Source organism: Cupriavidus gilardii (assembly GCF_013314895.1).
Classification (GTDB): Bacteria; Pseudomonadota; Gammaproteobacteria; order Burkholderiales; family Burkholderiaceae; genus Cupriavidus; species Cupriavidus gilardii_C.
The window spans coordinates 113022-168636 of the sequence record NZ_JABTYE010000009.1; the positions used below are offsets into that span (position 1 = coordinate 113022).

The 55615-nt window shown below is 68.6% G+C and carries 57 protein-coding genes (2 of these 57 only partly in view); 12 read left to right on the top strand and 45 right to left on the bottom strand.

Annotated features, from left to right (window positions below; genetic code table 11):
- The 21 genes from HTY53_RS11175 to HTY53_RS11275 all read right to left on the bottom strand — a co-directional run.
- Positions 1–1169 carry the 5' portion of a cation:proton antiporter gene (locus HTY53_RS11175; RefSeq protein WP_174106592.1) on the bottom strand. The gene continues 82 nt to the left of window position 1, outside the view, so only the first 1169 of its 1251 coding nucleotides appear in the window; its start codon is at positions 1167–1169; its stop codon lies off the left edge, out of view.
- Complete coding sequence (locus tag HTY53_RS11180; protein WP_174106594.1) at positions 1166–2737, bottom strand: HAL/PAL/TAL family ammonia-lyase; 1572 nt, start codon at positions 2735–2737, stop codon at positions 1166–1168. Before HTY53_RS11180 ends, HTY53_RS11175 begins: the two co-directional genes overlap by 4 nt.
- Positions 2738–2780: 43 nt before the next feature.
- Complete coding sequence (locus HTY53_RS11185; protein ID WP_174106596.1) at positions 2781–3515, bottom strand: 4'-phosphopantetheinyl transferase family protein; 735 nt, start codon at positions 3513–3515, stop codon at positions 2781–2783.
- 30 nt (positions 3516–3545) lie between these two features.
- Positions 3546–4007, bottom strand: a complete 462-nt coding sequence (locus HTY53_RS11190; protein WP_174106598.1) for an excinuclease ATPase subunit — start codon at positions 4005–4007, stop codon at positions 3546–3548.
- Positions 4008–4059: 52 nt separating this feature from the next.
- Positions 4060–5289, bottom strand: coding sequence for a beta-ketoacyl-ACP synthase (locus tag HTY53_RS11195; protein ID WP_174106599.1), 1230 nt, complete (start codon positions 5287–5289; stop codon positions 4060–4062).
- Positions 5286–6017 (bottom strand): 3-oxoacyl-ACP reductase FabG, encoded by a 732-nt coding sequence (fabG, locus tag HTY53_RS11200; protein ID WP_174106601.1) that lies wholly within the window; start codon positions 6015–6017, stop codon positions 5286–5288. Before fabG ends, HTY53_RS11195 begins: the two co-directional genes overlap by 4 nt.
- On the bottom strand, positions 6014–6532 hold the full coding sequence (locus HTY53_RS11205; protein ID WP_217435581.1) for an ApeP family dehydratase: 519 nt from the start codon (positions 6530–6532) through the stop codon (positions 6014–6016). The genes fabG and HTY53_RS11205 overlap by 4 nt, the downstream gene beginning before the upstream one ends.
- A 5-nt stretch (positions 6533–6537) precedes the next feature.
- Positions 6538–7737, bottom strand: a complete 1200-nt coding sequence (locus HTY53_RS11210; protein WP_174106603.1) for a beta-ketoacyl-ACP synthase — start codon at positions 7735–7737, stop codon at positions 6538–6540.
- Positions 7737–8333: a DUF3261 domain-containing protein gene (locus HTY53_RS11215; protein WP_254599904.1), complete on the bottom strand. Its 597-nt coding sequence runs from the start codon at positions 8331–8333 to the stop codon at positions 7737–7739. Before HTY53_RS11215 ends, HTY53_RS11210 begins: the two co-directional genes overlap by 1 nt.
- On the bottom strand, positions 8321–9550 hold the full coding sequence (locus HTY53_RS11220; RefSeq protein WP_174106731.1) for an NAD(P)/FAD-dependent oxidoreductase: 1230 nt from the start codon (positions 9548–9550) through the stop codon (positions 8321–8323). Before HTY53_RS11220 ends, HTY53_RS11215 begins: the two co-directional genes overlap by 13 nt.
- Before the next feature lie 104 nt (positions 9551–9654).
- Positions 9655–12027 carry an MMPL family transporter gene (locus tag HTY53_RS11225; RefSeq protein ID WP_217435582.1) on the bottom strand — a complete coding sequence of 791 codons (2373 nt, stop codon included), beginning with the start codon at positions 12025–12027 and terminating at the stop codon, positions 9655–9657.
- Entirely contained in the window at positions 12020–12625 is a 606-nt protein-coding gene (locus tag HTY53_RS11230) for an outer membrane lipoprotein carrier protein LolA (RefSeq protein WP_254599905.1), read from the bottom strand. The genes HTY53_RS11225 and HTY53_RS11230 overlap by 8 nt, the downstream gene beginning before the upstream one ends.
- Positions 12626–12654: 29 nt before the next feature.
- On the bottom strand, positions 12655–13092 hold the full coding sequence (locus tag HTY53_RS11235) for an acyl-CoA thioesterase (protein ID WP_174106607.1): 438 nt from the start codon (positions 13090–13092) through the stop codon (positions 12655–12657).
- An 11-nt stretch (positions 13093–13103) separates the two neighbouring features.
- Entirely contained in the window at positions 13104–14066 is a 963-nt protein-coding gene (locus tag HTY53_RS11240) for an LpxL/LpxP family acyltransferase (protein ID WP_174106608.1), read from the bottom strand.
- Positions 14063–14809 carry a glycosyltransferase family 2 protein gene (locus tag HTY53_RS11245; protein ID WP_174106610.1) on the bottom strand — a complete coding sequence of 249 codons (747 nt, stop codon included), beginning with the start codon at positions 14807–14809 and terminating at the stop codon, positions 14063–14065. Before HTY53_RS11245 ends, HTY53_RS11240 begins: the two co-directional genes overlap by 4 nt.
- Positions 14802–16541 (bottom strand): AMP-binding protein, encoded by a 1740-nt coding sequence (locus tag HTY53_RS11250; RefSeq protein ID WP_254599906.1) that lies wholly within the window; start codon positions 16539–16541, stop codon positions 14802–14804. Before HTY53_RS11250 ends, HTY53_RS11245 begins: the two co-directional genes overlap by 8 nt.
- A complete protein-coding gene (locus HTY53_RS11255; protein WP_174106612.1) occupies positions 16531–17106 on the bottom strand; it encodes a hypothetical protein in 576 nt (191 codons plus the stop codon). Before HTY53_RS11255 ends, HTY53_RS11250 begins: the two co-directional genes overlap by 11 nt.
- Positions 17107–17112: 6 nt before the next feature.
- Positions 17113–17379: an acyl carrier protein gene (locus HTY53_RS11260; protein ID WP_006576953.1), complete on the bottom strand. Its 267-nt coding sequence runs from the start codon at positions 17377–17379 to the stop codon at positions 17113–17115.
- 60 nt (positions 17380–17439) lie between these two features.
- Positions 17440–17709, bottom strand: a complete 270-nt coding sequence (locus HTY53_RS11265; RefSeq protein ID WP_174106614.1) for a phosphopantetheine-binding protein — start codon at positions 17707–17709, stop codon at positions 17440–17442.
- A complete protein-coding gene (locus HTY53_RS11270; protein WP_174106616.1) occupies positions 17696–18472 on the bottom strand; it encodes a lysophospholipid acyltransferase family protein in 777 nt (258 codons plus the stop codon). Before HTY53_RS11270 ends, HTY53_RS11265 begins: the two co-directional genes overlap by 14 nt.
- A complete protein-coding gene (locus HTY53_RS11275) occupies positions 18465–19229 on the bottom strand; it encodes a beta-ketoacyl synthase chain length factor (protein ID WP_174106618.1) in 765 nt (254 codons plus the stop codon). The genes HTY53_RS11270 and HTY53_RS11275 overlap by 8 nt, the downstream gene beginning before the upstream one ends.
- Positions 19230–19811: 582 nt before the next feature.
- Between HTY53_RS11275 and HTY53_RS11280 the strand changes: the two genes are divergently transcribed.
- Positions 19812–21611, top strand: coding sequence for a methyl-accepting chemotaxis protein (locus tag HTY53_RS11280; protein ID WP_174106620.1), 1800 nt, complete (start codon positions 19812–19814; stop codon positions 21609–21611).
- 104 nt (positions 21612–21715) lie between these two features.
- Here the strand turns inward: HTY53_RS11280 and HTY53_RS11285 are convergent, their stop codons facing one another.
- From HTY53_RS11285 to HTY53_RS11295, 3 genes are all read right to left on the bottom strand, one after another.
- Complete coding sequence (locus tag HTY53_RS11285) at positions 21716–22195, bottom strand: carboxymuconolactone decarboxylase family protein (RefSeq protein ID WP_174106622.1); 480 nt, start codon at positions 22193–22195, stop codon at positions 21716–21718.
- Between the two features lie 101 nt (positions 22196–22296).
- Positions 22297–23253, bottom strand: a complete 957-nt coding sequence (locus HTY53_RS11290) for an RNA polymerase sigma-70 factor (protein ID WP_302480477.1) — start codon at positions 23251–23253, stop codon at positions 22297–22299.
- Between the two features lie 171 nt (positions 23254–23424).
- Positions 23425–24117, bottom strand: a complete 693-nt coding sequence (locus HTY53_RS11295; RefSeq protein WP_174106624.1) for a putative glycolipid-binding domain-containing protein — start codon at positions 24115–24117, stop codon at positions 23425–23427.
- Positions 24118–24905: 788 nt separating this feature from the next.
- On the opposite strand from HTY53_RS11295, the gene oxlT reads away from it, so the two are divergent.
- Positions 24906–26228: an oxalate/formate MFS antiporter gene (gene oxlT / locus HTY53_RS11300; protein WP_174106626.1), complete on the top strand. Its 1323-nt coding sequence runs from the start codon at positions 24906–24908 to the stop codon at positions 26226–26228.
- 139 nt (positions 26229–26367) lie between these two features.
- Positions 26368–26964 carry a LysE family translocator gene (locus HTY53_RS11305; protein WP_174106628.1) on the top strand — a complete coding sequence of 199 codons (597 nt, stop codon included), beginning with the start codon at positions 26368–26370 and terminating at the stop codon, positions 26962–26964.
- A gap of 25 nt (positions 26965–26989) precedes the next feature.
- Here HTY53_RS11305 and HTY53_RS11310 read toward each other — a convergent pair whose 3' ends face one another.
- The 3 genes from HTY53_RS11310 to HTY53_RS11320 form a co-directional block, all read right to left on the bottom strand.
- Positions 26990–27862 (bottom strand): AraC family transcriptional regulator, encoded by an 873-nt coding sequence (locus HTY53_RS11310; RefSeq protein ID WP_174106630.1) that lies wholly within the window; start codon positions 27860–27862, stop codon positions 26990–26992.
- A gap of 1 nt (position 27863) precedes the next feature.
- Positions 27864–28118 (bottom strand): type II toxin-antitoxin system Phd/YefM family antitoxin, encoded by a 255-nt coding sequence (locus HTY53_RS11315; protein ID WP_174106631.1) that lies wholly within the window; start codon positions 28116–28118, stop codon positions 27864–27866.
- A gap of 79 nt (positions 28119–28197) precedes the next feature.
- Entirely contained in the window at positions 28198–29118 is a 921-nt protein-coding gene (locus HTY53_RS11320; RefSeq protein ID WP_174106633.1) for a LysR substrate-binding domain-containing protein, read from the bottom strand.
- 157 nt (positions 29119–29275) lie between these two features.
- On the opposite strand from HTY53_RS11320, the gene HTY53_RS11325 reads away from it, so the two are divergent.
- A complete protein-coding gene (locus tag HTY53_RS11325) occupies positions 29276–29674 on the top strand; it encodes a RidA family protein (RefSeq protein WP_174106635.1) in 399 nt (132 codons plus the stop codon).
- On the top strand, positions 29671–30801 hold the full coding sequence (locus HTY53_RS11330) for a tRNA-dihydrouridine synthase (RefSeq protein WP_174106637.1): 1131 nt from the start codon (positions 29671–29673) through the stop codon (positions 30799–30801). Before HTY53_RS11325 ends, HTY53_RS11330 begins: the two co-directional genes overlap by 4 nt.
- 53 nt (positions 30802–30854) lie before the next feature.
- Here HTY53_RS11330 and HTY53_RS11335 read toward each other — a convergent pair whose 3' ends face one another.
- The 11 genes from HTY53_RS11335 to HTY53_RS11385 form a co-directional block, all read right to left on the bottom strand.
- Positions 30855–31220, bottom strand: coding sequence for a TraR/DksA C4-type zinc finger protein (locus HTY53_RS11335; RefSeq protein ID WP_174106639.1), 366 nt, complete (start codon positions 31218–31220; stop codon positions 30855–30857).
- Between the two features lie 103 nt (positions 31221–31323).
- Positions 31324–31725 carry a hypothetical protein gene (locus tag HTY53_RS11340; RefSeq protein ID WP_174106640.1) on the bottom strand — a complete coding sequence of 134 codons (402 nt, stop codon included), beginning with the start codon at positions 31723–31725 and terminating at the stop codon, positions 31324–31326.
- Positions 31726–31736: 11 nt separating this feature from the next.
- Positions 31737–33347, bottom strand: coding sequence for a glycoside hydrolase family 68 protein (locus HTY53_RS11345; protein ID WP_174106642.1), 1611 nt, complete (start codon positions 33345–33347; stop codon positions 31737–31739).
- Positions 33348–33879: 532 nt separating this feature from the next.
- The gene (locus HTY53_RS11350; RefSeq protein WP_174106644.1) at positions 33880–34848 is read right to left on the bottom strand and encodes an aliphatic sulfonate ABC transporter substrate-binding protein; all 969 of its coding nucleotides are present in this window, start codon (positions 34846–34848) and stop codon (positions 33880–33882) included.
- Positions 34849–34859: 11 nt separating this feature from the next.
- Complete coding sequence (locus HTY53_RS11355; RefSeq protein WP_174106645.1) at positions 34860–35078, bottom strand: TOBE domain-containing protein; 219 nt, start codon at positions 35076–35078, stop codon at positions 34860–34862.
- Positions 35079–35115: 37 nt separating this feature from the next.
- Complete coding sequence (ssuE, locus tag HTY53_RS11360) at positions 35116–35733, bottom strand: NADPH-dependent FMN reductase (protein WP_174106648.1); 618 nt, start codon at positions 35731–35733, stop codon at positions 35116–35118.
- 6 nt (positions 35734–35739) lie between these two features.
- A complete protein-coding gene (locus HTY53_RS11365) occupies positions 35740–36609 on the bottom strand; it encodes an ATP-binding cassette domain-containing protein (protein WP_174106650.1) in 870 nt (289 codons plus the stop codon).
- Between the two features lie 59 nt (positions 36610–36668).
- Positions 36669–37532: an aliphatic sulfonate ABC transporter permease SsuC gene (gene ssuC / locus HTY53_RS11370; RefSeq protein ID WP_174106652.1), complete on the bottom strand. Its 864-nt coding sequence runs from the start codon at positions 37530–37532 to the stop codon at positions 36669–36671.
- A 5-nt stretch (positions 37533–37537) separates the two neighbouring features.
- A complete protein-coding gene (gene ssuD, locus HTY53_RS11375; protein ID WP_174106654.1) occupies positions 37538–38749 on the bottom strand; it encodes an FMNH2-dependent alkanesulfonate monooxygenase in 1212 nt (403 codons plus the stop codon).
- Positions 38746–39762, bottom strand: coding sequence for a sulfonate ABC transporter substrate-binding protein (locus HTY53_RS11380; RefSeq protein WP_174106656.1), 1017 nt, complete (start codon positions 39760–39762; stop codon positions 38746–38748). Before HTY53_RS11380 ends, ssuD begins: the two co-directional genes overlap by 4 nt.
- Positions 39763–39917: 155 nt before the next feature.
- A complete protein-coding gene (locus HTY53_RS11385; RefSeq protein WP_174106659.1) occupies positions 39918–41564 on the bottom strand; it encodes a multicopper oxidase family protein in 1647 nt (548 codons plus the stop codon).
- Positions 41565–41630: 66 nt separating this feature from the next.
- Here HTY53_RS11385 and HTY53_RS11390 point away from each other — a divergent pair, with 66 nt between their 5' ends.
- A complete protein-coding gene (locus HTY53_RS11390; protein ID WP_174106661.1) occupies positions 41631–41843 on the top strand; it encodes a hypothetical protein in 213 nt (70 codons plus the stop codon).
- On the opposite strand, the gene HTY53_RS11395 is transcribed toward HTY53_RS11390, so the two are convergent.
- Complete coding sequence (locus HTY53_RS11395) at positions 41828–43084, bottom strand: MFS transporter (protein ID WP_174106663.1); 1257 nt, start codon at positions 43082–43084, stop codon at positions 41828–41830. The two genes, HTY53_RS11390 and HTY53_RS11395, sit on opposite strands and share 16 nt — an antisense overlap.
- Before the next feature lie 145 nt (positions 43085–43229).
- Here HTY53_RS11395 and HTY53_RS11400 point away from each other — a divergent pair, with 145 nt between their 5' ends.
- On the top strand, positions 43230–44153 hold the full coding sequence (locus HTY53_RS11400) for a LysR family transcriptional regulator (RefSeq protein WP_368040973.1): 924 nt from the start codon (positions 43230–43232) through the stop codon (positions 44151–44153).
- Between the two features lie 16 nt (positions 44154–44169).
- On the opposite strand, the gene HTY53_RS11405 is transcribed toward HTY53_RS11400, so the two are convergent.
- Both HTY53_RS11405 and HTY53_RS11410 read right to left on the bottom strand, forming a co-directional pair.
- Positions 44170–44571 (bottom strand): hypothetical protein, encoded by a 402-nt coding sequence (locus HTY53_RS11405; protein WP_174106665.1) that lies wholly within the window; start codon positions 44569–44571, stop codon positions 44170–44172.
- Positions 44568–44720: a hypothetical protein gene (locus HTY53_RS11410; protein ID WP_174106667.1), complete on the bottom strand. Its 153-nt coding sequence runs from the start codon at positions 44718–44720 to the stop codon at positions 44568–44570. Before HTY53_RS11410 ends, HTY53_RS11405 begins: the two co-directional genes overlap by 4 nt.
- 145 nt (positions 44721–44865) lie before the next feature.
- Here HTY53_RS11410 and HTY53_RS11415 point away from each other — a divergent pair, with 145 nt between their 5' ends.
- Positions 44866–46167 (top strand): UDP-N-acetylglucosamine 1-carboxyvinyltransferase, encoded by a 1302-nt coding sequence (locus HTY53_RS11415; RefSeq protein WP_174106669.1) that lies wholly within the window; start codon positions 44866–44868, stop codon positions 46165–46167.
- A 72-nt stretch (positions 46168–46239) separates the two neighbouring features.
- Here the strand turns inward: HTY53_RS11415 and HTY53_RS11420 are convergent, their stop codons facing one another.
- From HTY53_RS11420 to HTY53_RS11435, 4 genes are all read right to left on the bottom strand, one after another.
- Positions 46240–47172 carry a dihydrodipicolinate synthase family protein gene (locus HTY53_RS11420; protein WP_174106671.1) on the bottom strand — a complete coding sequence of 311 codons (933 nt, stop codon included), beginning with the start codon at positions 47170–47172 and terminating at the stop codon, positions 46240–46242.
- Positions 47173–47188: 16 nt separating this feature from the next.
- Positions 47189–48511, bottom strand: a complete 1323-nt coding sequence (locus HTY53_RS11425) for an MFS transporter (protein WP_302480479.1) — start codon at positions 48509–48511, stop codon at positions 47189–47191.
- A 103-nt stretch (positions 48512–48614) separates the two neighbouring features.
- Positions 48615–50201 (bottom strand): aldehyde dehydrogenase (NADP(+)), encoded by a 1587-nt coding sequence (locus tag HTY53_RS11430; protein WP_174106673.1) that lies wholly within the window; start codon positions 50199–50201, stop codon positions 48615–48617.
- Positions 50202–50247: 46 nt separating this feature from the next.
- Positions 50248–51990, bottom strand: coding sequence for an IlvD/Edd family dehydratase (locus HTY53_RS11435; protein WP_174106676.1), 1743 nt, complete (start codon positions 51988–51990; stop codon positions 50248–50250).
- A 234-nt stretch (positions 51991–52224) separates the two neighbouring features.
- Here HTY53_RS11435 and HTY53_RS11440 point away from each other — a divergent pair, with 234 nt between their 5' ends.
- The 4 genes from HTY53_RS11440 to HTY53_RS11455 form a co-directional block, all read left to right on the top strand.
- Entirely contained in the window at positions 52225–53199 is a 975-nt protein-coding gene (locus HTY53_RS11440) for a LysR family transcriptional regulator (RefSeq protein ID WP_174106678.1), read from the top strand.
- Positions 53200–53223: 24 nt separating this feature from the next.
- On the top strand, positions 53224–54738 hold the full coding sequence (locus tag HTY53_RS11445) for a PLP-dependent aminotransferase family protein (RefSeq protein WP_174106680.1): 1515 nt from the start codon (positions 53224–53226) through the stop codon (positions 54736–54738).
- 157 nt (positions 54739–54895) lie between these two features.
- The gene (locus tag HTY53_RS11450) at positions 54896–55519 is read left to right on the top strand and encodes an FMN-binding negative transcriptional regulator (RefSeq protein ID WP_174106682.1); all 624 of its coding nucleotides are present in this window, start codon (positions 54896–54898) and stop codon (positions 55517–55519) included.
- Between the two features lie 18 nt (positions 55520–55537).
- On the top strand, positions 55538–55615 hold the 5' end (the start) of the coding sequence (locus tag HTY53_RS11455) for a LysR family transcriptional regulator (protein WP_174106684.1). Its footprint extends 918 nt past the window's final position; only the first 78 of its 996 coding nucleotides appear in the window; it begins with the start codon at positions 55538–55540; its stop codon lies off the right edge, out of view.

Genomic DNA, 55615 nt, shown 5'->3' on the forward strand with positions numbered 1-55615 from the left:
GCCAATACCGTGGTCGCCAGCGCCATCCACAACAGGCCGGAGAACGCTGGACCGGCGATCAGGCCGGCGTCCAGCAGGATTCCCAGCACCACGACCTCGACCAGGCCCTTGGTCTGCAGCAGCGCTCCCAGCGTCCATGCCTCGCGCCAGCCCAGCCCGGCGAGCCGCGCGGGCACGGCCACACCGACGGTCTTGCCGACCACCGCCACCGCCACCGCGATCGCGAATACCCGCAGCACTTCGCCGTCGGCCATGCCGACCGTGGTGCGCAGGCCGGCCGCCAGAAAGAAGAACGGCAGCAACACCACCACCGTCGCCGGCTCGAGCAGCTTCCTGATCGGCGACGCATGTTGGCGCGGCCATAGCAGCCCGGCGACAAAGCCTCCCATCACATGGTGCAGTCCGACCAGTTCCGACAGGAAGGCCGACACCAGCACCGTGACCAGCGCCACCGCCAGCAGCGGCTCGGCGTGCCAGCCATCGCGCGACAGCCAGCGCGCCAGCAGCGGCCGCGCGACCAGCAGGCAGGCAGCCAGATAGCCCAGTGCCAGCACTGCCACGCGCACCGGCCCGGCGCCTTCGCCATGGCCGACCAGCACCACCGCCAGCGCCAGCCACACCACGCCGTCGGTCAGCGCGGCACAGCGCAGCGCCAGATGGCCCATGCCGGTACTGGCCATCCCCATCTCGCGCAGGATCGCCGCGAGCACCGGCAGCGCGGTCACCGCGCTGCACAGCCCGAGCGCCAGCGCGAAACCGGTCGGGCCGGCATTCGGCCCGGCCAGTTGCGGCAGGTCCGTCACCAGCCAGGCCCCGGCAGCGGTGCCCAGCGCAAACGGCAGCACGATGCCGCCCGCGCCCGCGGCAACCGCGGCGCGCGGTTGGCCGCCCAGCTCCGTTTCACGCAGGTGCAGGCCGGTCAGGAAACAGAACAGCGTCACCGCGAGCCATTGCAGACCGCCCAGCATCGACAGGGCCTGCGGACCGAACAGCGTCGCCCACGTTTCGGGGAAGAAGCGTCCCAGGCCGGTGGGTCCGAGGCCGATGCCGACCAGGATCTGCACCACGACCAGCGGCAGCACGCGGCCCTTGCCGAACAGCCGCCACAGCGCGTAGGGCAGGCCGACGACGATGGCGGCCTGCAGAAAGAAAACGGCGGCCCCGTTCACCAGCGGCCCTCCCGAATCTGCGCGACCAGCGCGATCAGCTCGCGATCCAGTGCGCGGTCCCGCTCGATAAAGGGAATGGCCGCGTTCAGCCGCTGCTCGAACGGGTCGAGCGCCGCGGGGGGCGTACCGCCGGCGCGCCGGCGCAGCGCCATGCCCTGTCGCACGGCCACCAGCATCGCGGCGGCAACCTGTTCGCTCAGTTCGAGCACGCGCAGGCAGTCGCGCGCGGCAATCGTGCCCATGCTGACCTTGTCCTGGTTGTGGCATTCGGTCGAGCGCGAGAACGACGCCGCCGGCATGGTCGCCTTCAGCGCCTCCGCGGTCCACGCCGACACGCCGATCTGCAGTGCCTTCAGGCCGTGGTTCAGGCAGGCATCGTCGCCGGTGGCGCCCGACAGATTGGCGGGCAGGCCGTGATTGTGGCGCGGGTCGGCCAGCAGCGCGAACTGGCGGTCGAGCAGATCGGCGACGCTCGCCACCGCCGCCTTGAGTCCGTCCATCGCGAAGGCGATATGGCCGCCGTAGAAATGGCCGCCGTGCAGCACGCGCTCCTGGTCCGGATCGACCAGCGGATTGTCGTTGGCGCTGTTCAGCTCGGTCTCGATCCATTGCCGCGACCAGTCCAGCGCATCCTCGAGAACGCCGATCACATGCGGCGCGCAGCGCAGCGAATAGCGGTCCTGCAGCCGGTGCGCGTGGCGCGGCGCCTGCACGTCGCCCAGCCAGCCGCGGATGGCGGCGGCCGCGCGCAGCTGCCCCGGGTGCGGCTTGGCCGCGAACAGCGCGGGATCGAAATGATAGGGATTGCCGTCGGTCGCGGCGACCGCGCCGGCGGTGATCGCACAGGCCAGCTCCGCCAGCTGGCGCGCGCGCTGCCACGCCAGGCAGGCCAGGCCCGTCATCACCGCGGTGCCGTTCATGATGGCCAGCGCTTCCTTCGGGCGCAGTCGCAGCGGCGCGCGCCCAAGCTGCGCCAACGCATCGGCCGCGGCCATGCGTCGCCCTTCAACCATGACATCGCGCTCGCCGCACAGCACCGCGGCGACATAGGACAACGGCGTCAGATCGCCGCTGGCGCCGACCGAGCCTTCGGCCGGGATGCACGGCAATACATCGTTGGCCAACAAGGCGGCCAGCTGTTCCAGCAAGGCCGGGCTGACCGCGGAATACCCCTGGCACAGCGAGGCCAGGCGCGCCGCCAGCACCGCACGGGTCTCGTCGGCATCGAGCAGGCGGCCCAGGCCGCAGCCGTGAAAGGTGTACAGGCGCGGCGGCAGCTGGTCCGCCATCGACACCGGCACCTCGACGCCGCAGGAATCCCCGTAGCCGGTCGTGACCCCGTAGATGCGGCCCTCCTCCGCGAGCAGCCGGTCGAGAAACGCCATGCCGCGCTCGATGCGGGCGCGGAATGCCGGGGATGTCGACAGGCCCGCCACCGCATCGCGGCGGGCCAGCGCGGCCACGTCCTCCACCGTCAGGGGCGTGCCGTCGAAGATGACGGCTGCGGGACGGACGCTGCCGGCCGAGCCTGAGCCGGCGTCGGAGGAGGACTGCGAAGAGATGCGCATGATCGGGGTATTCGTTTGGAAATTGGATCGAAGATCGGGACGATCAGTGCGGCGCAGACGCCGCCGATCGTTGCGGGCGATCGGCGCCCGGGCCTGGCATCGCCACCTGCCAATGGCGCATGGCATCGGGCGGGGTGCTGCCGTGATCCAGTTCGGTTGGCAACGGGTCGCCGACCACGGCAACGACGGTGTCGCCATGCCACCAGCTGCATCCGTTGGACCGGACGTCGATGTGCGCGGACCCGGCGGGCCGGATGCAGGCGCGATGGCCCAGCATGGTCGAGAACAGTTCACCGCCACGGCACTTGAGCGCGGCTTCCTTCAAGGTCCACGCTTCCAGGGCGAGCGTCTCGGTGTCGTCTTCACGCTCGGCAAGCATCCCGTTTCGTTCGGTGGCGCTGGTGATCGCCTCGAGCAGCGCCGCGCGGGATCGTCCGGACTGGCGCACCTCCAGATCGAGACCGAGCGGGCGATCGCCGACGGCGCACGCGACACTGTCGCCGCCATGCGCGATCGAAAGATGCTTGTCGGCATGGCCCGCCACGCGCGGCGCACCATCCGGCGATGCCTCGATCGTCCAATCGTCGGGCACGCCGCCGAACCGTTCCGCCAGCAACGCGCGGGCCAGCCATCGCCCGGCGACGAACTGGGCCGCGCGCCGCGGCGCAGGGATGTTGGCCAGACGGGCGCGCTCGGCCGGCGACAGCCAGGCGTGGGCATCCGCGCCCACGCCTGCCATCAGGGCGCTGACCGATTGCAGCCGGATGAAGATCGTCACGCGCCGGCGCCCGGGACTCGGCTGTTCACCTCAGTTGCCCACGCGGGCGTAGTCGCCCTTGAGCGCGACACCGACCACCACCGCGCCGGCATGGCACTCGTACTGATCGGCGCTGGCCATCTCGTTCTTCTTGTAATAGCTGACCAGGTTGACGACGGCGTTGGCGTCCATCGTCTTCGCCTTGTCCTGGAACGACAGCAGCGCGGACAGCGCGGCCCAGCGGCAGGCTTCCTCATCGCTCTTGCCCACGCCGTTGGTCTTGCGGTTCGACACGTCGCTGCCCTTGGTCTCCAGCACCTTGGGCGTGCGCTGGCCGGCGAAGAAGAAGCGCACCGAACCGTCGAGCTTCTCCCTGGCCTCGGGCATGTTCAGTACGTCCTGGATGGGCAGCAGGTACTTGGTGTCGCGGGCGCTGGCCGGGGCGCTGACCAGCGCGCCGGCCGCGATGGCGGCGAGGACTGCATAGTGACCGCACGTCTGAGCGAACTTCATGATTTTCCTTGTCGTTGTCGAGGTTCAAGAAAGCAGGCGCGAGACGGACCGTTCAGTCCGTCCAGCGCCGGAACACCAGGGAGGTGTTGATGCCGCCAAAGGCGAAGTTGTTGCTCATCGCGTGGTCGACGTCGAGCACGCGTCCGTCGCCGGCGATGTAGTCCAGCGGCGCGCAGCGCGGATCGGGCGTGGCCAGGTTCAGCGTCGGCGCGAACCAGCCCGCCCGCATCATCTCGATGGTCAGCCACGCCTCCAGTGCGCCGCACGCCCCGAGCGTATGGCCGAGATAGCTCTTCAACGAGCTGATCGGTACGCCGGCGCCCAGCACGGCATGGGTCGCGTGCGACTCCGCCACGTCGCCGTGGTCGGTCGCGGTGCCGTGCGCATTCACATAGCCAATGCGGGACGGATCGATGCCGCCGTCGCGCAGGGCCAGCCGCATCGCCTGCGCCATCGTGTCGGCATTGGGCTGGGTCACGTGGGCGCCGTCGCTGTTGGTGCCGAAGCCGACCACCTCGGCCAGGATGCGGGCGCCGCGCGTGCGCGCGTGCTCGAGCTCTTCCAGCACCAGCGTGCCGGCGCCCTCGCCCAGCACCAGGCCGTCGCGCTCGGCGTCGAACGGGCGCGGCGTGGTCTGCGGCGCGTCGTTGCGCGTGCTGGTCGCGAACAGCGTGTCGAATACCGCCGCCTCGGTGGGGTCGAGTTCCTCCGCACCGCCGGCGAGCATCGCGACCTGGCGCCCCGCGCGAATGGTCTCGTAGGCGTAGCCGATGCCCTGGCTGCCCGAGGTACAGGCGCTCGAGGTCGTCAGGATGCGGCCGGTGATGCCGAAGAACACGCCGATATTGACAGCGGTCGTATGCGGCATCATGCGGATGTAGGTGGTTGCGCTGACGCCCTCGGTCGAGCAGTCCAGCAGCATCCGGCCGAAGTCCGCGACGGCTTCGGGCGTGCCCGTGGACGAACCGTAGGCAATGCCCAGTTCGCCGCTGGTGACCAGCGGATCGCCATACAGCCCGGCGTCGCGCAGCGCCGCCTCGCTGGCCAGCACCGCCATCAGCGCCACGCGGCCCATGCCGCGCGTGCGCTTGCGCGTGTAGTGCGCCGGCGTCTCGAATTCGGGGACCGGCGCGGCCAGCTGCGTGTTCAGCCCCTTGTACTTGCTCCAGTCCTCCATCCTGACGACGGCGCTCTGGCCGGCGCGCAGCCGTGGGGCGACCGTGGCCCAGTCGTTGCCCAGCGCGCTGATGGCGCCGACACCGGTGACGACGACGCGCTTCATCCGAACATCCCTCCGTTGACCGAGATCACCTGGCGCGTGATGTAGCCCGCGTCGGCCGACAGCAGGAAGGCGACCGTCGCGGCCACCTCGTCGGGCGTGCCCATGCGGCGCGCCGGAATCAGGCGCAGCGCCTCGTCGCGGACGGTCGCGTCGATCATGTCGGTGTCGATCAGGCCCGGGGCCACGCAATTGACGGTGATCTGGCGCTTGGCCAGCTCGATCGCCAGCGCCTTGGTGGCACCGATGATGCCGGCCTTGGCGGCGCTGTAGTTGGCCTGCCCGCGGTTGCCGACCAGGCCGGACACCGACGACAGCGTGACGATGCGCCCCGGTGCACGCCGCTGGACCATCGGCATCACGACCGGGTTCAGCACGTTGTAGAAGGCATCGAGATTGGTATGGATGACTTCATCCCACTCCGCGCCCGTCATCGCCGGGAAGGCGGCGTCGCGCGCGATGCCCGCATTGCACACCACGCCGTAATAGGCGCCGTGCGCATCGATGTCCTGCTGCAGGGCCTGCGCTGACTGCTCGCGATCGGCCACGTCGAAAGCCAGCACGCGCGCGGCGCGCCCGAGGCTGCGCACCATGTCCGCGACCGATTCGGCCTCGTCGCGCCGCGAGCGGCAGTGCACTACGATGTCATGGCCCTCGCGTGCGAGCCGCAGCGCGATGGCGCGGCCGATGCCGCGCGAGGAGCCGGTCACGAGGACGGTGTGGTCGCTCATGGCTTGTGTCCTTGCAAGAAGGCCTGCGCGTCGGCAGGCTGGAAGACGGAAACGTTGGCGCGGGCGACCTCGCGCCCGTCCATGTCGATGGCGCACGAGAACATGCCCAGCCCGTTATCGCCGATCAGCTCGACGCGGGCGGTGATGGTCAGCACGCTGCCGCGGGGAAAGGCCGGCACGTCACAGGCATAGCGGCGCGAGCCGAGCAGAAAGCCGATCGCGGGCGCATTGCCGGCGCGGCGCTCGCGCGCGCCGGACCACGCGGCGATGGTCTGCGCCATGTATTCGACGCCGACCCAGGCCGGCATGCCTTGCGCGTCGACGAACAGCTGTGTCGGCCGTACGGTGGCGCGGGCGATCGCGTGATCCTCGTCCGCATGGAGCAGCGCATCGAGCAACAGCATCGCGCCGCCATGGGGCACCATGGCGGCAATGCCGCCAGGCGCGTCGTGGGCCGCGGGAACGCCGGCAGCCGTGGTAGCCATGGTGTCGGTCATGGTCGTGTTGATGGTCATCGTCGTCACGCCGCGCCGAGGAGCAGCGCGCAGTTGCTGCCGCCAAACGCGAACGAGCTGCTCAGCGCATGGCGGGGCGCGCAGCCCAGCCGTTCATGCGGCCCCACCAGCCGCAATGCCGGCAGCGCGGGATCGGGCACACCGTCCCACCAATGCGGCGGCAGTCGGCCGTGCGGGTTGTCGACCAGGGTCAGCCACAGCAGCGCGGCCTCGATCGCGCCGGCCGCACCGAGCGCATGGCCGGTCATCGGCTTGGTCGAACTGGCGGGCACGTCGGCGCCGAGCACTGCATGCACCGCGCGCGACTCCATCGCATCGTTGTGTTCGGTGCCGGTGCCGTGCAGGTTCAGATAGTCGATCTGCGCCGGCGCGAGACCGGCCCGCGCCAGCGCCTGCCGCATCGCCTGCTGGGCGCCCCGGCCTTCCGGGTCGGGCGCGGAAATATGGTAGGCATCCGAGCTCTCGCCCCAGCCGGCCAGGCGCACCGGTCCGGGTTCGCGCGATACCACGAACAGCGCGGCGCCCTCGCCCAGATTGATGCCGGCGCGATGGGCGGAGAACGGATTGGCGCGCGCGGCGGACACCGCCTCCAGCGCGCTGAACCCGCCGATCGTGAAGGGGCACAGCGAATCCGCGGCACCCGCGATCACCGCGTCGGCGATGCCCGCGTTCAACAGCCGTGCCGCAGCCGCCAGCGTCTTCGCACCGGACGAGCAGGCGGTCGACAGCGTGTACGCCGGACCGCGCGCGCCGAGCTGGGCGGCGACGAAGGCCGCGGTCGTGCCCAGTTCCTGTTGCCCATAGTGGAAGGCATCCGGCCAGCGGCCCTGCGCCAGCCGCGCGCGCACTGCCGCGCCGCCCTCGCGGATGCCGGAAGTACTGGTGCCGAGCACCACGGCAACGCGCGCCGTGCCGAAGCGGTTCAGCGCGGCCTCGGCCTCAGGCCGGATCTGCGCCAATGCCTGCAGCAGCATCGCATTGTTGTGGGTCCGTTGCGACGGGGGCATATCGGCGCGCAATACCGGCGCCGATGGCAGGCTGCCGACATGCAGCGGCCTGCCCGGCGTGAAACGATCGGTGACCTCGCCACCGTGCGGGCCGTCCTCGCGCCACAGCGCGGCGCGAACTTCGTCGGCGCCGTTGCCGAGTGCGCACAGCACCCCCATGGCGTTCAGATGGATCGGCCGCGTTTTCCGTGCAGGCATCATCGCGGCACCTCCGCGCCGGCCAGCGTGCGAATGGTCAGCGCATAGCCATCGCGATATTGGGTGAAGTGCAGCGTGTCGGCCTCGGCATGCCGAACTTCCACGACTACCTCCTCGCCATGGCGCAGCACGCGCCGTCCTTCCCGTTCGCGCACGGTCCAGCCCGCCGGCAGCGCGTCCGCAACCGCGCGCAGCGGCCACAGCGACAGCTGCAGGTCGCTGAGGATGCGTTCGGGATCGAGCTGCGCGGGCGCCCAGGACGCGCGCGAGACGTCGAGCCGCGCCCCGTCCCAGTCCAGCCGGGCCAGCACCTGCCCGCCAGCCACCGCGGCGAGCCGCGTATGCGCAGCGTCGGCCTGCAGCAGCGCGATCAGCTCGCGCGTCTCGGTGACGCCGTCGGCGGTGCGGTAGCGCACCTCGATGTGCTGCTGCAAGGCAAGCGTGCGCTGTAGTGCGGCTGGCGGCAGGCGCAGCACGGGCGTCGGCGCGGCTTCCGCGCGCGGCAGCGATGGCGATGGCGATGGCGGCAGATTGCCGCAGGCCGCCAGCCAGGCGGCGAGTCCCGCGGCCGCCACGGTCCGGATCAGGCGCGGCAAAATTCCTCCAGCACGGTCAGCCGACGCCTGGACTCGACCACGAACGGGTTGCTGCGATCCCATGCGTATCCGGCCAGGATCGACGAAATCATGCGGCGGATTTCCGGGGTGGCATCGGGGTGGAAGATCAGCGTCTGGAACGAGCCCGCATACCACGCCTCGACGAACGTGCGGAAGCAATCGACTCCGGCCTTCAGCGTGCGCGCGTAGTCCTGCTCCCAATCGACCGTCTCGCCGGCAAATTCGCGGGCGATGCAGTCGACCGCCAGGCTGGCCGACTTGAAGGCGATGGTCACGCCGGACGAGAACACCGGATCGAGAAACTCGCCGGCGTTGCCGAGCAGCGCGTAGCCCTTGCCCCACAGCGAGCGGACATTGGCGGAATAGCCGGTCAAATGCCGCGCCGGCGTGTCCCAGTGCGCGTCGGCCAGCAGCGCGGCCAGGGCGGGCTCTTCGCCGACCAGCGTTTGCAGCCGCTGCATGTCGTCGCCGTCGTAACGGTCCAGGAACGCCTTCTCGGCGACCACGCCCAGCGAGCAGCGGCCATTGGAGAACGGAATCGTCCAGTACCAGACATCGACGTGCTCGGGATGCACGCTGATGCGGATCTTGTTGCGGTCGAAGGCGCCGGGCGCGACGCGGTCCTCGATATGCGTGAAGATCGCGCTGCGCACCGGAAAGTTCGAGGGCGACTCCAGATCCAGCAGGCGCGGCAGCACGCGGCCGAAGCCCGAGGCGTCCAGCAGCTGGCGGCATTCGACCTGGTACGACGCGCCATCGTCGCCGCGCACCGTGACGCGCGGACGGGCGCCGTCGAGATGGACTGCCGTGACCTGATGCCGGAAGCGGACCTCGGCTCCCTGGCGCTGCGCGTCGCGGATCAGCACATCGTCGAAGTGCGCACGCTGGACCTGGTAGGTCGTGCCCCAGCCCGGCGTGAACTTGTCGCGGAAGTCGAATTCGGTGTAGCGGTCGCCGCGGACGAAGGCGGCACCGTTCTTGTACTGGAAGCCCGCCTCGACCACCGCGCGCAGCATGCCGGCCTGCTCGATGTATTCCATGCTCTGCGGCAACAGGCTCTCGCCGATCGAGAAGCGCGGGAACGTCTCCTTTTCCAGCACCAGCACCGCGATGCCGCGCTGGCGCAGCAGCCCGGCGGCCACCGCGCCGGCCGGTCCCGCGCCGATGATCAGCACATCGACGTATTGAAGTTCCATCTGCCCCGTCTGCCCCATCTGCCCCATCTGCCCCATCTGCCCTATCTGCCCTATCTGTTCCATCGGTTCCATCTGCGTATCCTCCTGGTCGCGCGCGTTCGAGTTCAACGCGCCGCGTATTGATCGGTTGGCGCCGGCCGGAACCACGGCGACAGTATCCACACGGCGCCCACACCACTGAGCATGGTCATGCCGAACGCATGCAGCGCCGGAGTGGCCGACAGCGCCAGCAGGCCGAACGCCAGCAGCGTGCTGGCCGCACCGAGCACGATCGCGGTCCATGACACGCCGTCGCCCGGATGCTCCAGCAGAAAAATCCCGTAATCGACGCCGACGCCCAGCAGCAAGGCCAGCGCCAGCACCGAGAACAACTGCAGCGGCACGTCCAGCCAGCCCAGCATCGCGACGCTCACCGCCGCCGCCAGCAAGGTCGGCACCAGCGCGCGCCATGCCGCGCGTCCATGGCGCCAGGCCAGCAGCGCGGCGACCACGACCGCACCGGCCACCAGCAGCCAGCTCATCATCGCGCGATAGCGGGCCAGCAACGCCGAATAGTCGGCCACGCGGTCCACCCATAGCGCGCCCTCGACCGGTGCCACCGCCGCTGCGACCGCCCCCATCGCATCGCGTCGATCCAGTCCCTGCAGCAGCATCACGCTGGCATGGTCCGGCCCGATCGGCCCGAGCCATAGCTGGCGCAACGGCAGAGAGACCGGATCGGCAAGCCATGCCGGCAGCGTCAGCACCGCGCCGGCGGCCGGCGGCGCGGCCCCGGTACCTGCCGGCTCGCCCAACGCGCGGCGCACGCGGGCCCGCACCTGCTGTTCGACGTGGCCGGCCAGTGCCGCATCGGCCCGCTGCCGCGCGGCCGACGGCACCCAATCGGACAGCGCCAGCACCCCGTGCAGCTGCCCCGCGGCCAACGCCGGCGCGAGCGCACGCTTGACGGCTTCCTCGCGTTGCAACACCTGTTCCGGCGTGGCGCCGCGCACCACGATGAACTGCGCGGGACTTGGCGTGCCGAGCAGCCGGCCGGCGAGGCGTTGCGCGTCGACCAGCTGCGGCGGCGAGCTCTGCAACTGGCGCACGTCGTCGCTGACCTGCACGCGGGCCACGCCGAAGGCGATGAATGCGACAAGCAGTCCCAGCGCCAGCGCGGTGCGGCGGTGCGCTTGCACCCGCGGCCAGCGCGCCAGGCTGGCGGCCAGCCATCGCGACAGCCGCGTCGGCCGCACCGGCGCGCGGTCCAGCCACGGGAACCACAGCACCACCGTCAGGAACGCGCACACCAGGCCGGTCGCCGAGAACAGCGCCATCTGCCGCAGGCCGGGGAACGGCGCGACGCCCAGCACCAGATAGGCCGCCACGCTGGTGGCCAGCGCCAGCGCCATGCCGCCGAACAGCATCCGCACCGTGCGCGCGGGCGTCCATGTCGGCCTCGCCTGACGCATCACGAAATAATGGATACCGTAGTCCTCGGCCACGCCGACCAGACTCGCGCCGAACACCAGCGTGATCAGATGCACGCGGCCGAAGACGAGCGCGGTCACCGACAGCGCCGCGGCAGTGCCGATCGCCAGCGACAGCGCCACCAGCCCGATCGGCCGCAGCGAGCGAAAGGCCAGCCAGACCAGCAGCAGCACCGCCGCCAGCGAGCCCAGCCCGATCACGTTCATTTCGCGGTTGGCCTGGACTGCGGCGGCCTCCGCATGCAGCGGGATACCTGCCGCCACCACGCGCACGCCGCCGTCGCCATGCCGCGCGGCGCGCTCGCCGGCGTCGAGCAGCGAACGGTAATCGGATGCCCCATCGGCGGCGAAGGCGGCACGCGCGGCGTGGTATCCGAGCACCACCCATTCGGCGCCATCGCCACTGACCGTGGCCAGGCCATCGCGCTGGCGCACCGCGGTTGCGCCAGCGCGCGCCAGCCACCAATCCGGCCACAGATTCAGCGGGTCGGCCTGCCAGTCCGCCAGCCGCGGCCCGGCCGCGAACTGGTACAGCCGCGCCAGCGATTGCTGCGCGAGCGCGTCCGTATCCGCCTGCGTCAGCGTCGTGCGCTGTGCATCGGTCAGCATGCCGATCCGATACGGCCGATAGAAGTCGAGCGCCGCATCGAGGTCGAACGCCGACATCCGCGTCGACGGCTGCAGCAGCGCGCCATCGGAGGCCGCCGCCGCCGCGGCGGCAAAACGCTGCGCCGCGGCGCGGGCGCGCGGCCAGTCCGGTGCCCCCACCAGCACCACCACCTCGCGCGCCGCGTTGTCGGTCAATTGCCGTAGCGCGCGGTCCGCGACTGCGGTGCGCTCCGTCATCGGCAGCAGCGCCAGCACATCGGTATCCAGGCGGGCTTCGCGCCAGAACTGCAGCTGGTGCACGACCAGGCCGATGGCGAGCAGCAGCCAGACGAGCGCCAGCGCGCGCGCCAGGCGCGTCGGCTCGGTTCCGCGCGCGACGGCGATGGCGGCGTCAGTCAACGGCAATCTCCCGCGCCGCGTCGGCGCCGGCCGCCATCGGCGCGAGCAGGCGTACCACGGTGCTGTCGCCGCTGGCCTCCTGCAAGCGCACCTCGCGCACGAAGCGGTCGCCTGCCAGCTCCACACGCGCCAACACCCTGCGCATATCGGCATCGGTCGGCGTCAGCGCGAGTTTCCAGCCCTGTTTGCCCTGCACTTCGCCGGCCACGGCAAAGCGTTGGGCCAGCGCCGGCGCATCGGCACGCAGCACGGCCAGGATGGCTTCGAGCGCCGCGCGCAGGCCCGGTTGCGCATCGGCCTGCAATTGCTGCTGGATGCTGCCGTCGGCGCCGCGCATGGTCAGGCCCCGCGGCGTCAGCAGCAGGCTGGACGCGATCGGCGCGCGCGTATGCCAGACCAGGCCGCGGCCCCGTGCCAGTACGAAGTCGCCGCGCGAGACCAGCGGCATGGCGAAACCGGCGACCTTGCGCGTCTGCTCGAATCCGCCGCGGATCACTGGCGCATCGTCGAGCCGCGCGGCGACCTGGTCCAGCAGGCTGGCGGCATACGCCGGGGCGCCGCCGAGTGCGATCGCGGCGAGGACAATCTGCCGGGCCATGCGCGACGCCATACGCCACAGCCGCGCGGTCACGATGCCACTCCCAGGCGTTGTGCCAGCACCGGCGGGCAGACGTAGCTCATCTCGCCGGTGGCGATGTCGACCGGCACCTGGATCGTGTAGCCGCGCGTCAGCCGCCGGCCGCTGGCCGCGTCGCGAATCTCGTAGTCGATCTTGAGCCGGTGCTCCCACTCGACGATGGTGGCCCGCACGATCGTTTGCTGCCCATAGACCAGCGGCCGGATGTACTTGATGCGCATGTCGACGACCGGCCAGGCATAGCCGGAATCGCGCATGGCCGGGTAGTCGTAGTCGAAGCGGGACAGCAGCGCGCAACGGGCCAGTTCGAAATAGCGCGCGTAGTTGCCATGCCAGACCACGTCCATCGGATCGAGGTCGTGGAAGGCGGGGCTCAGTGACAGTTCATGCGCGAGCGGTGCGTGCGTGGCGGACGGCGACATTGACATGGAAGCGTTGCTCAGCGGGCGTCGCCGTCGCCGGCGCCGCTCCAGAAATCGTAAAAGTTGAACCACTCGTAAGGCGAGGCACAGACCTGCACCGCCAGCCAGTCGGCATAGGCTTGTGCGTGGCGCGTCAGGGCCTGCAGCCGGCCGCCGCGCGGCAACACCACTGCCTCGGCCAGCTGCGCAAAGCGCAGCAGATGGCCGTCGCCGGCGCGCACGCAGCTCATCGCCAGCAGCGGGCAGCGCAGCAGCGCGGCCAGCGCGTACGGCCCGATCGGCATGCGGGCAGGCGCACCCAGGAAGGACACCGTCACGCTGCGCCCCCCTTCGAGCGGCACGCGGTCGCCGGCAATGGCGACAAACTCGCCGGCCTCGATCTTCTGCTGCAGCAACAGCGCGGTCGCCGGCGTGATTTCGGTCACCTGGATCAGCTGCACCACCGCTTGCGGATCGAGCCGGGACAGAATCCGGTTGAAGCGCTCGGCGTGCATCGTGTGCACCAGCACGTTGACGCGCAGCCCCGCCTTGTGGGTAGACACCACGCGGCACAGTTCCAGGCAACCCATGTGCGCGGTCACGATGACGGCGCCGCGTCCGCTGTCGCGCTGGCGCGCCATCAGTTCGGCGCCGTCGCGGCGCACCGCGTCGAAGCGGTAGCGCCCGCTGATCGCGAGCATCTTGTCGAGCAGCGTCTCGGCGAACGACAGCAGATGGCGCAGGCTGTGGCGCAGGCCCGGGACCGCGCCGGCGGCGCCGCCGTACCGATGCACGCGCCGCAGGAAGTCCACCGAGGCGCGCCGCGCGGCCGGCCTCGTCAGCCAGTAATACATCACGACGGGATACAGCAGCACGCGGAACAGCGTCCGGCCGAAGATCCTGTTGACCGCGTACAGGGACCAGATGCCCCAGACACAGGTCGACTCGGCGATATCGGCCCAATGCCGCGACCAGCGGCGGCCCGCAGCGGCGGTGTTCATGCCGCCCCCCCGAACTTGCGCGCGAGCAGCAACGGTGCGCGCAGCAGCATGCCGGCGAACAGGCGCGCGTGCATGCCGGAGATCAGCGCGTTGTCGCGCCACAGGCGGAAGTGCGACACGCCGTCGGCGGGATAAGTGACACGCACCGGCACATTGACGATACGTACGCCGCGCCAGACCAGGCGCACCAGCACCTCGATGTCGAACTCCATGCGCCGCCCCAGCGGCACGCTTTGCACCAGCGGCACCAGCGAGGCCAGCGGATAGACCCGCAGCCCGCACATCGCGTCGCGCACGGCGAACGACAGCGTATTGATCCAGACCCAGACATGAGTCAGGTAGCGGCCTATCAGCCGGGCGCGCGGCACCGACTCGTCATACACCGGACAGCCGCAGATCAGCGCCTCGGGGCGGGCCTCGGCAAGCGTCAGGAAATCGGCGATGCGGGCGCTGTCGTGCTGGCCGTCCGCGTCGATCTGCAGCACATGGCTGTAGCCGCGCCGGCGCGCGTGCAGCGCGCCCGCGATGATGGCCCCGCCCTTGCCCTGGTTGGCGGGCAGCCGCAGCAACTCGACGCGGTCCGGACGGCTGGCGGCCAGTTCGCGCAAGACCTCGGCACAGGCCGGCGCGCTGCCGTCGTCGACCAGCAGGCACGGGACCGGATGCGTCAGCACTGCGGCAAGCACCTGGCCGACCGCGTGCTCGTGGTTGTACACCGGGATCAGCACGACCGGCCTAAACATCGCTGCCTCCCGGGATGGCACCGAAGACGACGCGCCCGCTGGCATGCTGACCGACATCCGAGGCCAGCCTGAAGACAAGCGTGCTGCGTTCGGGCTGCCAGTCCAGGTCGAGGCGAACGACATCGCCGGGACGAATGACCTGCTGGAACTTGAGCGCATCGAGCTGGCGGAACGCGCTGCGCGGCGGCACCTCGAGGGCCTGCGCGGCGAGCGTCATCACCCAATCGAGCTGTGCCACGCCGGGCACGATCGGCGCCTGTTCGAAGTGGCCATCGAACACGGCCAGATCCGCGTCGATGCCGAGCAGCGCCGCGGCGCGGCCCGGCGCTTCGGCGGGCAGCCATTGCACACGCGGCAGCACGCCGCGCACCAGCTCGCGCAGCATCGCCTCGGTGGTCTTGCCCTGCGCGTTGCAGGGCAGCGCGGCCGGGAAACACCAGCGGCGCGGCAAGGCGATGGGCTCCAGCGCCTGTGCCAACGGCGCGCGCAATGCCGCGATCAGCGCCGGCCGGCCGCCCTGCGCGAGCAGCGCGGCGCCAGCAGGACTCGGCACCGCGACCACCGCGGTACGCAAGCCGATATCGAGCTCGACCGTCAGCGCGCGCACCTCTTCGATCAGCGGCGAGACCAGCAGCAATTGCTCGATGCGGGTCAGCGAGACGCGCTTTTCCTCGATCTTGACGATGCGATCGGCGCGCCCGACCAGCACGAAACTGCCGCCCTCCGCCGCTTCGACGCAATCGCTGCCGACCAGCCAGTCAGGCTCGGCCAGATGTCGCGAGCGGACCGCCAGCAGGCCGTCGTCGATGCGCCATTGGACCCCGGGCAGCGGCATCCAGGCGATGTTTCCGCCGCTGCAGGTACGCCATGCGATGCCGCCGGTTTCCGAACTGCCGTAGACCTCGATGGGCCAGAGTCCGAGATGCGCATGCGCGTCCGCGGCGGCGTCGGCGGGCAACGGGCCGCCCGACGAGAACACGGCGCGCAGCGCCCGGCGTGCGCCGGCCCAGTCGAGCGTGGCCGGCATGCGGCGCAGATGCGCCGGGCTGCTGACCAACACCGCGCCGGGCGATACGTTGGGCGCAGCGCGGACGATCTCTTCATGGAAGGCAAAGCGCGCCGCCGGCATGCGGCGTCGCGCGGCCAGCGGCCACAGCACGCAGAACAGCAGGCCGTAGATATGCTGATGCGACACCGTCGTCAGCACCTCCGTGCCGGCGCACAACGCCGCGCCGAAGGCGGTCTGCAGAGCTTGCACTTCGCAGTCGAGCTGGTCCAGCCGCTTCGGCAGCCCGGTCGGTGCGCCGGTGGAACCGGAGGTGAACAGCGTCACCGTGGTCGAGCGCGGACACAGCGAGGGCCACGACCGCGGCTCGTCCAGCAGGTCCGCTTGCCGGCCGGCAGCGCTCGGATCGGGCAGCAGGCCATCCGGCAATTCGCCGGCAAAGCCATCGACCAGCGGCCGCAGCGCGGCGAGCGTATCGGGGCGCGTATCGCCGGGCAGTACCACCTGCTTGCCGGCGTGCCACGCGCCGAACAGCGCCGCGGCGAACTCCGGGGTGGCATCGTGATAGAGCGCCCAGCGGGCGCCCTCGCGCGCGGCGAAGGCGGCGCGCCATGCGGCGACGCGATGCAGGAAAGCCGCCGCACCGAGGCCGTCGGCGACGCCGGCATCGGGCGTGCGCGCCAGCTGCCGCACCAGCTCGGGCAAGCGAACACAGTCAGTCATCATGCTTCCTTGCCAGCACGCGCCGCCGCAGCAGCCATTCGCCGGCGAACATCAGTCCGATCAGCAGATAGGCGATGCCGCCGTTGTACAGCGCCCAGACCGCGTCGCTGGCCCACCAGGCGGTCGCCAGCGCCAGCACGCCGTTGAAGACGAAGAACAGGCACCAGGCAATGGTCACGCGGCGCGTGTAGGCAACGCCGCTGGGCGGCAGGTCCGGCTCGCGCAGACGCGCGATACGCTCGACCACCGTGGGCGGATGCAGCAGGCTCCAGCCGAACACGGCCAGCATCACGCCATTGACCAGCGCGGGATACAGCTTGAGCGGCAGCGTCTCGCCGGACAGGAACACCGCGACCGCCAGCAACAGCGCGGCGGCCACCATGGCGATCCAGGCCGGCTTGCCCCGCAGCGTGCCCGCGCGCATCAGCGCCACACCCACCAGCGCGAATGCCATCACGCGCGGCGACGCATGGCGCAGCCCCGCGTAGACGATCAGCGGATAGAGCAGCGTGGCTGCCCCCGCCAGCAGCATGCGTGGCGAGACGCGCCAGCCGGTGCCGCGTGCCATCGAGCGTCACACCTCGGCCGGCGTCGGCGAGGCGTCGATCAGCAGCGCCAGCGCCGCCACCACGTCCTGCACCGTGCGTACCGACTTGAATTGCTCGGGCTTGAGCGGCTTGTTCAGCATCGGCTTGAGTTTGACCAGCAGATCGACCGCGTCGATGCTGTCGATGTCCAGGTCCTCATACAGGCGCGCGTCGGGACGGATGCGCTCGGCATCGATCTCGAACGTCTCTTCCAGGACCGCCGCCACGCGCGCGAAAATTTCTTCGTGAGTCATGATCTTTGGCTTGATGTGTTCGGAGGGAATGGTATTGAACCGGGGATCGCAACGCCTGCCTCAGGCCGGCTGCGGCGCGCGCTGGGCCGCGACGAATCGCGCCAGCGCGGCGACGCTGGCGAAATGCTTGCGCATCTCGTCCTTGTCGCCGCTCATCGCGACGCCATAGCGCTTCTGCACCGCCAGCCCGAGTTCGAGCGAGTCGATCGAGTCCAGGCCCAGCCCCTCGACGAACAGCGTCGCCTCGCTGTCGATGTCCGCGGGACGGATGTCCTCCAGCGACAGCGAGGCCACGATCAATTCCTTGATTTCTTGTTCAAGCGCCTTCACGGCGTACCTCCTCGATAAAAAATTCTGCCAACGCGCGCGTCACGTCGCGCACGGCCTGCATCGGCTCGGTATCGGGCGCGACCCAGCGGTCGAGGGGCACGTCCTCGTGCACCTCGATCACGAAACGGGGCCGCCGCACCGGTACGCGATACCACTTCTCCCCCTTGGTCAGGGTCGGCGGCGTGCAGCGGATCGTCACCGGCGTCAGCGCAAAGCCGCCGCGCACGGCGATATTGGCGGCGCCACGCTGCAGTCGCGGCAGGCCGCGCGGCTCGGTCCGCGTGCCCTCGGGGAAGATCACCAGATTGTTGCCCGCGCGCAGCGAGGCAATGCATGCATCGACCATGCCGGGACCGGCATCGTTGCAGACATAGCCGGTCGCGCGCACCGGACCGCGGGTGAAGGGATTGCGCATCAGCGCAGCCTTGACCACGCAGTCCGCGCGCCGCACCAGCGAGATCAGCAACACCACGTCGATCAGCGACGGATGGTTGGCCACGATCAGCAAGCCCGAGCGGCGCAGACGCTCGGCATGGCGCACTTCGTAGCGGATCACGCCGACGCTGGCCATCAGCCAGACGAACAGCCGGAATACATGGTGGATCAGATTCTTGCAGGCGCGCTGGCACACCGGCGCCGGCCGCAGCAGGACCGAAAGCAGCGGAAACACCAGCACGCGCAGCGCCAGTCCGCCGATTCCGAAGCACGCAAAGCAGATACCGGTCGCACAGATGCGCCAGCCGCGATCGATTCGCTCAACCATGGCGACGCCAGATCCAGCTGCGGCCGCCGCCGCGATGGCGCAGCGCCGCGGATCCCGCCAGCATGAAGCGCAGCACGGCCAGGCCATGCGGCAGCGGCTCGCCGGCATCGCACGGCGATTCGATAGCGACGGCATCCACGCCACCGGTCCGGTCCTCCACGCCGCACGCCAGGGTCCAGCGCGGTGCATCGGCGCACGGCGCGGCGATGCGCCAGGCCCAGGCATACAGCGCGTCCGGCTCGTCGGCGTGCATCGCATGCGACAGCGGCAACGGCGCGTCGTAGCACACCACCAGCACTTCCTCGTGGCCGTCGGCCAGCAAGCCGCAGGCCTCGACCAGCGCCGCCTCGGCGGTCTCGCTGCCGGCGGCGATCGCCTGCAGCACCGCAGGTCGCCGCTGGTCGATCGAATAGAGCGCGCCGATCGCGTTGTGGACCGACAGGCCGAAGCTGGTCGGCGACAGCGGCGCGTCGCCGGCCAGCTCCTCGAGCATCAGCGCGGAGCGCGACACTTCGCCATGGCGCGAAGCGAATACCATCGGGATGTCCGCCGGCGCGTCGCACGCGTAGGCGGCATGCAGCGCCACGCGTCCCAGCGCGCCCAGCCGGCGCCTGAGCATCGGCGCCATGCCGGCCACCGGCGGCACCTCGCCTTCCAGCGGCAGCCAGGGCGCGCGGCTCCATGCCTCCCAGTCGTGGGCGGTATGCAGTTGCGGCGCGCACGCGGCCCAGCCGCGGATTGCGAATTCACATGCCATGCGAGGTGCTGGATATGCCGGCAGACGGCGCGTAGCGGCCCACGGGCGCGCGAAGGCGTCCGGGCCGACTTGCCGTTTGCCGAAACGGATTGATGCGGATGAGGAAGCCGATTGGCCGCTGCTAGCGGTTATCGACGGCTTTGCGCAGACCTTGAGGCTTCCGAAGGCAGCGCGCCGGCCGCGGCTTGCGCCGCGGATCCTGGCTCACGCGGGCATGGCGATGGCGCTGACTGCCGGGCGACCGAACCCGTGTCGATGTCGGTCGCGAGATGACGCTCCCCTTGTGTTGACCTTACCCGTTGTTCTTTTGATTTTCGAAGCTTTCGATTGTATTACCAAACGCACATCGGCTCACTCCCCCCGCCCGTAGGAGGTCCAGGCGGTTCGGATCGGCGCCGGCCGAATTTACCGCCGCCGAACCGCTCCTGTCTGCCTTAGGGATCACATAGACCATTTCCTCGTCGATCCGAGGGTGAATATCCGGCGATCCGCGCCGTTAGCCGCGCATGCGCCGCCGCGAGCGTCCCCGGGAACGCCATTGGCGTCCCCTTGCGTCGGCGCCCTTTCATGGAATCCCTTCGTATGTTCTCCTCCATCCGCTCGCGCATCGTGGCGCTGTGCGTGGCCATCGTCGTGGCCGCGCTCGCCGTCAATGCCGCCATCAATTACGTGGTCGCCGACTCCTACAACGACACGGCGATCGACAGTTCGCTGACCGCCTTGCAGGCCGGCCATGCCGGCGCCATCGCCGACTGGGTCGACGGCCATGGCCGGATGATCGCCTCGCTGCGCGCAGCCGTGCTCCAGGCCGACCCCTCGGCCGCGTTGAAGCAGGTCGCCGACGCCGGCGGCTTCGTCAACGTCTATGTCGGCTATGACGACAAGCGCGCGATGTTCTCCAATCCGACCGGCATTCCCGCCGGCTACGATCCGACCGGCCGTCCGTGGTATCGCCAGGCCGCCGCGGCCGGCAAGCCGGTGGTGACACCGCCCTATGTCGATGCCGGCAGCGGCAAGCTGGTGGTGGCCTTCGCCGCGCCCGTCGTTGCCGACGGCGGCGTCAAGGCGGTGGTGTCCGGCGACGTGGCGATGGACCGGGTGATCGCCAATGTCAAGGCGATCCAACCGACGCCGTCCAGCTTCGGCATGCTGGTCACGCAGGCCGGCCTGATCGTGGCCCACCCCGACGACAAGCTGACGCTCAAGCCGGTCGCCGATCTGGTTCCGGGGCTCGACGCCGCGCAACTGGCCGCGCTGCTGTCCGCTGCCGCGCCGACCGAAGTGCAGGTCGGCGGCGCCGCCAGGCTGCTGCGTGCCCGCGCGATTCCGAACACCGACTGGATCGTGGTGATCGCGCTGGACAAGGCCGAAGCGACCGCGGGCATGCGCTCGGTGCTGATGGCGTCCGCGCTGACGCTGATCGCGATTGCGCTGGTCGCGGCCGCGCTGGCCGCACTGGCGACCGGGGCCTCGTTCCGCCGCCTGTCGCAGGTGCGCGACGTGATGGACGCGATCGGTTCGGCCGATGGCGACCTGACGCGCCGCCTGCCGGCCGACGGCAAGGACGAGGTCGCGCAGATCGCGCGCGCGTTCAATACCTTCGTCGACAAGCTGTGCACGGTGATGCGCCAGATCCGCGATGCCAGCGAATCGGTGCGTCATGCGGCCGACGAGATCGCCGCGGGCAATCTGGATCTGTCGCAGCGCACCGAGTCGGCGGCGGCCAGCCTGCAGCAGACGGCCGCGTCGATGGAGCAGATCACCGCGACCGTGGCGCAATCGGCCATGTCCGCCCGCCAGGCCGACGATTCCGCCGTCGCGGCTTCGCGCATCGCCTGCGAAGGCGGCGTGGTGATCGGCGAGGTGATCGGCACGATGGACAAGATCGAGCACGCCTCGACCAAGGTCTCCGACATCATCGGCGTGATCGAGGGCATCGCCTTCCAGACCAATATCCTGGCGCTCAATGCCGCGGTGGAGGCGGCGCGCGCGGGCGATCAGGGCCGTGGGTTCGCGGTCGTCGCCGGCGAGGTCAGAGGGCTGGCCCAGCGCAGCGCGCAGGCGGCCAAGGAAATCAGGACGCTGATCGAATCGACCGTCGGCGAGGTGGCGGCCTGCTCGGGCCAGGTGCGCCAGGCCGGCGAGACCATGACGGCGATCGTCGGTAATGTGTCGCAGGTCAGCACGGTGATCTCGGAGATCTCCAATGCCGCCGTCGAGCAGACGCGCGGGATTCAGGAGGTCAACCAGGCGGTCGGACAGCTCGACGAGATGGTGCAGCAGAACGCCGCGCTGGTGGAACAGTCGTCGGCCGCCGCATCGGCGCTGCAGGCGCAGGCCAACAAGCTGGCGGGGGCGGTGGGGTTGTTCCGGCTGGCTTGAGCCCTTTCCACATCACCACGTCGTTCCCGCGCAGGCGGGGAACCCAGCGTCTTGCAAAGTACCGGGTCCCCGCGTTCGCGGGGACGACCCGCAATCAGCAAGCCTTATTCCAGCCCGGCCTTGTCCAGGCCGAATGCCTTGTCAGCCGAACCCGGCACCGTGCGGAACGCGATGTTGGCCCGATTCCAGCCGTTGATGCCCATCACCGCGAAAGTCAGGTCGGACAGTTCCTTCTCCGACAGCTGCGCCCGCACGCGCTCGTAAACGTCGTCGGGCACGCCGTGCGGCGGCAGATGCGTCAGCGTCTCGGTCCACTCGAGCACCGCGCGCTCGCGCGGCGAGAACAGCGTCGATTCCCGCCAGATGGCGATATGGTAGAGGCGCAGCTCGCGCTCGCCGTGCAGCTTCGCTTCCTTGACATGCATGTCCAGGCAGAAGCCACAGCCGTTCAGCTGCGAGGCGCGGATCGACACCAGGTCGAGCAGCGAGCGCTCGATCGCGCCGCCATCGATGGCGTTGCTGAAGTTCAGATAGGCCTTGAACAGCTCGGGCGATTGCTGGATGTAGTTCAGGCGTTGGGTCATGGCTTTCTCCTGGTCGAAATGTCTGCGCACCGTTGGGCGCGTGTGGTCATCACGGCGGCGGCAGCGGCCGCACGCCGCGAAAAAATCGATCCTCTGTGCATTCAGCAGGCACCGCGGGCCAGCGCGATGCGCAGCAGCTTGTCGGGGTTGCGCTGGGCATGGATACGGACGATGCGCTCGCCGTCGGTCTCGCAGCACTGCGCCGACTCGAGCTGTCCGTCGACAAAGCGCAGCAAGGCCCAGTCGCCATTGAGCAGCGCCAGCTCCACGCGTACCGTCGCCCCGGGGCGCTGCGCGCTCACCGCGAATACCTTGGCGATGCGCCAGCCGCCGACCAGCGGCTTGGGGAAGCTGGGCACCTTGCCGCCGCCATCGCCGATCAGTTCGGCGTCCTCGGCCAGCATCGACTGCAATGCCGCCATGTCGCCGCGCTCCATGGCCTGGGCAAACCCCTGCAGCAGACGCAGATGGGTTTCGCGCGGGACGGCAAAACGCGGCCGCTCGTCGCGCAGTTGCACCTTGGCGCGGCTGACCAACTGACGACAGGCCGCCTCGCTCTTGCCGATCGCGCGGGCGACGTCCGCGTAGTCGGCATCGAACACCTCGCGCAGCAGGAAGGCAGCGCGGGCTTCGGGGGTCAGCCGTTCGAGCAGCAGCAGGAACGCCACCGACAGATCGTCGGCCCGCTCGGTCAGCTGCTCCGGAGTGGCGGGCGATTCCGTCAGTTCCGGCTCGGGCAGCCAGATGCCGGCATAGTGTTCGCGCTGGACCTTGGCCATGCGCAGCCGGTCGATCGACAGCCGCGTGGTCACGGTGACCAGCCAGGCCTCGGCGTTGTCGATGCTGCCGCGGTCGGCCTCATGCCAGCGCAGCCAGGCGTCCTGCACCACATCTTCGGCTTCCGCTACCGCGCCCAGCATCCGGTAGGCGATGCCATGCAGGCGCGGTCGCAGCCGGGCAAACGTCAGCGTGGCGGCATCGGCCAGCGCCGCGGTGGCAGCGGTCGTGTCCGTAGCGGCCGGGTCCGGCCGATCGCGGGTAACGGGTGGGCGGGTCATCGCGTTCGATATCGTCAAGGGTCAATGCCAGGGCACAACCGTGGCGCCGCCACGGTGCCGGCGTGGCACTGTAGCAGCCAGTTCAAACCCAAGACGTCTGGCGCGGGCCGTTTGTGACAGCGCGGCCGTGCCGTGCGCCGGTGGAACACCAAACCGCCCGCCGCGGCACGGTCAGGCGCCGTTCTCCGCCAGCGCCCGTGCCGCCGGCATCCGGTCCCAATATGGGGGATAGCTGATCACCAGGCCGGCGGCGTCGAGCACCAGTTCGGCGGTGAATTCGGAGTCCTGGCCGTGGTAGCCACTGAGGCCGGTGCCCCGCTCCTGACGCTCCCCGGCCGGCCCCAGCGTCTCGTAGCGGAAGCGGCGGCGCCCGTCCGCTTCCGTGGCCAGCAAGGTGTAGCGCTGCCGGACCGGCTCGACCGTCAGCTCCGGCAGGCGGACATAGGCCATCGTGAAGACCTGGCTGATGCCCGGCTCCCAGGTGGCGTGGCACACCGGCAGCGTGTTGGTGATCGGCGTGGCCATGATGTCGATGTAGGCGGCGTCGGCAAGGTCGTCGCGCGGACCTTGCCCATCGATCCACTGCCTGCCGTCCCACGCCAGCTCAAGGGCTCGCGTGTCGCCCAGGTACACGGTACGGGCATCGAGCCGGACAAAGCGCCAGTCCGCCTCGCATTCGAGCCGATAGGCGAGCTCCAGCGGACCGTCGTCCCATTGCACTTGCACCCGCCCTTGGACCCATACGCGGTCCGGGGCACGGGTCACCGCGGCAACATCGAGGCCGCTCCGCGTTTGCCAGGACCACGCCACCAGTTGGACATCGGCGGGTTGCACCGTGCCGCGTGGGGTATTCGATGGATTCATGATTGCCCTCCTTTGCGCAGACGGACCTGGGCGCCCCCCGCGCTTCGCACCAGGGCCCCAGACCCGCCGTCAAGACCGTCAATCTACCGCGATACCGGGAAACCTGCGATCGGCGCATCGACCCGGTCTCGATTCCCGATATTCATTAATGCGATATCGCCCCCATCCATAATCGTGCCGAATATCCTCCTGTAAATTCCCGCCCGCTCGATTATCTGACGGCCTCGACCGCTGCATAAGCGTCCGGCACACCGCGAGGCATTATCATCGTGATCACTCGATATTTCCTGCAGGCCATTTTATCGGCACCATTTTTCGGCTAGCCATAATCATTCAATAACCACCTGAAGCGCTGCAGCATAGTGATTTCCGGAATGAATCCCTGCTGGTGAAAACCCTGCCATCCCTTTCACTTGACTTAATTGATATATCACATACCTTGTAACCCATCGCCACACCCAATGCGAGCGGGGCGATGACCGTGATGGCAACCGGCACCCCACAGAGGGACACCAACGGCAAGGAGGAATGCATGGAAAACGATTCGGCCGGGTCGTCCATCGCAGCCAGATCAGTTTAAGCAAGCCCGCTTCGCCCCATCCTCTTGTTTCGATGCGTCTGCCCCCGGCAGCGCACTAGCGTAGGGTTTTTTTGTTTCAGGAGCGGATGTGTAACGGACATAGAAGCCAACGATACAGGAGACATTGAAATGCTAGCGACGATATCCGAGCCGAGGTGCGGTACCGCACATTCGGACAGGAAGGACCAAACGATTGAAGGAGTGCGCCATGAATAATTCGTCGACGGCGGCATTCCGCCCCAATCCCGAGGTCTCCGAAAAAACGCGCTGGATGCAGCTTATCGTTGGCGTCATCTGCATGGTCGCCACCGCCAACATCCAATATGCCTGGACGCTGTTCGTCCCGGAAATCCAGGAAACCTACGGCTGGTCGCGCGCCAATATCCAGATCGCCTTTACGGTGTTCGTGCTGGTGCAGACCTGGCTGGCGCCGATCGAGGGCTATTTCATTGACAAGTTCGGGCCGCGCATGATGGTCGCCTTCGGCGCCATCCTGATGGGTAGTTCGTGGGTCATCAACTCGCAGGCCACCACGCTGATGGGCTTCTACATCGGTGCCGCCGTCGGCGGGCTGGGTGTCGGTTCGATCTATGCCACCTGTATCAACAACGCGATCAAGTGGTTCCCCGACCGCCGCGGCCTCGCGGTGGGCCTGACCGCAGGAGGATACGGCGCCGGTTCGGCCGCCACGATCCTGCCCATCGCGGCCATGATCGAATCCTCGGGCTTCCAGCACACCTTCCTGTTCTTCGGCGTGCTGCAAGGCACGCTGGCGTTCGCCGCGGCCTGGTTCCTGCGCTCGCCGAAGGCGCACGAGGTCAAGGCATCCAACAAGCTGGCGCAGGCCACGCGCGACTACACGTTGAAGGAAGCGCTTTGCACCAAGCTGTTCTGGCTGATGCTGGTGATGTTCGTGCTGGTGGTCACCGGCGGCATGATGGCCGTGGCGCAGCTGGGCGTCATCGCCAAGGACCTCGGTGTCAAGGACTTCCAGGTCGACCTGCACTTCTTCGTGATGGCCGCCCTGCCGCTGGCACTGATGCTCGACCGCGTGATGAACGGGATCTCGCGGCCCCTGTTCGGCTGGATCTCCGACCATATCGGCCGCGAGAAGACCATGGTGATCGCCTTCTCGCTGGAAGGGATGGGCATCATCGCGCTGGGATATTTCGGCCATAACCCGTATGCCTTCCTGATCCTGTCAGGGGTGGTGTTCCTGGCCTGGGGCGAGGTCTACTCGCTGTTCTCCGCGCTGGCCGGCGACGCCTTCGGCACCAAGCACATCGGCAAGATCTACGGCGTGCTCTATACCGCCAAGGGCATTGGCGCGCTGTTCGTGCCGATCGGCAACCTGATCATGGAGGCAACCGGCACCTGGTCGACCGTGCTCTACACGGTGGCCACCATGGACCTGATCGCGGCCTTCCTGGCGCTGATGGTGCTGCGGCCAGTGCTTGCCGGACATGTGGCGACATCCAGACGGCTGTTCTCGAAGGAGGCCGCGGCTGCCGGCACACAGGTACCGGCCTGATCGATCTCCACCCCGGCGAACGCCGGAGCTGATGCGGGCTTCTTCGGAGGCCCGCTTTTTTTTTGCGCAGCAGTTTTGTTCAATACAGCGGCCCACGGCCGCTTCTAGCATGCGCCATCGTCCAATCCGGAGCGCAACGATGGCCTCTCTTACTTTGCTGCTGTCCATGGCCGCCTTTGCCCTGGTGTCCTCGATCACGCCCGGGCCGGTCAATATCGTGGCGCTTGGCGCCGGCGCCCAGCATGGCTTGCGCGCCAGCCTGCGGCATGTCACCGGCGCCACCGTCGGTTTCTCCGTGCTGCTGCTGTTGGTCGGCCTCGGCATGCATCGATTGCTGACGCAGTGGCCCGCCCTGACGACGGCGATCCGCTGGGGCGGCATCGCCTTCCTGCTGTTCATGGCCTGGAAGCTGGCCACCGACGAGGGGCGGATCGAGGCAAGCGGCGACGGCAAGGGGCCGTCGTTCCTGTACGGCGCCGCGATGCAGTGGCTCAACCCGAAGGCGTGGCTGGCGTCGGTGGCCGGCATCGGCGTCTACGCGGCCGACGGCACCGGCGTGCAGGTGTGGCGCTTCGCGGCGATCTATTTCGTGGTCTGCTATCTGTCGATCGCCTGCTGGGCCTATGCCGGGGCGTTCCTGCGCGCCTGGCTGCGCGATGCGCGCCGCGTGCGGACCTTCAACCGCACGATGGCGCTGCTGCTCGCCGCCAGCGCGTTGTTCCTGGTGGAGCATTGACGCCTGACTTGCGGCGCATCGGGTATCAGCGCATGCGTTGATACTGAGCCGGCGTGGCCGCGACCATCCGCTTGAACACGCGTTGCAGGTGCGCCTGATCGGCAAATCCCGCTTCCAGCGCGACATCGGAAATTGCGCGGCCCCGCTTGAGCTGGCTGCGGCTGTATTGCACCCGCCGATTGACCAGATAGGCGTGCGGCGTCAGCCCATAGTGCCGTTTGAACGCGCGGATCAGATGCGATTCGGACAACTGCGCGGCCGCGCAGATATCGCCAAGCCGCAGCGGCCGCGCGAAATTGGCGTCGATATATTCGGCGGCACGACGCAGCCGATATTCCGGCCATTGGCGATGCGCCGGCATTTCGGTCGTTTTGCAGGATCGCTGTAGCGAAGCCGGTAAAAGACGCCGATGCACCACCGAGAAAAAATCGATTGCCGCTTCTTCCTTGCGCATGGCGTCCGTGCGATCGTCCGTCAGCAAGGCATGGAACTGCCCCAGCGCGCGATGGAGCCCGACGTCTTCGCTGACCCGCGTCGAAAAGCCCTGGAAATCGCCATTGCGATCGAAGCCGAGATCGTGCTGCAGCGCGGTCAGCCAACCGACGTCGACATACAGCATCCGATACGACCACGGCGCATCGTCGAGCGGATTGCAGGCATGCACCTCTTCGGGATTCATCAGCACCACGGCACCGGCGCCCACCGATGCGCGCATGCGGCCGTTCACGTAAATACTGCGGCCACCGGTGACAGCGCCGAGCGAGAAAGTCTCGTGCGAATGCGCGCCGTAACGGATGCGGCGGCCGTCCTCGATCGAACGGGCCTCGATGAAGGGAAGCGAAGGATCGCGCCAGAAGGACGGGGCTGGGGTTTCCATGAGGGCTGCAGTGCCGGACATACTAGTCGTCAATCGCATCGCGCTTCACGGCCTTGCCGCGACGGTGCTGTTCGATCGACCGCATCAGACGGTTTGCATTTGCTGGATGGTTCAGCAAGTAGGCGGTTTCGACCCAGCTATCGTATTGGGCTTGCGACATGATCACTGCGTTCGGTGCATCGCGGCGCGTGATCAGGATGGCATCGTGATCTTGGATGACCAGGTCGATGATGGCCTCGAGATTATCGCTGGCATCTGAGAAGTGGATGGTTCGCATGGCTGATTGTGGACCGAGTTGTCGGACTAACCGGGCAAGCATAGCAGGGCGTTCCGTGTCCTCCTCTCAATACCGCCGTTCAGCCCGTGACGCTGAACGATGAATGCCGATTCTCCAAACCAAACTCCGCCTGGACCCACTCCCGCACCAACCGCGTAGCCGGCCGCTCGGCGGCGCGCGGGCTGTAGACGAGGTCGTAGCAGAAGCTCTCCAGCGACAGCTCGAACGGCTGCACCAGCACGCCGGAAGCCAGTTCCTCGGCCACCAGCGTCAGGCTTAGCAGCCCCACGCCCTGGCCCGCGATCGTGGCCTGGATCGCGTGGATCTCGTCGGTGAAGGACAGCCCCGACGACCCGTCGATCCCGTCGGCGCCGGCGCGTTCCAGCCAGTGCGGCCAGACCGCGGCGCGCGGGTCCTGCCGCACGCCGGCGCCCCATTCGAAATGGATCAGCGGTGCGTGCCGCAGGTCCGCCAGCGACGACAGCTTCAGATGCGGGCTGCAGACCGGCGCAAAGCGGTCCTGGAACAGCGGCTCGACGATCAGCCCGGGGTACTGGCCGCCGCCATAGCGGATCGCCACGTCGGCATCGCTGTCCAGATCCACCACGGCGTTCGATGCATCGAGCCGCAGCGTCCAGTCCGGATGCGCGGCGCGGAACGACCCTGCGCGGGGCGCCAGCCGCTTGGCGACGAAAGCGACCGTCGACGACAGCGTGGCGATATTGGCCGCGCGCTGCCGCCGTACCGCCGCTACCGCGCGCTCGAAGCCGTCGAGCCCGTCGCGGATCGCCGGAAACAGCAGCCGCCCGCTGGCGGTCAGGTCGACCTTGCGCGTTTCGCGCTCGAACAGCCTGACGCCCAGCCATTCCTCGAGCAGCCGGATCTGGTGGCTGATCGCGGTGGCGGTCACGTTCAGTTCGTCGGCGGCGCGCTTGAAGCTCAGGCGCCTTGCCGCGGCCTCGAAGGCGCGCAGCGCGCTCAGTGGAGGCAGGCGTCTCATGACAGCCTCATGGATGAGTTCAACTCATCCATACGTTGAGATTTGACCATTTGTCGGTCCTGTTCTGGATCACGATACTGGGAACGTTCTCCGCAACGGCCATGTCGATGAGCCGCCCGACGGATGAAATTCCCTCAACTTTATCCTGGAGTTCCCCATGCTGCTCGAACAAGTCCGCACCAACCCCGATCCGTACGCGCCGTTTCTGCTGTCGCAGGGCATCCGCGTGGGCAATCTGGTCTTTATCTCGGGGCAGGCCGCCATCGGCGACGACGGCAATATCGTCGGCCGCAGCGACTTCGACAAGCAGGCCGAGCAGGCATTCCGCAACCTGCAGCGCGCGCTGGAAGCCGCAGGGTCGAGCCTGGACCGCGTCGCCAAGGTCACGATCTTCCTGAAGTCGATGGACAACTTCGGCAAGATCGTCGAACTGCGCCGCAAGTGGTTCTCGGCACCCTACCCTGCCGACACCATCGTCGAGATTTCCAGCCTGTATTCGCCGGACGCGCTGATCGAGATCGAGGCCATCGCCGTGGCCGAAGGAGACCGCGCATGAATGCGCCTGCAAGACCCACGCTGTTCGACCCGGGCGATCTCGGCGGCATGGCCGTGCCGAACCGTCTCGTGGTCGCGCCGATGACGCGGATCAGCGCCACGCCCGAGGGCGTGCCCACGCCGACGATGGTCGACTACTACGCCGGCTTCGCGCGCGGCGGCTTCGGGCTCGTGATCACCGAAGGCACCTACACCGATCGGGCCTTCTCGCAAGGTTATGCCGGCCAGCCCGGACTGATCGACAGCGAACAGGCGCGCGCCTGGCGCACGGTCACCGACGCCGTGCACGATGCCGGCGGCCGCATCTTCGTGCAGTTGATGCACGCGGGCGCGCTGTCGCAGGCCAATCGCTTCCGCGACGAGACGGTCGGGCCGTCGGCCATCACGCCGAAGGGCATGCAGATGGCGGTCTATCGTGGCGAAGGGCCATACCGCACGCCGCGCGCCATCGAGCCGCACGAGATCGACGCGGCGATTGCCGGGTTTGCCCAGGCCGCCCGCCTCGCCAGGGACGTGGCCGGCTTCGATGGTATCGAGATCCACGGCGCCAACGGCTATCTGCTGGACCAGTTCCTGACCGACTACACCAATCGGCGCGACGATGCCTGGGGCGGCCCGATCGGCAACCGTGTCCGGCTCGCCGAGCAGACCGCGCGGGCCGTGCGCGCCGCGGTCGGCGACGGCTTTCCGGTCGGCATCCGGATTTCGCAGGGCAAGGTCAACGACTTCACGCACAAGTGGGCCGAGGCCGCCGACGGCGCGGCGATCGTATTCGGCATGCTGGCGGCAACGGGCATCGACTTCATCCATGTGACGGAATTCGAGGCCTGGCAGCACGCCTTCTCCGGCGACGAACGCACGCTGGTCCAGCATGCACGGCTTGCCGCGCCGCATCTGACCGTGATCGCCAACGGCAGCCTGCACGATCCGGCGCGGGCGCACGACGCGCTGGCCGATGGCGCCGACCTCGTCGCGCTGGGCCGCGGCGCGCTGGCCAATCCCGATTGGCCGATGCACGTGGCGAAAGGCATCGCACCGCGTGCCTTCGATCCCGCGCTGCTGTCGCCGTTCGGCGAGATCAAGCCCGCCGAGCTCAGGATGCGCGAAGCGCTGCCGCTGGTGGCGTGAGCGACCGCATCAGCCCGGCCCCCCCGCGCATCGCGGGAGGGCCGAACAACGTGCTACGTGGCGAAGGTGCGTTCGCGTCGTGCCTGACAGGGCGCGCAGCGCGTCGCTGTCGGATTGGCCAGCAGGCGCTCGTACGGGATCTCGACCCCGCAGTCTTCGCAGACGCCATAGTCGCCGGACGTGAGGCGCTCGCGCGCCTGTGCAATGTCATCGAGCTCGCCACGATAGTGCTGCTGCAGCGCGGCGCGATCGAGCTCCTCGTTGACGCCCTCGGCGGTGTCTGCCAAGTCCTGCGGCTCCCGTAGCGGGTTGGTCGAGGGACGGTCACGCCCCTGCTGATAGAGCGGATCCAGTTCGCGCTCGCGCCGGTCCAGGCGCTCCCCGAGCGCCGCGATCTGTTCGCTGTTCAGATGTGTCATGTCGGCCTCCATATCGCCGGTCATCTCGGCAGTTGCCGAGGCGGCGCCATACGTTGATCGACATCCCCGTTCGCTGGCCGTTCCCCAAGCGCCGACATCCCCGCTACTGCATGCCCGGCGGCACCTGCGGCGCGTGCACGGACACCCAGCTCCCGTTCTCGTACTTCTTCCAGTTGTCGCCGGCGTCGCGGGCGTACAGCCCATCTTCCACGATCATCAGGCGGGTCGGATGGGGCGCGACGGGCGGCGGGCCGGCCGTTTCGGGACCCTCGCCTTCGATCACGCCTTCGGCCGCGCCCTCAGGGCCCTGGGCCACGCTTTCTGCCGCCGATACCGTATCCGGCGGCGCTGTCGGCGGAGCATCGGCCAGCGCGCGCTGCGCCGCCTCGCTCAGCCGTGCACCCTCGTCCGGCGAGCCCCCTCCGCATCCCGCCACCACCAGCGGTATCAACAGCAGCGGCGCGGCGGCCGGCAGCATCCGTGGCAAACGAGCGATTCTACGCATGGCCGCCTCCGTCAATCGAACAGCCGGCGCACGAGGTCGCCGATCAGCACGCCGCGCAAGCTGAACAGCGCCTCGCGGTTGGCCGGGATGTCGCCATAGCCGCCGAGGCCATTGACGCCATAGTTCCGATCGACCGCCGTGTTGGCGCCCTGGATATCGATGCGCACCGTCGGCGCGAGCGAGCCGCCGCGCCGCGGGCCGATGGCGTCGATGAAGGATTCGACCAGCCCGCCGGGCATCACGTAGTGCGAGTAGGACTGGAAGGTCCGAGGATTCTGCGTCGGATCGAGCGCGAACGGCTCGCCGCGCGGCCGGTTCATGTCGGTGGGATTGCCGAGCACCAGTCCGCTGCCGTTGTTCAAGGGCTGATAGTCGCTGCGTACCCCGTTGCCGACGAAGCCGTAGACGCCGTCCGGGCCGTCGACGCCGGCGGCATAGGTCGAACGATGGCTGATCGTGAACAGGTAGTACTTGCCGTCCTTGATATAGATCTGCGGCCGTTCGGTCTGGTCGTTGACGCAGTTGGCGGACAGGATCGGTGGCAGGAACACCCAGCGGCTCAGCTGCTTGTTGATCGCCACCGCGAGCCCTACGTTGGCCTTCTGGAAGACCGCCCCGGAATCCATCACCGCATTCAGATCCTCGCGCTGGGGGTCGTTCGGCGCATAGCCGAGGTCCTGCTCGGTGCAGGTGCGCGCGCCGCGCGGACCGGCGGTGTTGCCCTCGAACACCATGAATGTCACGCCGGGGTGGGCCGGGTCCTCGAACGTGAACGGATCACGGAACGAGAAGAATTCGTTCTGCTGCCCCGTCTGATACCAGGTGCCGTCTGGCTCCAGCAGCTTCAGATGCTCGTTGAAGCCGGTCAGCCGCACGCCGTTGTGATCCGCCTCCACCCGCCCCTCCGCCTTCGCGATGATGGCGATCGGCGGCGTGATATTGCCGCCGGCAGGGCTCGATCGATTGAACGACGTCGCGGTATAGAACACCACGATGCGGCCGTCGGGCATGATGCGCGTCGAGCCGGACCACTCGGCGTTGTGGGTCATCGGCACGCCGCCGAATATCTGCACGCTCGATCCGTCCGGGAACAGATGGCCGCCATAGATCCAGCCGCCGTTGGCCGGCCGTCTCGACGCCGGAATGCCGGCGCGCCGATAGAAATAGCCGATGCGCGCATGGATATGCCGGTCGTCGAATGTGTAGCCGGCATTGCGGTCGGCGGTCAGCGAGAAGATGATCTCCCAGCCCTTGTAGCTGTACTGGTTGGCCCTGGCATCGGTCAGGGGCCAGGTGTCCCAGACCCAGACGCGGTCGTTGGTTTGCGGGAAATTGGCGGGTATGTCCGGCATCGTCAGATGCTGCGGCAGCGAGTTCTGCCCGGGCGTGACGTTGGGCGAGGACATCGCCATGATCTGGCGCGCATCGGCGCGCGTCCATCGGGCGGTGAAGTTGCTGGTCGGGTCCTTGGCTTCCTGCGTATGGGGAGTGGGCGCAGGCGCGGCGGGCGGGGTCTGAGCGCGGGCGGGCGCGACCGCCAGCAGCAAGGGCACAGACGCGGTACCGACGGCCAGCAGGCATCTGCCGATGCCTTCCGGGATGCGAAGAGAAACGTTGCTCATGATTACCTCGGCGTCGAAGAGACGAGCGTCTCCGATGCCGTCGCGACGACGGTCACGGAAGCGCCAACAGGATCACGACGCTGGGCGGAATCGGACAGATGCGGGAAGGGGCGGCCTGTCAGGCGAACACGCGACGCCGCATGATGCGGACGCGAGCGCGCCTCTGCGTTGCAGGTCATCCGAAGCCAGCGTCTTGCCGGGGAAGTCCCCACGCGACCACAAGGACAGGTCGCGGCCAAAGGCGGCATCGGCATGCTGCGCCATGCGCGCTCGTGAAAGAGGACGCGGGACCGGAACGGTCCCCGTCATCGTTCGGGTCTGTGTTGGCCAGCGCGGATCATTCCTGCCGGGCATGGCCACATGAGGATTGCGAAGAGGATGGCAAAGTGCGAGGGCATGCGCCCTCGCGTGCGCGCCTTCGACGGCGCCGCTCCGGCTGCGGGGTAAACCCGGTTCGCCGCAACGTAGAACGAGGTTAGTACACCGGTTGGCCGAATGCCAAGCCTTCAATCGAGCCGGTTTGCAAGGGGTTTCAGGCCTGTCGGCGCCACACCGGTGAAGCCCCGACCACCACCTTGCGCGGAATGATCTGCTGCGCGTGAAACGCGTCCGCGATGCGCTGCTGCTCGTCGAGCGCCGCTGCGTCGACCGCCTGCAGGCGATAGCTGCGGCGGCGGTTCGCGATCTCGATGGTGGCCGCGTCGAGGCCGATCAGCGGGGCGTGCCATTCGGCCGCGGCAAGCGGGTTGGCCTTGACCCATTCCCCCGCCTGCGCCAGCGCGTCGAACACAACGGCAAGCACATCGGCGCGGCGGCGCGCGAAGTCGCTGGCCGCCAGATAGAAGCGGCGATAGCTGGCCAGACCCGTGCCGTCGGCCAGCACGCGCGCCTGCGCCTGGCGTTGCGCGGCAGCGAGGAACGGATCCCAGATGACCCAGGCCGACACGTTGCCGCGTTCGAAGGCGGCGCGCGCGTCGGCCGGCGTCAGATACGCCGGCTCGATATCGCGCATCGACAGGCCGTTGTGCGTCAGCGCCTCCAGCAGCAGGTAATGCGCGCCGGCCCCCTTGGCAAAGGCCACCTTGTGGCCCTTCAATTGCGCGATCGATGTCAGCGACGAGTCGCGCGGGACGACGATTGCCTGCGCCGTCGGCGACGGCGTCTCGATCGCGTAGTAGGTCAGCTTCGCGCCGGCGGCCAGCGCGAACGGCGGCACCGCGTCGGCGACATCGGCGCTAAGGTCGAGCCCGCCGACATTGAGCGCCTCGAGCAGCGGCAGGCCCGAGGTGAATTCGTGCCAGGACACCGAGACGCCAAGCGGTGCCAGCGCCCTCTCCAGCGTGCCGCGCGACTTCAGCAGAATCATCAGCGTCGACGACTTCTGATAGCCGATCCGCACGGATTCCGGCTTGCCGGCCGGCTGAGCGCGGGCGGCGCCGGCCAGGCTCCATGCCGCGATGCCGGCCCCGGCCAGCAGCAACTGTCGACGCTTGCCTTGCATTCTCATTGTCCTCATAGCGTGGCGATCGACACCTCGGTCGACTTGACCAGCGCGATCACCTCCTTGCCGACGGCAAGCTCCAGCTCCTTGACCGAGCGGGTCGTGATCACCGAGGTCACGACCAGCCCGCCGGCGGTCTCGACATCGATCTCGGAGACGACCGGTCCTTCGATGATTTCCCGGATCTTGCCGCGGAACTGGTTGCGTACGTTGATGGCGTGAATCGTCATGACAGGTTCCTGTTGGATGGAATGGGACAAGGCTGGCTCAGACCGACCAGCGCACGCGTTCTGCGGGCCACGGCTCGGCCACGGCCGACAAGGACGCCGCGCGCGCCAGCTCGGCTTCGCGCTCGCGCAATTCGCGCGCGCGGGCGGCAACGTGCTGCACCGAGCGGTCGAGTCGCTCGACGATGTCGCCAACCGCCGTGTATCCCCCTTCGGGACGCGAGGGCAACTGCTGGTCGGTGGCGTAGATGCCGTCGAGAATGTCCCGGGCGCCGAGCGCAGACAGCACCGGCTTGAGCGCGTAGTCCAGCGCCAGCAGATGCGCGGGACTGCCGCCGGTGGCCAGCGGCAGCACGGTCTTGTCGCGCAGCCCGTCCTGCGGCAGCAGATCGAGGAAGGCCTTCAGCACGCCGCTGTACGAGGCCTTGTAGATGGGCGTGGCGACGATCACAAGTTGCGACTCGCCGACCGCGCGCACCGCCTCCTGCAGACGGGCGTCGCCGAAATCGGCCTGGGTCAGCGCCTGCGCGGGCAGATCGCGCGGCCGGATCGATCGGTAGGAGGACGTGAATGCGTCCAGCCGCGAGAGCGCGAGCTCCAGCAGGTAGGCCGAACGCGAAGGCGTGGAAGGACTGCCGAGAATGCCGACGATGTTCATCAGAGATCAGAGGGTTGCCAATGCGCTGGTCTGCGCGTCGTGGTCAGGGGATTCGATGGCAGGCTGGCGCAACACCCGCCGGAGCACGCGCTCTTCGATCGCCGCGAAGGCCGGCGCGCCGTGGCTGCGCGGCCGCAGCAGCGGCACGCGTTCGTCGAAGGCGATACGGTGGTCTTCGATCAGCAGCACGCGGTCCGCCAGCGCGACGGCCTCGGCCACATCGTGCGTGACCAGCAGCGCGGTGAAGCCGTGCGCGAGCCACAGGCGTTCGATCAATTGCTGCATCTCGATGCGGGTCAGCGCATCGAGCGCGCCGAGCGGCTCGTCGAGCAGCAGCAGGCGCGGGCGATGCACCAGCGCACGGGCGAGCGCGACGCGCTGGCGCTGCCCGCCGGAGAGCACCGCGGGCCAATCGTTGGCGCGTTCGGCCAGCCCAACCTGGGCCAGCGCTTCGCGCGCGCGCTCGCGGCCCTCCCGTCCGGGCAGGCCCAGCGCGATGTTGTCCAGTACGCGCTTCCACGGCAGCAGTCGCGCGTCCTGGAACATGATGCGGGTGCCGGCGTCATGGCCGTCCCGCGGCCGGCCATCGAGTGCAATGCGTCCGCCGCTCGGGCGCTCGAGCCCGGCGACCAGACGCAGCAGCGTGCTCTTGCCGCAGCCGCTGCGTCCGACGATGGCGACGAAATCGCCGGGCGCGATGCGCAGATCGATGTGCTGCAGCACCGCGCGGCCGCCATAGGCTTTGTGCAGGCCGGTGATGGCGACCTCGGTACCGCGCGCGCCGCCGGTACTGTCCTCGACATGGCGCGGCGCCGCCCGCGGGGCCGGTTCGCTGTCCTCCCTGCCCGCACGCCGCAGCGGCAGATGTTGTTGCATGGCATGCATCGCATGAACTCCGTTGATGAAGGGCCGATGAGCGGATGAATCGATCGGGGTCAGGCTTTCGCGACGGTCTGATAGCCCGGATGCCAGCGCAGCCACCAGCGCTCCAGCCCCTTGGCCAGCAAATCGGCCAGCTTGCCCAGCAGCGCATAGAGCAGGATGCCGACCAGCACTACATCGGTCTGCAGGAACTCGCGCGCGTTCATCGTCAGGTAGCCGATGCCGGCCTGCGCGGAGATCGTTTCCGCGACGATCAGCAGCACCCACATCAGCCCCAGCGAGAAGCGCAGGCCGACCAGAATCGACGGCAGCGCGCCGGGCAGGATCACCTGCCAGTACAGCGCCCAACCGGACAGCCCGTAGCTGCGCGCCATCTCGATCAGGCCCTTGTCGACCGAGCGGATGCCATGGAAGGTGTTCAGATAGATCGGAAAGAACACCCCAACCGCGACCAGGAACAGCTTGGCCGCCTCGTCGATGCCGAACCACAGGATCACCAGCGGAATCAACGCGAGCGCCGGGATATTGCGCACCATCTGCAGGCTCGAATCGAGCAGCGTCTCGGCGGTGCGGAAGGTGCCGTTCAGCAGGCCGAGCAACAGCCCGAGGCCGCCGCCGATCGCCAGTCCGGCCAGTGCGCGCCAGGCGCTGACGGCGGTGTGCTGCCACAACTCGCCGGACAGCGCCAGCGTGCGGAATGCCGCGACGACGGCCAGCGGCTCGGGCAGCACGCGGCTCGACAGCCAGCCGCTGCGCGAGGCCGACTCCCACAGCAGCAGGATCAGCGCAGGCACCAGCCAGGGCAGGCCCCGGCGTAGAACGGATGCGGTCCAGCCGTGCGGCAGCGGCGTGCGCACCGGCACGGCGGCATGGAGGTCGGCCGCCAGCGCGGCACCGCTTTTCGAGGGATTCGGCATGGCGTTCAACTCGCGGATTGTTGGGCGGACCGAGGCGCGGACTGCGGAGCGAGCCGCCCTGCCCCGGACGGCACGATGGTATTGGCGACGATCTCGCCGAACGGCCCGGTCAGCACGCGCTGCGCGGCCTCGCGCTGCGCCAGCGGCAGCAGCGGGAACACCAGCTCGGCAAAGCGATGCGCCTCCTCCAGATGCGGGTAGCCGGACAGGATGAAATACTCGAGGCCGAGTTCGGCGTACTCCTTGATTCGTGCGGCCACCTGCTCGGGATTGCCGACCAGCGCAGTGCCCGCGCCGCCGCGCACCAGCCCCACGCCAGCCCACAGGTTCGGCGCGATCTCCAGGCCCTGCCGCACGTCGTGCCTGTTGAAGCGGCCGCCGTGCAGCTCGGCCATGCGGCGCTGTCCCACCGAATCCATCGCGGCGAACTTGCGCTGGGCCGCGGCAACGATGTCTTCGTCCAGGTGCGACACCAGTTCGCTGGCCGCGCGCCAGGCCTCTTCCTCGGTCTCGCGCACGATCACATGCAGCCGGATGCCGAAACGCAGCTTGCGGCCGAGCGCGGCGGCGCGTGCGCGGACGTCGGCGATCTTCTGCGCCACCCCCTGCGGCGGCTCGCCCCAGGTCAGATAGGTATCGACCTGCTCGGCGGCAAGGTCGTGCGCCTCGGGCGACGAGCCGCCGAAGAACAACGGCGGATAGGGCCGGCTGATCGGCGGATACAGCGCCTTGGCGCCCTCGACGCGCAGATGCTCGCCGGCAAAGTCGAACGATTCCCCATCGTGGCTGCGCACCAGAATCTCGCGCCAGATCGTCAGAAATTCGCGCGACAGCGCATACCGGTCGCGATGCGACAGGAACAGACCATCGCCTTCCAGTTCTTCGGGATCGCCGCCGGTCACCAGATTGACCAGCAGACGCCCGCCCGACAGCCGGTCCAGCGTGGCCGCCATGCGCGCGGTCTGCGACGGCTGCATCAGGCCGGGGCGCAGCGCCACCAGAAACTTGAGCCGGCGCGTCGCATCGATCAGGCTGGAGGCCAGGATCCACGAATCCTCGCAGGAGCGGCCGGTGGGCAGCAGCACGCCCTCGTAGCCAAGGCTGTCGGCGGCGATGGCGACCTGCTTGAAGTAGTCGAAGGTCGCGGCGCGCGCGCCCCTGGCGGTGCCCAGGTAACGCGAGTCGCCATGCGTAGGCAGGAACCACAGGACTTTCATCGGGCATCTCCGGCGTTGGTTGCGCCGCGCTGCGCGACGGCGTCCCGTTTGGACGGCAAGGCGTCGGCAATGCGGATCGGCCTGGGAATCAGCTTCAGCGCGTGGAAGGTATCGGCAATCTGCTGCTGTTGCGCGGCAACGGCCGGCGTCAGCGGCGCGACGCCGAACTGGCTGCGATTCAGCGTCCGCTCGACGATGTCGACGTCCAGCCCCTGCTGCGGGGCGATCAGCGCCGCGGCGGCACGGGTATCGGCCTTGAGGCGCTGGCCCTGACGCGCGAGTTCATCGAACAGCGTTTCGACGATCTGCGGCTTCTGCGTGGCGAAGCGGCGCGCGGCGAGGTAATACGCGTAGTTGTTGACGAGGCCGCTGCCGTCGGCCAGCACACGCGCGCCGATCTGCTTCTCGGCGGCCGCAAGGAAGGGATCCCAGATGACCCACGCATCGACGGCGCCGCGCTCGAACGCCGCACGCGCATCGGCGGGCGCCAGATAGACCGGCTGGATGTCGGTGACCTTCAGCCCGGCCCTCTCCAGCGCCTTGACCAGCAGGTAGTGGACGTTCGAACCCTTGTTCAGCGCGACCTTCCTGCCCTTCAGATCGGACACCGAGCGCAGCGGCGAATCGCGGCGCACCACGATGGCCTCGGCCTCGGGCGCAGCGGGGTCGAAGCCGATATAGACAAAGTCGGCGCCGGCCGCCTGCGCGAAGATCGGCGGCGCTTCGCCGACGAAGCCGACATCGACGGCGCCAACGTTCAACCCCTCGAGCAATTGCGGACCGGCCGGAAACTCGACCCATTTGACTGTCGTACCCAGCGGCGCCAGCCGGCGTTCGAGCGACTGCTGCGATTTGAGCAGCACCAGCAGGCTGGCCGACTTCTGATAGCCGATACGCAACGTGTCGGCGGCTGGCTGGGCCAGCGCGGAACCGGCGGCAACGGCCGCCGCACTGCATGCAACGGCGAGCGCCGCCAGCCCGCGCAGGCCGCGGCGGAAGATCGAAAGCGTCATGGCTTGATGGACCGGTGATCGGAGTAGCCCCGACGATAGCCCGACGGGGCGCCATGACAAACGAAGCGTTTCGGATTTCGATACGCGGTCAGCGCATGTGGGATGCGCGCGCCTCGAAGGCAAGGCCCGCACCATCGATGCGGCGCGGGCCCGTCTCAGCGCAACTGCGCCCCCAGGCCACCGGCTGCCGCGCGCGCTTGAGGCGACCGGCACACCGTGTCCTCCCAGGGCGTAGGCGTCCGGCCCGGCGTGCCCAGCCACCGCGACAGCAAGCTCGGACTCGCCGATTTCGCCGGCGTCACCGTGCGCATCCGGGCCGGCGCCGCGACGGTCTGCCCAGGCGCCAGCACCACGACGTTGGCCATCATGCCGCCGTCCTCGTGCCCGACGATATGGCAGTGGAACACGAAGCGGCCCACCATCAGCGGGTTGGTGAACGGAATCACGATCTTGACCTCGCCCGGCACGCCGTTCTGCTGGTATGGCAGGTCGATGACGTCGCGCATGCCGGTCTCGTCGATATCCTGCTGATTGATCGACGTCACCAGAAAGTCCAGCTGATGGATATGGAACACGTGGCGCTCGCCGCTGACGTTCTGCACGGTCCACTCTTCCACGTCGCCAAGATTGACCGTGACATCGTCGCGGGCGGGGTCGTACTGCTTGCCGTCGATGAAGAACGTATTGCCGTCGGCGGACTCGGAGAACACCACCGTGCGACGGCGCGTGATCGGCATCGCGGCGACCTGCGCCGGCGTCAGCGTATCGACATCGACGGCCGGGTCCGCCAGCGCGCTGCGCAGCGTCGCGGTGTCATGCCGTGGGCCTTCGACGATCAGCGTCGCCAACTGAACCTCCGGGTTGGGATCGCCCTGCGGGCCGGTATCGACCGCCAGCGTGCGGATCGCGTAGCGCCCAGGCACGTCGGGAGCCTGGATGATCGCGGTCGAGCGCGCCCCCGGCGGCAGAAACAGCGCGGCGCGGCGCTCCGGTGCGGCGCGCAGATTGCCGTCGCGGCTCAGCTCCCACAGCGGAACGCCATCGATCGCGACATGGAAATAGGCGTCGGCGCCCACATTGCCCAGATGCCAGACCTGCATCTCGCCGGGCCGCATCCGCAGCACGCCGCCCAGCACGCCGTTGATGGTCTTGGTCAGCGGCGCGCTGTCGTCGGCGCCCGGCAGCTGCATGTCCTTGAGCAGGAAGTAGCGCTCCGGCAGCCGTGCAAAGGCCGGGAAATGGTCGAGCACGCCGTCGATCACCAGCATCCCCGACATGCCGCTGAGGATCTGCGGTTCGACCAGCCCATGCGGGTGCGGGTGGTACCAGTGGGTGCCCTGCGGGTGCGTGGCCGGGACCTCCCAGCTGTACTGGTAGTCCGCGCCGTTGGCGATATGCAGGAAGATGTCGTCGGCCGGCGCCTTCGGCGAGATCGACATGCCGTGGTAGTGCAGATTGGTCTCTTCGGGACCGTCGATCTGCACATCGGCCTTGCCGATCCGATTTCGCAGCGTCAGCTCGAGCTGCTCGCCGCGCCGCAGCTTCAATACCGGCGGCACATAGGTATCGTTGAAGACATTGGAGACGAAGGTCTTGCCGGCCACGGTGACCCTGGCGGGCGCCTGGCGCAAGGTCATGCGCAGCGTACCGTCCCGCGCCGTCGCGACCTCCGGTTCGGGAATGGCGATCGCGCCATCGCCGTCTCCGCCACCTCCGCAGCCTGCCAGCGTCCCCACGGCCAGTGCCGCGCCTGTTGCAACTGCACGGACCTGGGCCATCGCAGCCTTTGCGAAACGAGCCATGGCGACCTCCTGCCATCGAGGCCTGCGCGACCGGATCGCAGGCGGGACAAGTCCTCATGTTAGGACATGGCACCGCGACATGGCAGGCGAAGCGCAGCCGGGCTGCCGCCCCGGCGCAACGCTACGTCGCGCGGGCCGTGCGTCGCGGCGCGGGCCTCCTCATCGAGCCGCCGCATCCGGGACAGCAGGTCCCTGGCGCGCGAGCAGCTCGCCAATGGCGCGACCATGGCCGAGCTGCTCGAACTGCAGGACACGCTGGCGCGCTACGGCCTGCATTGAGCCAGGCCGGCCGAAGCCGCGCCTGGTGCGCGCTGCATGCGCAGGGTCGTGACGAGCGCCGCCAGCGTCAGCGTACCGGCGATCAGCAGCGTGGCATGCAGCCCCGCCGCGTCGACCGCGATGCCGCCGAAGAACGAGCCCAGCGCGATGCCGAGGTTGAATACCGACACCAGCAACGCGGTCGCGGCTTCGATGCCGGCGATGCCGTCGGCGGCGCGCAGCATCCAGCTTTGGACCGACACCGACACCGCGCCGTACGACAGCCCCCAGCACAGCAGCAACACCGCACCGCCCGTCATGCTGCCGCCGAATGCCGCGTACAGCAGCAGCGTCGCGCTCAACGCCAGCGCCACGGCCAGCAGCGCGCGTCCCGGATGCCGTCCGGCGAGCGGCCCGGCGGCGAAATTGGCCGTCATGCCGGCCACGCCGTAGCCGAACAGCAGCACGCCGATCCAGCCGGGACCGAAGCCCGATACCTGCTGCAGCAAGGGCCGCACGAAGGTGTACGCCATGAAGTGGCCGGCCACCAGAAAGAAGGTCACCGCCAGACCCAGCCGAACCCCGCGATTGCCCAATTGCGCCACCAGCCGCTGACGCGAGCCGTGCGCGGTGGCCCGCAGCGGCGGCAGCGTGGCGATGTTCAGCACGAAGATCAATCCGCTGCAGACCGCCATCGCGGTAAAGGCCGCGCGCCAGCCGACCAGTTCGCCCAGCCACGCCCCCAGCGGCACGCCGACGACCGAGGCCACCGACACGCCGCCGAAGATGATCGCGGTGGCCCAACCCACCGATGGCGCGGCCACCAGCCGCGGCGCCAGGCCGCCGGCCACAGACCAGATGCCGCCGATGCAGAAGCCCACCACCGCCCGCGCCGCCAGCAACCAGGCCAGCGTCGGCGCGAGCGCGCACAGCACGTTCGCGCCCGCCAATATCAGCAGCAGCGCGGCCAACAGGTGCCGGCGATCGATCGAGCCCGCGCCGGCAACGATCAGCGGGGCAAACAGCACCGCCAGCAAGGCGGGCGCGGACAGCATCAGGCCGGCGCTGCCGGCCGACACCTGCAGGCTCTGCGCGATCGGCGTCAGCAGGCCGACCGGCAGCATTTCGGTGGTGACGACGCCGAAGGTGGCGAGGCCGACCGCGGCGACCGCGGGCCAGCGGTTATGCGCGGCCTCGTCGGAAAGCGGGCGTGGCTGCGCGAGATGGGAATCGTCGTGTTTCGTTGGATGGATCTGGGTCATTGGCAATCGCTCCGTCGGACGCGGCGGCTGGTCGACTCATGCTCGAATTGCGCTCGATACGCCGGGCCGCCCGCGTGTCCGGCAAGCGTAATCGGTGCCAATGCGGTGATAAAGTAGCCAACTTTCGCAACACTGGGGACGAATCGTGCCTAATGGGGAAGGCATCGCGCTCGATCACCTCGGCGACGTGCGCGCCTTCGTGCAGGTCGCGCAGGCGCACAGCTTCACGCTGGCGGCGCAGCGGCTGGGGATTTCCCGCTCGGCGGTCGGCAAATGCATCGGCCGGCTGGAATGCGGGTTGGCCGCGCGCCTGCTGCAGCGGACCACGCGCAGCGTCAGCCTGACCGACGAGGGCCGGCTGTTCTACGAGCATGCGGTGCGCATCCTCGCCGAGGTCGACGAAGCGCAGGCCGCGCTGGCCTGGCGCAACGAGGTGCCGCGCGGCCGGCTGCGCATCGATCTGCCGGTCACGCTCGGGCGCCTGCATATCGTGCCGATCCTGCGCCGGTATCTGGCCCAATGGCCCGAGCTGTGGGCCGAGGTCAGCTTCTCCGACGAGTACAGCGATCTGGTGCGCGACGGCATCGACCTGGCGATTCGCGTCGGCGGCGAGCACGACAGCGGGCTGATCCGCCGGGTGCTGGCGCCCCACCGGCTGGTGACCTGTGCCACGCCGAGCTATCTGGCCAGGCACGGCACGCCTGCCACGCTCGACGATATCGCGCGGCACGACACCATCGTCTATACCCACGCCGGCATGGCAACCCCGTGGCGCTATACCGTCGACGGCCGCGAGTGCAACCTGGCGATCGAGGGCCGCTGGCGCATGAACAATACCGAGGCGATGCGCGACCTGGCGCTGGCCGACGCGGGACTGGTGCAGATCGCGGCTTTCCTGGTCGGCGCGGATCTGCGGGCCGGTACGCTGGTGCCGGTGCTGGAGGCATTCACCGGTCCGGGCGCGCCCGTGTGCGCGGTCTATCCGAACCGGCGCCATCTGTCGCCGAAGGTGCGCCGGCTGATCGACGAGATCGATCGCGCATGGGCGGATGGGGCGCCGTGGAATTGAATTGCGCGAGGCGCGCTCAGCCCTCGCCCAGCAGCCCCTGCGCATCCAGAATCGCGTAGGCGATCTCGGGATGGCGCTCCAGGCAGCGCCGGATCGCGGCCGGAATGGTTTGCCGGGTCTTCTTGCACAACCCCAACTGTTCGGCCAGTTCGATGTTGAAGCCCCGCACGGTACGCACGCCATGAATGCTCGGCTCGATCGTCACCGTGATGCCGAGCAGCTCGTGCATTTTCTGCTGCATGCGACGCAGGTCGTCGAGCGTCTGCACGTCCTCCAGCCGCGCGATCAGCCGCTTTTCTTCCTCCTTGGTCAGCCGCAGCACGCGGATGTCTGCCTGCGGATTTTCGAGCAGCTGTTCGCGCCCGCAGACGCAGGCCCCGGGCGGACACTCCTTGCGGATCGGAAAGGGGGCGTTCATGTCGACGCGGATCGAGGCCGGTGTTGCGCGATGGTGGCGATGGTGGTGATGGTGGTGATCGGGGCGATGGCGCGGTGCTGCGCGATGGCGCGGTGCTGCGCGATGGCGGCGAGACGCACGACAAAGCCCAGGCGAAGCAAAGGCCGCATGGGAGCGGCGTGCCCGCAGCCGGGGGCATTATAGCGGGCGACAGCGATCCCCCGCGCCGGCGCCCGGGGCAGTACAATGCCGTCCGTTTCCACCGCTTACCGCCGTCCGGCCCCTCCCGCCGGCGCGGCGCCGACGCTCTCCCTCATGTCAAATCTGATCGTGCATGGCGGCACGCCACTGCGTGGCCGCATCGTACCCTCCGCCAACAAGAACGCCGTGCTGCCGGTGCTGTGCGCCACCCTGCTGACCGACCAACCGGTGCGGTTGCACGGCGTGCCCGACATCACCGACGTGCGCAAGATCCTCGATATCTTCCGCACGCTCGGCAGCGATGTCCGCATGGACCACGACAGCGGCACGCTGGACCTGCATCACCGCGATACCGTCTTCGACCCGGCCCGCCACCACCTGCCCGAGGAGATGCGCTCCTCGATCATGCTGGTGCCGCCGCTGCTGAGCCGCTTCGGCGTCGCGCGGCTCGAGGACAACGTCAAGGGCTGCACGCTGGGCGTGCGCGAGATCGACCCGCACGTCGAGATCTTCCGCCGCTTCGGCGGCGAGGTCGAACGCGCGCAAGGCTCGCTGCTGCTGCACAGCGACGGCCCGCTGCGTCCGATCGACCATTGGCTCGACTACGCCTCGGTCACCACCACCGAGAATTTCGTGATGTGCGCGGCCGCGGCCGGCGGCACCTCGACGCTGACCAACGCCGCTTCCGAACCGCATGTGCAGGAATTCTGCCGCTTCATGACGATGATGGGCGCGCGCATCGACGGCATCGGCACTTCGCGTGTGACCGTGCATGGCGGCGAGAAGCTGGGCGGGGGCGAGTTCACCTTCGACGAGGACTTCCACGAGATCACGACGTTCCTCGCGCTGGGCGCGATCACCAATGGCGATGTGGTGGTGCGCAATGGCGCGCCGGAAAACTTCCCGCTGATCGATCGCACCTTCGAGAAGTTCGGCGTGCGCATCGTGCACGAGGATGGCTGGTCGCGCGCGGAGCGCTCGGGCCCGCTGCAGGTGCAGACCCCCTTTACCAGCAATGTGCTGACCAAGGTCGAGGCCGCGCCGTGGCCCTATTTCCCTGTCGACCTGCTGCCGATCTTCATCGCGCTGGGCGTACGGGCGCAGGGCAACGCGATGTTCTGGAACAAGGTCTACGACAGTGCGCTGGGCTGGACCAGCGAACTGTCGAAGTTCGGCGCCCATGTGTTCTCGTCGGACCCGCACCGCTTGATCACCTTCGGCGGCAACACGCTGGCGCCGGCCGTGGTGGAAAGCCCTTACATCATCCGCGTGGCCATCGCGCTGTTCATGGTCGCCGCCAGCATCGACGGCCGGTCGGAGATCCGCAATGCGGCGCCGATCCGGCGCGCGCATCCTCGCTTCGTCGAGAATCTGCGCAGCCTTGGCGTGCATGTGGAGTGGACCGACGGCGAGTAAGCCTGCAAGAAAAGCTCGGCCATCGAAGTATCACGTGGCGGCCCTAGGCCGCCACGTTGCCGTCTGCTACCGCTATTTCGCCCACCGCAGCACCAGCGGATCGAGCCGGCGCGCGATCGCAATCAGCTCCCGGCGGGTTTCCGGGTGCATCGGCGGCAAGGGGTGGCGCGGCGCTTCGCAGGCGATCACGCCGCCCTCCTTCATCAGCGCCTTGGCCGCCAGCATGCCCGCCTGCCGGTTTTCGTGGTTGATCAGCGGCAGCCAGCGCTGGTACAGCGTGAAGGCCAAATCGGCATCGCCCTGGCGGTGCGCCTCGATGATCGGCCGGATGCCGTCCGGGAAACCGCCACCGGTCATCGCACCGGTCGCGCCGGCCTCCAGGTCGGCCAGCAGCGTGATCGCCTCCTCGCCATCCCACGGCCCTTCCACCGCGTCGCCGCCGAGCCGGATCAACTCGCGCAGCTTGTTGGCCGCGCCCGGTGTCTCGATCTTGAAGTAGGCCACCTGCTCGATCTCGCGGGCCATGCGTGCGAGAAACGGCGCCGACAGCACGGTGCCGCTGGCCGGCGCGTCCTGGATCATGATCGGGATGCCGATCCCATCGGACAGCCGCGCGTAGAACTCCTGGATCTGCGCCTCCGGCACGCGGAAGGTGGCGCCATGGTAGGGCGGCATCACCATCACCATCGCGGCGCCCATCTGCTGCGCGCGCCGGCTGCGCTCGATGCAGACGTCCGTACTGTAGTGCGTGGTGGTGACGATCACCGGCACCCTGCCGCGCACATGCTCCAGCACGGTCCGCGTCAGTACCTCGCGCTCGTCGTCCGACAGCGCGAACTGCTCGGAGAAGTTGGCCAGGATGCAAAGGCCGTCGGAGCCGGCATCGATCATGAAATCGACCGCGCGCTTCTGGCTCTGCAGATCGAGCTCGCCGGTTTCGGTAAAGGTGGTCGGCACCACCGGGAAGATGCCGCGGTAGCGCGGCGACGTGTAGGTGCAAGACATATGCGGGACTGCCGTATCAGCGTGGCGTGCGCGGCTCGAGTGCGGCGCGTACCACGAAGGTCATGATCACCGCGAACACCAGCATCGCGGCGAGGAAATAGAGGCCGGCGGCGAGGCTTCCGGTCGCGTCCTTGATCAGGCCGATGCCGTAGGGACCCAGATAGCCGCCCAGGTTGGCCAGCGAATTGATGGTGGCGATGCCGACCGCGGCGCTGGCGCCGGTCAGGAACTGGCCCGGCAACGCCCATACCACCGCCTGGATCGAATAGATCGAGAACGCCGTCAGGCAGATGAACAGGAACTGCAGCGCCGGAGTCTGGACCCAGGCGCTGGCCGCCAGCGTCAGCGCCGCCACGCCCGAAACCACCACGATATGCCAGTAGCGCTCGCCCTTGCGGTCCGAATGGCGCGGCACGAGGTAGAGCCCCACCACCGCGAACAGATACGGCACCGTCGACAGCAGCCCGGTATTGGCATCGGTGACGCCGAACTGCTTGATGATGGTCGGCAGCCACAGCGACAGCCCGTAGATGCTCAGCGGAAACGGCAGAAACAGCAGCGACAGCAACAGCACGCGCTTGTCCTTCAGCGCCTTGAGCGGATTGCCGTGCGACTCCAGCGCGAAGGTCTTCTGATCGGCGGCGAGCTCGCGCTCGATCCAGGCGCGATCGCGCGCCGACAGCCACCTGGCATCGGCCGGCGACTCGGGCACCAGCCGCAGCGTCGGCAGGCACAGCAGCACCGCCGGCAGGCCGCTGACGACGAACAGGGTCTGCCAGTTCGACAGGCCGAACAACCCCGGCGTCGACAGCACCCAGCCGGCGATCGGCCCGGTGATGATCAGCGCGATCGGCTGCGCCAGCACCAGCAGGCCGATGATGCGCGCGCGATGCCGCATCGGAAACCACTTGGTCAGGAAGTACAGGATCCCGGGATAAAGGCCGGCCTCGGCGGCGCCGAGCAGGAAGCGCAGCACGTAGAAGGTGGCGGCGTTGTGAATCAGCGCCATCGCCATCGTGATCAGCCCCCAGGTCAGCAGGATGCGCGCGAACCAGCGGCGGGCGCCGAAGCGCTCCAGCGCCAGATTGCTGGGCACCTCGCACAGGAAATAGCCGATGAAGAACAGCCCGGCGCCAAGGCCATAGGCGGCATCGCTGATGCCGACCGCCGCGTTCATATGCAGCTTGGCGAAGCCCACCACCGAGCGGTCGATGTAGGCGACCACATAGATCAGCGCGAGAAACGGGATCAGCTTGCGGGTCAGCATGCCGATGATGCGCGACTCTTCGGCCGGCGCGGTATCGGCCGGCTCGTGCGGCAGCGGCACGGGCTGCGGCATGGACTGCGGCACAGGCTGATCCAGCCCGGCCGTGGTATGGCTGTTCATGTTGGTGGTCTCCTCACATTGTTCTGAAAATCGGGATGGCCTCGCGGCCGAAGCATCAGGCTTGCGCAGGCCCTGCCTCCGGCTTGCCGCCGACACGGCGCCGCAGGCCGAGCGGATTGCCGTCGCGCAGCGCCTCGGGCAACAGCGCATCGGGCAGATTCTGGTAGCAGACCGGACGCAGGAAGCGCTCGATCGCCGCGGTGCCGACCGAGGTGCTGCGCCCGTCCGACGTCGCCGGGAACGGACCGCCGTGCACGATCGCGTCGCAGACCTCGACGCCGGTCGGAAAGCCGTTCGCCAGAATGCGGCCGGCCTTGCGCTCGAGCACCGGCAGCAGCGTGCGGGCCGCGTCGTGATCGGCATCGTCCAGATGCAGCGTCGCCGTCAGCTGCCCCTCGCCCTGCTCCAGCACCTCTCGCAACTGCTCGGCATCCTTGCATTCGACCAGCACGCTGCAGGGCCCGAAGCACTCCTCGGCCAGGCGCGCGTCGGCCAGCAGATCGGCGGCGTGCACGCGGAACAGGCTCGCGGTGGCGCGGCCCGGCGTGTGGGTACCTTGCGCGACCGTGGCAACCGCCGGATGCGAGGCCAGGCGTTCGACGTCTTCCGCATAGGCGCGCGCGATGCCCGCGGTCAGCATCACGCCGGCGGGCACGGCGGCGATCGCGCTGGCCGCGGCCGCGACGAAGCGCTCGAACGCTTCGCCGCCAACCGCCAGCACCAGTCCCGGATTGGTGCAGAACTGACCGCAGCCCAGCGTCACCGAGGCGACGAAGTCGCGCGCCAGCGCTTCGCCGCGCCGTGCCAGTGCGGCAGGCAGCAGGATATTCGGATTGACGCTGCTCATCTCGGCATACACGGGAATCGGTGCGGGCCGCGCCGCGGCGATCGCCATCAGCGCCAGGCCGCCGCGCCGCGAGCCGGTGAATCCGACCGCCTGGATGGCGGGATGCGCGACCAATGCCGCGCCGACCTCGTGGCCGGCATCGAACAGCAGCGAGAAGACGCCTGCGGGCAGACCCGCCGCGGCCACGGCGGCCTGCACCGCGCGGCCGACCAGCTCCGACGTGCCCGGATGCGCGGGATGGGCCTTGACTACCACCGGGCAGCCCGCCGCCAGCGCCGATGCGGTATCGCCGCCGGCGACCGAGAATGCCAACGGGAAATTGCTGGCGCCGAACACCGCGACGGGACCGATGCCGATCCGTCGCAGACGCAGATCGGTGCGCGGCGGCTGCCGCTGCGGCAGCGCCGGCTCGATGCGCGCATCCCAGGCGTCGCCGCTGCGTACCAGCGCCGCGAACATCCGCAGTTGGCCGGTGGTGCGGGCGCGCTCGCCTTCGAGCCGGGCGCGCGGCAGGCCGGTCTCGTCCATCGCGCGCAGGATCAGTGCATCGCCGATCGCCTCGATGCGGGCGGCGATATCGTCGAGAAAGGCGGCGCGGGCTTCGTCCGGCAGCGCACGGTAGGGGTCGAAGGCCCCGGCGGCCAATACGCAGGCCCGCTCGACCTCGGCGTTCGAGGCGCCGTAAAAAACAGGTTCGGCGATCGTTTCACCGCTGGCCGCATGGACTGCGTGGAAGGCCTCGCCGCTGCCGCGCAGCGCGGCGGCGCCGATCAGCAGATTGCCGGTCAATGGCATTGCGTGTTCTCCTGGTTGCCGTTCATGGTTGGCGCACCGCGTCCGCTCAGTGAGAGTGGCGCGGCACATCAGCACCGCGGCAACCCACCAGGAAATCGAGATCGCAACCCTGATCGGCCTGCAGCACGTGGTCGACATAGAGCCGTTGATACCCGCCCTCGCCGGCCCGGCCCTCCGGCTTCGGCGGCCGGAACATCTCCATGCGGTCGGCCAGTTCCTCGGTCGAGATATCGAGATGCAGCGTGCCGGCCTCGCAATCGAGCTCGATCCAGTCGCCGTCGCGCACGGCCGCCAACGGGCCGCCCGCGGCAGCCTCGGGCGCGACATGCAGCACCACGGTGCCGTAGGCGGTGCCGCTCATGCGCGCATCGGAGATCCGCACCATGTCCTTGACGCCCTGGCGCAGCAGCTTCGGCGGCAGGCCCATGTTGCCGACCTCGGCCATGCCGGGGTAGCCCTTGGGCCCGCAGTTCTTCATCACCAGCACCGAGCTGGCATCGACCTCGAGCGATTCGTCGACGATGCGGGCCTTGTAGTGCTCCAGGTTCTCGAACACCACCGCGCGGCCGCGGTGCTTGAGCAGCGAAGGCGTCGCCGCCGAGGGCTTGAGCACCGCGCCGCGCGGCGCCAGATTGCCGCGCAGCACGCGGATGCTGCCGTCCGCGATCAGCGGACGATCGAGCGGGCGGATCACCTCGTCGTTGAAGTTGGGTGCGTCCTTGACGTTGTCCCACAACGTCCGGCCGTTGACGGTCAGCGCGCCCGGATGCGGCAGCAGGCCCCCCTCGCCGAGCCGGCGCAGCACCGCGGGCAGCCCGCCGGCGTAGTAGAACTCCTCCATCAGGAAGCGCCCCGACGGCATCAGGTCGACGATGGTCGGGGTATCGCGGCCGATGCGGGTCCAGTCCTCCAGTTCGAGCGGCACGCCGATACGGCCGGCGATCGCCTTCAGATGGATCACGGCGTTGGTGGAACCGCCGATCGCCGCATTGGTGCGGATCGCGTTCTCGAAGGCCTCGCGCGTCAGGATCTTCGACAGGCACAGCCCTTCCTTCGCCATCTCGACGATGCGGATGCCGGACATGTGCGCCAGCACGTAGCGGCGCGCATCGACTGCGGGAATCGCCGCGTTGTGCGGCAGCGTGGTGCCGAGCGCCTCGGCCATGCAGGCCATCGTCGACGCGGTGCCCATCGTGTTGCAGGTACCGGCCGAGCGCGACATGCCGGCCTCGGCCGACAGGAAGTGGTGCAGATCGATCTCGCCCGCCTTCAGCGATTCGTGCAGCTGCCAGACCGCGGTGCCCGAGCCGATGTCCTTGCCGTCGAGCTTGCCGTTGAGCATCGGCCCGCCGCTGACGACGATCGCCGGCACATCGCAGCTGGCCGCGCCCATCAGCAGCGCCGGCGTGGTCTTGTCGCAGCCTGCGAGCAGCACGACCGCATCGACCGGATTGCCGCGAATCGCCTCTTCGACATCCATCGCCGCCAGATTGCGCGTCAGCATCGCGGTCGGACGCAGATTCGATTCCCCATTCGAGAACACCGGGAATTCGACCGGAAAGCCGCCGGCCTCATAAACGCCGCGCTTGACGTGCTCGGCCAGCTTGCGGAAATGCGCGTTGCACGGCGTCAATTCCGACCAGGTATTGCAAATGCCGATGATCGGGCGGCCATCGAATTCATGATTGGGGATGCCCTGGTTTTTCATCCAGCTGCGGTACATGAAGCCGTTCTTGTCGGCAGTGCCGAACCATTGGGCAGAGCGGAGCTTGGGTTTTGAATCCGACATGGAAATTCCTGAATACGACGCCTGAATGCGGCGGGACGAACGCCGGCGCGCGGCACCTGCCGCACGGCACGAGGCGTCATCGGGATCGGGGCAGCTGAGGGTGTCTCCGGGCTGCGTCGCGTCTTTGGCGCGTGGTTTTGTTTTCGACAGGCGGCAGTGTACAAACCGATCGGATATCCTTCTAATGAAAATTCGCGCCATTGCGATATCGATTCAGATATCCGTGTTAACCCGATGCCGACTTCCCCACCCTGGTATATCCGTGCCCGTCTGAAGACCCGCCAATTGCTGCTGCTGGTGGCATTGGCAGAGGAAGCCAATATTCACCGCGCCGCAGCGGTTCTCAATATGACGCAGCCCGCCGCCTCGAAGCTGCTGCGCGAACTCGAGGAGATGCTGGGCGTGCCCCTGTTCGAACGGCTGCCACGCGGCATGCGGCCCACGCTGTATGGCGAGGCGATGATCCGCCATGCCCGGGCCGTGGTCGGCAGCCTCGATCAGGCGCAGCAGGAAGTGATGGGCCTGCGGGCCGGCCGGCTGGGCCATGTGGCGATCGGGGCGATCACCTCGCCGGCCGTCAAGCTGCTGCCGCCCGCAGTCGCGGCACTGAAGCGGGAGAACCCCGGCGTGCGCATCTCGCTGGAGATCGAGAACAGCAACGTGCTGCTGGAGCGCCTGGCACAGGACAAGCTCGATCTGGTCGTGGCCCGGCTGTTCGCCGAGCACGACAAGCTCCAGCTGCGCTACGAACCGCTCGCCGGCGAGCCGGTCTGCGTGGTGGCCCGCTGCGGCCATCCTCTGCTGGACGGCCCGGCGCTGTCACTGGCCGACCTCGAGCAGGCGGCGTGGATCGTGCCGCCGGCCGGCAGCGTGCTGCGCCACCGCTTCGACCTGATGTTCCAGCGCGCCAGCCTGTTGCCGCCGACCAATGTGGTCGAGACCGCCGCGCTGCTGTTCGTCACGCAGATGATCGAGCAGAGCGACATGCTGGCGGTACTGGCCGCCGATGTCGCCGAGTACTATGCGCGGCACGACATGGTGGCGATCCTGCCGCTGGACGTGCCCTGCCACATGGACGACTTCGGCATCATCACGCGTACCGACCGCCTGCTGTCCCCGGCCGCCACCCTGATGGTGGAGGCGCTGCGTGCCGCGGCACGCCGGGTCTATGCGGACGCCGATGGCCATGCCGCAAGCCTGCAGCATTGACCCTGCTTCGCGAGCCCCGAACTCATGGCACGACACCGTCACGCAATGGAACTGCCGTCCATCGGCAAACTGGACCGGTCCGCCGGACAGCTCGGCAGGCAGCTCTCGCGGTTATTGCGCGAGGCGATCCAGCGGGGGGAACTGAAACCGGGGGAGCTGCTGCCTTCCACGCGCCATCTGGCGAGCGCATTGGACGTGTCGCGCGGGATCGTGCTGGAGGCGTTCGAGCAGCTCATTGCCGAGGGTTATCTGGAAGCACAGGCCGGTGCCGGGACCAGAGTGGCAACAGCGTTATCGACCGCACGGCAGAGCAGCATGCCGGCCGGTCATGCCGACGAACCCTCGGCGCGCATGCTGCCGAACGCGCGTGCCCAGGCCTTCGCCGAGATCTCGAAGCAATTCGCGCCCCTGCCGCCAGTGCCTTTTGCGGTTTCGGTCCCGGTCGGTCCTGCGGCGCCGGACGACGTCTGGCGCCGCCTGGGAAATCGCACGCGAGCGCTGCGGGCGGCCGCGCCGGCCGGTTACGACGATCCGCAAGGCGTGCCCGCGCTGCGGGCGGCCATAGCGAACTACGTGCGCCGGGCGCGCTCGGTGCATTGCACACCGGAACAGGTGATCGTCACCACCGGCACGCAACAAGGGCTCTATCTGTCGTGCCAGGTACTGCTCGACGCCGATGACCTGGCATGGGTCGAAGATCCGGCCTACCGCGGCATCACCGGCATTCTGGAGAGCACCGGACACCAGGGCCGCATGGTTCGTGTACCGGTCGACGATTCCGGCCTGGACGTCGAGGTTGGCGTCGGGATGGCCGCGCACGCGCGCGTCGCCTTTGTCACGCCCTCGCATCAATATCCGCTTGGCATGCCGTTGAGCATGGCGAGAAGAAACGCGCTGCTGGCCTGGGCGCGCGCCAACGGCGCCTGGATCGTCGAAGACGATTACGACAGCGAGCTGCGTTACGTTGGGCACCCCTTCCCCTCGCTGCAGGGACTGGCGCCGGACCGCGTCGTGTATCTGGGGACCTTCAGCAAGATCCTGTTTCCTTCGCTGCGGCTCGGCTATGCCATTGTTCCACCCCCGCTGGTGCCGGCCTTTTGCGGGGCCCGCGTCCTGATCGATCGCCATTCGCCGAGCGCCGAGCAACACGTGCTGGCGGCCTTCATCGAAGAAGGGCACCTCGACCGGCATATCCGCCGGGTCCGGCTCGTGTACGCCGATCGGCGCCAGCATCTGATTGCCACCATCGACCGCTGGATACCGACGGAGCTCGCCTGGCTTCAGCCGCAGGATCAGGGCATGCATCTGGTACTGTGGCTCGCCGCAGGATTCGACGACGAAGCGGTTGCCGCCCTCGCGAGGCAGGCCGGCGTGTCCGTCAGGCCGGTCTCGCCGATGTATTCGACCGCCAACGCGCGCCCGGGCCTCGTGCTCGGATTGGGCGGCTACACCAACGAGCAGATCGAAGCTGCGGTGAAGACGCTGGCGGAGGTGCTGACATCCTCTGCCCGTGCCAGGGGCGCAGCCCGCGCGGACTGAAGCGGAATGCGCGCGGCGCCCGGCGCCGAATACTGGTCCATTGAAATACCTCGAAAATGGCTCTTTCCTGCGGTCGCCGACTGGCCGATCATCGAGCCGTCAATCATCGCGACGGACTCTCCGGTCGCCACCTCAACCCTATTCGAGCTTCGGAACCATGTACATCCCGCCCCATTTTGAAGTGCAGGACGTCGAGGCGCTGCATCGCCTGATTCGTGAGCATCCGTTCGGGATGCTGGTCACGCATGGCGCGAACGGCCTGGACGCCAACCATCTGCCGTTCGAGCTGGATCTGTCGACCGGACAGAACGGCACGCTGCGTGCCCATGTCGCCCGCGCCAATCCGGTCTGGAGGGACGTGCAGAACGGCGACGACGTGATGGTCGTGTTCCGGGCCGAGGATGGGTATATCTCGCCGACCTGGTACCCAAGCAAGCACGAGACCCACAAGCAAGTCCCCACGTGGAACTACCGGGTGGTCCATGCTCACGGCAGGATCGCCGTCCGCGATGAAGAGAAGTACGTCAGGGGCGTCGTCGCGCGTCTCACACGCGCTCACGAGGCATCCCGGCCTGAGCCGTGGAAGATGACGGACGCGCCGGCCGACTACATCGATACGATGCTGAAGGCCATCGTCGGGATCGAGATCGACATCACGCGGCTGGCCGGCAAGTTCAAGCTGAGCCAGAATCGCGAACTGCGCGACAAGGTCGGCGCGGCCGAAGCGCTCAAGCAGCAAGGCGACGTTGCGCTCGGCCAGGCGATGCTTGACGCCATCTGAGGCCGGCCGGAGAACTTGATGGACCAGCTTGACGGGCGACGCAACGACGCGGCGCAGACTTCGGGCAGCATCGAACCCTTGGACTACCGGAAATTC

Bases quoted from the DNA above. Each gene is read 5' to 3' on its own strand.
- HTY53_RS11425 (WP_302480479.1), bottom strand. From the start codon at position 48,511: ATGCCGCAGCCCGTGCCGCTGCCGCACGAGCCGGCCGATACCGCGCCG.
- HTY53_RS11445 (WP_174106680.1), top strand. From the start codon at position 53,224: ATGGCACGACACCGTCACGCAATGGAACTGCCGTCCATCGGCAAACTG.
- HTY53_RS11295 (WP_174106624.1), bottom strand. From the start codon at position 24,117: ATGAATCCATCGAATACCCCACGCGGCACGGTGCAACCCGCCGATGTC.
- HTY53_RS11255 (WP_174106612.1), bottom strand. From the start codon at position 17,106: ATGGCACGCGGCACCGGCTGGCGCGTCTCGCCACGCATGCTGCTGGCG.
- HTY53_RS11320 (WP_174106633.1), bottom strand. From the start codon at position 29,118: ATGAGACGCCTGCCTCCACTGAGCGCGCTGCGCGCCTTCGAGGCCGCG.
- HTY53_RS11325 (WP_174106635.1), top strand. From the start codon at position 29,276: ATGCTGCTCGAACAAGTCCGCACCAACCCCGATCCGTACGCGCCGTTT.
- HTY53_RS11355 (WP_174106645.1), bottom strand. From the start codon at position 35,078: ATGACGATTCACGCCATCAACGTACGCAACCAGTTCCGCGGCAAGATC.
- HTY53_RS11350 (WP_174106644.1), bottom strand. From the start codon at position 34,848: ATGCAAGGCAAGCGTCGACAGTTGCTGCTGGCCGGGGCCGGCATCGCG.
- HTY53_RS11205 (WP_217435581.1), bottom strand. From the start codon at position 6,532: ATGACCATCAACACGACCATGACCGACACCATGGCTACCACGGCTGCC.
- HTY53_RS11345 (WP_174106642.1), bottom strand. From the start codon at position 33,347: ATGAGCAACGTTTCTCTTCGCATCCCGGAAGGCATCGGCAGATGCCTG.
- HTY53_RS11220 (WP_174106731.1), bottom strand. From the start codon at position 9,550: ATGGAACTTCAATACGTCGATGTGCTGATCATCGGCGCGGGACCGGCC.
- HTY53_RS11290 (WP_302480477.1), bottom strand. From the start codon at position 23,253: ATGACCCGCCCACCCGTTACCCGCGATCGGCCGGACCCGGCCGCTACG.
- HTY53_RS11410 (WP_174106667.1), bottom strand. From the start codon at position 44,720: ATGCGGCCTTTGCTTCGCCTGGGCTTTGTCGTGCGTCTCGCCGCCATC.
- HTY53_RS11335 (WP_174106639.1), bottom strand. From the start codon at position 31,220: ATGACACATCTGAACAGCGAACAGATCGCGGCGCTCGGGGAGCGCCTG.
- HTY53_RS11330 (WP_174106637.1), top strand. From the start codon at position 29,671: ATGAATGCGCCTGCAAGACCCACGCTGTTCGACCCGGGCGATCTCGGC.
- ssuD (WP_174106654.1), bottom strand. From the start codon at position 38,749: ATGAAAGTCCTGTGGTTCCTGCCTACGCATGGCGACTCGCGTTACCTG.
- ssuC (WP_174106652.1), bottom strand. From the start codon at position 37,532: ATGCCGAATCCCTCGAAAAGCGGTGCCGCGCTGGCGGCCGACCTCCAT.
- HTY53_RS11430 (WP_174106673.1), bottom strand. From the start codon at position 50,201: ATGCCATTGACCGGCAATCTGCTGATCGGCGCCGCCGCGCTGCGCGGC.
- HTY53_RS11415 (WP_174106669.1), top strand. From the start codon at position 44,866: ATGTCAAATCTGATCGTGCATGGCGGCACGCCACTGCGTGGCCGCATC.
- oxlT (WP_174106626.1), top strand. From the start codon at position 24,906: ATGAATAATTCGTCGACGGCGGCATTCCGCCCCAATCCCGAGGTCTCC.
- HTY53_RS11310 (WP_174106630.1), bottom strand. From the start codon at position 27,862: ATGTCCGGCACTGCAGCCCTCATGGAAACCCCAGCCCCGTCCTTCTGG.
- HTY53_RS11440 (WP_174106678.1), top strand. From the start codon at position 52,225: ATGCCGACTTCCCCACCCTGGTATATCCGTGCCCGTCTGAAGACCCGC.
- HTY53_RS11340 (WP_174106640.1), bottom strand. From the start codon at position 31,725: ATGCGTAGAATCGCTCGTTTGCCACGGATGCTGCCGGCCGCCGCGCCG.
- HTY53_RS11190 (WP_174106598.1), bottom strand. From the start codon at position 4,007: ATGAAGTTCGCTCAGACGTGCGGTCACTATGCAGTCCTCGCCGCCATC.
- HTY53_RS11275 (WP_174106618.1), bottom strand. From the start codon at position 19,229: ATGGCATGTGAATTCGCAATCCGCGGCTGGGCCGCGTGCGCGCCGCAA.
- HTY53_RS11250 (WP_254599906.1), bottom strand. From the start codon at position 16,541: ATGATGACTGACTGTGTTCGCTTGCCCGAGCTGGTGCGGCAGCTGGCG.
- HTY53_RS11180 (WP_174106594.1), bottom strand. From the start codon at position 2,737: ATGCGCATCTCTTCGCAGTCCTCCTCCGACGCCGGCTCAGGCTCGGCC.
- HTY53_RS11435 (WP_174106676.1), bottom strand. From the start codon at position 51,990: ATGTCGGATTCAAAACCCAAGCTCCGCTCTGCCCAATGGTTCGGCACT.
- HTY53_RS11395 (WP_174106663.1), bottom strand. From the start codon at position 43,084: ATGACCCAGATCCATCCAACGAAACACGACGATTCCCATCTCGCGCAG.
- HTY53_RS11240 (WP_174106608.1), bottom strand. From the start codon at position 14,066: ATGAACACCGCCGCTGCGGGCCGCCGCTGGTCGCGGCATTGGGCCGAT.
- HTY53_RS11305 (WP_174106628.1), top strand. From the start codon at position 26,368: ATGGCCTCTCTTACTTTGCTGCTGTCCATGGCCGCCTTTGCCCTGGTG.
- HTY53_RS11285 (WP_174106622.1), bottom strand. From the start codon at position 22,195: ATGACCCAACGCCTGAACTACATCCAGCAATCGCCCGAGCTGTTCAAG.
- HTY53_RS11380 (WP_174106656.1), bottom strand. From the start codon at position 39,762: ATGACGCTTTCGATCTTCCGCCGCGGCCTGCGCGGGCTGGCGGCGCTC.
- HTY53_RS11280 (WP_174106620.1), top strand. From the start codon at position 19,812: ATGTTCTCCTCCATCCGCTCGCGCATCGTGGCGCTGTGCGTGGCCATC.
- HTY53_RS11260 (WP_006576953.1), bottom strand. From the start codon at position 17,379: ATGACTCACGAAGAAATTTTCGCGCGCGTGGCGGCGGTCCTGGAAGAG.
- ssuE (WP_174106648.1), bottom strand. From the start codon at position 35,733: ATGAACATCGTCGGCATTCTCGGCAGTCCTTCCACGCCTTCGCGTTCG.
- HTY53_RS11235 (WP_174106607.1), bottom strand. From the start codon at position 13,092: ATGTCAATGTCGCCGTCCGCCACGCACGCACCGCTCGCGCATGAACTG.
- HTY53_RS11450 (WP_174106682.1), top strand. From the start codon at position 54,896: ATGTACATCCCGCCCCATTTTGAAGTGCAGGACGTCGAGGCGCTGCAT.
- HTY53_RS11405 (WP_174106665.1), bottom strand. From the start codon at position 44,571: ATGAACGCCCCCTTTCCGATCCGCAAGGAGTGTCCGCCCGGGGCCTGC.
- HTY53_RS11230 (WP_254599905.1), bottom strand. From the start codon at position 12,625: ATGGCCCGGCAGATTGTCCTCGCCGCGATCGCACTCGGCGGCGCCCCG.
- HTY53_RS11195 (WP_174106599.1), bottom strand. From the start codon at position 5,289: ATGAAGCGCGTCGTCGTCACCGGTGTCGGCGCCATCAGCGCGCTGGGC.
- HTY53_RS11390 (WP_174106661.1), top strand. From the start codon at position 41,631: ATGGCACCGCGACATGGCAGGCGAAGCGCAGCCGGGCTGCCGCCCCGG.
- HTY53_RS11270 (WP_174106616.1), bottom strand. From the start codon at position 18,472: ATGGTTGAGCGAATCGATCGCGGCTGGCGCATCTGTGCGACCGGTATC.
- HTY53_RS11365 (WP_174106650.1), bottom strand. From the start codon at position 36,609: ATGCAACAACATCTGCCGCTGCGGCGTGCGGGCAGGGAGGACAGCGAA.
- HTY53_RS11420 (WP_174106671.1), bottom strand. From the start codon at position 47,172: ATGTCTTGCACCTACACGTCGCCGCGCTACCGCGGCATCTTCCCGGTG.
- HTY53_RS11315 (WP_174106631.1), bottom strand. From the start codon at position 28,118: ATGCGAACCATCCACTTCTCAGATGCCAGCGATAATCTCGAGGCCATC.
- HTY53_RS11385 (WP_174106659.1), bottom strand. From the start codon at position 41,564: ATGGCTCGTTTCGCAAAGGCTGCGATGGCCCAGGTCCGTGCAGTTGCA.
- HTY53_RS11210 (WP_174106603.1), bottom strand. From the start codon at position 7,737: ATGCCTGCACGGAAAACGCGGCCGATCCATCTGAACGCCATGGGGGTG.
- HTY53_RS11245 (WP_174106610.1), bottom strand. From the start codon at position 14,809: ATGTTTAGGCCGGTCGTGCTGATCCCGGTGTACAACCACGAGCACGCG.
- fabG (WP_174106601.1), bottom strand. From the start codon at position 6,017: ATGAGCGACCACACCGTCCTCGTGACCGGCTCCTCGCGCGGCATCGGC.